A 56,985-nucleotide genomic window follows, 5' to 3' on the forward strand; every position below is an offset into this window, starting at 1 on the left:
GATCGAACACCATGGGCCCGGTGAGGGCGGCTGGATCGGTGCCGCTGGGGAGCGCCAGGAATTTCTCAGGGTTGGTGGCGCTCTGGTAGAGATCGACAGTCAGCAGGCTCATGGTGGCGTCTCCGAACTGGGAAAGCGTGAATCGCGCCCAACTGGCGCTCCGCATGGGAATGATTGGGCCATGCCGAGTCCCGCGCAATCAGCGCCGGCCTACAGACTGGCCGAGCCTGTCGGGCGGCATCACTCGGCACGAAGGTCATGGGGACTAAAGTCGAACCTGTCGTCACGACTCGCAAGGCGATTTGATGAGCAAGAGCTACCAGCCGACCCAGTACCCGATCCGGCGCCTCTGCGGTGATGACCTGTCGCAGATGGACGCCCTGCTCTCCGTTTTCGGAGAGGCTTTCGACGATGAGCAGACCTATCGCGCCCAACGGCCACGGCCTTCCTACCTGCGGCAGTTGCTCGCCAGCGACTACTTCTTGGCGCTGGCGGCATTCGAGGGATCGCAGGTCATCGGCGGCTTCGCAGCGTACGAACTGAAGAAGTTCGAGCAGGAGCGCAGCGAGATCTACATCTACGACCTGGCGGTGGCAGCGACGCACAGGCGCAAAGGGATCGCGACGGCCCTTATCCGCGAGCTTCAGCGGATCGGCTCGGAACGCGGGGTCTATGTGATCTTTGTGCAGGCGGACCCTCCGGACAAACCAGCCATCGCGCTGTATGCCAAGCTCGGGGTGCGCGAAGACGTGCTGCATTTCGACATACCCGTGGAGCCGGGGCAGCCGCGTGGGTCCTGAACGCCCCTTAGCGGTGTTGTCGGATGCATGCGCTGCGTGCCGTCACGCCCGCCCTTGACGGCCAGCGCAGGGGCACCGGGAGCGGCGGCGCAGATAACACCATCGTTTGGCTTGCGGCCGAAATTTCCCGCTTGTACGATCCGTTGCCGCGAAATGTGAATTCATCACATTTGCAACCCGTCGATCGCAATGCACCAACGCTCATTCCCATGCACAAACTCGAGCTCTCACTGAGTCATTCACTTCGGGCCCTGGCCCTGGGGTCGGCGGTGGCGCTCGCCGCCTGCGGAGGCGGTGGCGGCGGAGGCGGCGGCTTCGTTCCGACCGGCGCGTCGAGCGGAACGGCCAGCTCGACGGGCAACCTGCGCGTCGCGATGACCGACGCGCCCGCCTGCGGCTTCGACCACGTGTACGTCACCGTCGAAAAGGTGCGCGTCCATGGCAATGCCGATGTGGACACCGGCGGCAGCGGATGGTCCGACATCACCCTGAGCTCGCCTCGGCGCATCGATCTCTTGTCCTTGACCAACGGCGTGATCACGACGCTCGGCGAGACGCCTCTGCCCGCCGGCACCTACCAGCAGATCCGGCTGGTGCTCTCCGCCAACACGGCGAACAACCAGCTCGCCAATTCCGTGGTGCCCACCGGCGCCGCCGAGCTGGCGCTCGACACGCCGAGCGCGGTGCAGTCCGGCATCAAGATCATCCGTCCCTTCACCGTCGCAGCCGACAGCTTGACCGATTTGGTGCTGGACTTCGACGCGTGCAAGTCGATCGTGACGCGCGGCAATGGCAGCTACGGCCTCAAGCCGGTGGTGACCGCGCTGCCCACGGCGGTCAGCGGCAACGTGACCGGTGTGCTCGCCGGCGCGCCGGGCGCCCTGGTCTTCGCCGAGCGCAACGGCGTCGTGGTCAAGGGCACGGTGGCCGACACGAGCGGGAGCTTCAACCTGTCGCCCATCGAGCAGAGCAGCACGGCGGGCCCCGTGGACGTGGTGATCGTGCCCACCGCTGCCAACGGACGCGTCACCGGCATCATCCGCGATGTGCCGGTCACGGCCGGCAGCGGCACTGCCCTGGCCACCAGCGACCACCCGATCTCGTTGCCGACCTCGGCGGTGCGCAAGGTTTCCGGCGTGGTTGCGCCCGCCAGTGCGCAGGCCACCTTGCGTGCCTTGCAGCAGAGCGGCAGCCGCACCTTCGAGATCGCCGCCGTGGCGGCCAACATCGACAGCGGCGCCTATGCGTTCTTCAGCACGCAGCCCGCGCTGCCGGCTGGCCCACCGGTCGTGGGCACCTACCAGGCGACGCTGCCGATTCCGTTGACAGCGGACAGCGCTGCCGCGGGCAAGTACAGCATCCAGGCCACCAGCACCACGGGGACCGTCGGCACGCGGCAGGTCGACGTGACCAGCGGGGACCTGGTCGACCAGAACTTCTCGTTCTGATCGAGCAGAGGCTGCAAGGGGCCGCGAGGAGAAATCCGTGGCTGCAATCGACTGCGTGGGCCTGTGGAGGCGCGTCAATTTCCAATTTCAATAGCACGATGAAAAAGTTCTCGATCACCCTGGCCCTTATCGCATCAATCCTCGCCGGTTGTGTTGCCTACGTCCCGCAGCCGGCACCGCAAGGCGGTCCGGGCAATGGCTTTTGCCCGCCCGGACAAGCCAAAAAAGGCAACTGCTGATCGCCGCTTCGGACACGTCGACTTGGGAGGCCCCAGCTCCGGCGATGCCCCCCGGTGAGGGGCATCCTGCTGCTCGTCCGGCCTACGAACCTGCCGTCAACGCCGACAGCTGATCGGTGTCGTAGCGCGCTCGCAATTCGCCAACGGCTTTCACATCCCCGTGGCGGCCCTGCGCGCCCAGCTCGGCAAGCTTTCTGAAGTAGTGCTCGTGTCCGGGTGGCGAGACGGTCATGAGCACGCGCGCCGATTTGGCACTGACGTTGGTGATGTTGTGCGGCACCCCTGGAGGCACGAACAGATAGGCTCCCGGCGTGGCTCGCACCGCCTGATCGCCGACCAGCCATTCGCACTCGCCTTCAAGCAGGTAGAAGCTCTCTTCCTGCACGCGGTGCACGTGGAGCCCGGTGGCAAACCCTGGCGGGATCGTCCAATCGAACATGCTGGTGTGTTTCGCATCTTTCCCCGTCACGAGGAAGACCATCGGATGGCCCGCCAGCGTGACTTCCTCGTTCCCGGCAAGCTCGGCAGGCATGCGAATGACGGGTGTGGCGTTCATGTGAGCCTCCATGGTTGCTGCTTGTTCCATGAAGCAGTGCCTGGATGTTCGACCTGCGTCGCCGGCAAGTCCTGAATCCCTTCCGAAATACTTGCGAAACATTTGCCAAGCGTATCCTGTCGAGCGATGGCGACGATCCTCGAGTTTGGCCCGTTCCGTCTCGACGCCGATGCAGGACTCCTGTTCCATGGCGCCGAGCCGACGCCGCTCGGCCGGCGCGCCGTCGCGCTCCTTGTCTTGCTCACGGGACGTGCGGGCGCGCCGATCTCCAAGGAAGCCTTGATCGAGGGCGCATGGCCTGGGCTGGTCATCGAGGACAGCAACTTGACGGTCCAGATTGCCGCCGTGCGGCGGGTGTTCGATGAAGTGGCGCAAGGCGCGGACTGGATCGAAACCCTGCCGCGCCGGGGCTATCGCTACGTCGGACCGGCAGTCACCGTGGCGCATCCGGATCCGACGCCAGAGGTTTTGACCCCCCCGGTGCTGGCCTTGCCTGACAAGCCCTCGGTTGCGGTCCTGTCGTTCTCGAATCTGAGCGGTGACACCGACCAGGACTACTTCATCGACGGGATCGTCGATGACATCATCACCGGCTTGTCGCGCATCAACTGGTTGTTTGTCATCGCGCGCAACTCGACATTCACCTACAAAGGTCGAAGGGTCGAGGTGAAGCAGGTCGGTCGCGAACTCGGCGTGCGCTACGTGCTTCAAGGCAGTGTGCGCAAGGCCGATGATCGCGTGCGCATCGCCGCCCAACTGGTCGACGCTGCGACCGGGGCGCATGTGTGGGCCGAACGCTATGACCGCAGGTCGGACGACATCTTCGCCCTTCAGGATGAAATTGCTCTGTCCGTCGTCGGTGCCATCGTGCCGAGGCTGCGGCGCGCCGAGATCAACAGGGTGAACCGCAAACGCCCCGACAGCCTCGACGCCTATGACCTGGTCCTGCGGGCCCAGCCCGACGTCGATTCGGGAATGCCGGAGCAGGTCACGAGAGCGCTGGCGCTCCTTGAACGTGCGATTGCACTCGAGCCTTCTTATGCGCTCGCGCACGGCAATGCCGCGATGTGCCACCACTGCCTGTTCCTTCGCGCCGGCCTGCAGGAGGCCGACCGTGCCGCTTCGATCCGCCACGCGCGATTGGCGATCCTCCATGGGCAGGACGACGCGCTGGCCCTGACCTGGGCCGGATTTTCCATCGGCATGGACGGGCACGATCGTGGCGCGGCATTCACGGCACTGGAAGCTGCACTCGCCATCAGTCCGTCATCTGCACTGACCTACATTCTCGGCAGTGTCATTCTCGCGTGGGGCGGCGAAGCCGAGCGCGCGATCGAGTGGAGCGACCGGGGGCTGCGCCTCAGCCCGTTCGATTCCTGGGCTTGGGCAGCGTTCGACGCGCAGGCATTGAGTCATTTCCACTGCGGCCGTTATGAAGAAGCTGCCCGTGCGGCCTACAGGTCCGTTCAGGCCAACCCGGCACATAGCATCACCTATGTCCAGTTGACGGCAGCGCTCGCCAGACTCGGGCGGCTGGAAGAGGCCAAGGCGGCCGCCGCAAGGGTCCTGGAACTGCACCCTGCGTTTCGTTATGGTCGCCAGTTCCTGGGCGTCGACTGTGCTCCCGCGCTTGCAGCATCTCTTGGCGATGCGCTTCGCGCTGCCGGGTTGCCGGAGTAGCCGTGCTTCGATGAAATCAATCCGGATGAACAGCCACCGACTTCAACTCGGTGGAGCGCTCGCTTCCGGAATGGCCCATCTCGCGTCCTCAACCTGACTGGTTAAAGGCGCCGAAGAAAGTATTTCGGACCTGGCGTGACGACCCGTCCCGGGCACGGCGATGCCGAAGCCGGCAGCGTCCATCCGCGACTTGATGACCAACGAAAGCTCCGCTTGACAGGGCGTGCTCAATTTGCCGAGAATTGCGCAAACGTTAGCACTAGGAGACAAGAAAGATGCGGATTCTCTGCCCCTCACGGTATTGGGACACCTTCATCCTCCCGTTGTAATGCGCGAGCGAACAGGCGCTTTGCCTTAGGTCATCAAGGCTAACGTTAGCCTAAATATCCGCCCGACTCCCCGGGCTTTGTCTTTCGCGGCGACCCGCTTGGCGCGGCCGCCGTGGATTCGTGCGTCAGCCAGATGGGCCTTCCCGGACGCCTCGCGCGGAGGGCCTCCTTTCAACAAACCAGGAGACATGCAATGAGGAAATCTTTGGTGGCCATGGCGGCCCTCGCCGCGGCCGGCAGCGCTTGCGCCCAGTCCTCCGTCACGCTGTTCGGCGTGGTGGATGCCGCCGTCAGCGGCTATTCGGCCAAGAGCAGCTTCTACAGCACCAGCCTGCTGCCCGCCTTCCCGCCGGCCGGCCAGCCGGACACGGTGAAGCGCAGCCAGACGGCGCTGTCGAACTCGGGCTACAACAACAGCCGCCTCGGCTTCCGCGGCACGGAGGACCTGGGCGGTGGCCTGGCCGCCAGCTTCTGGCTCGAGTCGCCGCTCTTCAACGACAGCGGCGCGGCCGGGCTCTCCACCTTCGGCCGCCGTTCCACGGTGAGCCTGTCCGGCGGATTCGGCGAGCTCCGCCTCGGCCGCGACTTCACGCCCAGCTTCTGGAGCGACACGGTGTTCGATCCGATGGGCGCGACCGGCGTCGGCACCAACCTGATCTCATCGATCAACAGTAACCTGGCGATCGCCGCCTCGGGCGGCACCCTGAACGGCGGCCTCTCGGGCGGCACCGACAGCTATGTCCGCACGAGCAACGCGATCGGCTACTTCCTGCCGCCGAACCTGGGCGGCTTCTATGGACAGGTGCAATACGCCCTGCACGAGAACACGAAGTCCACTGACGTGTCGGGCAGCCCCAGCCGGCGTGGGCGCTACATCGGCGGGCGCTTCGGCTACGGCAACGGCCCGCTGGACGTGGCGCTCGCCTATGGCGACAGCACCGCGCAGGATGCGACCACCACCACCGCGGCCGGACTCTTCGCCAGCAGCGCCGAGCGCAAGATCGCGACCACCAACCTGGGCGCCTCCTACGACTTCGGCGTGCTCAAGCTGTTCGGCGAACTGTCGCGCGTCAGGGACGAGGCCGGCACCACCGTGCCGGTCGGCACTTTCGGCCGCGTCTCGTTCGAGACCTCCGACAAGTACGACGGCGCTCTGCTGGGGGTGAGCGTGCCCGTCGGCGTCGGCCTGCTCCGCGCGGCTTATTCGCGCGTGAAGTTCAAGGACGATCCCGGTCTGCAGCCGCCGGGCCTGTTCGCCCCCAACCGGGACGCCTCGGCCGGGAAGCTCGCCCTCGGCTACGTGCACAACCTGAGCAAGCGCACTGCCCTCTATGCGACGCTGGCGCGCATCCGCATCCGCAATGGCCAGAACAACCCGGCCGTGATGGGGGCGACCACCGGCGGCAGCCCGGCCTACCTGTCGACCGGCACCAGCAGCGGCTTCGCGCCGCGCTCGGCCACGGGCTACGACTTCGGCATCCGCCACGCGTTCTGAACCCCGGGTTCAAAGACCGACCGCGACCGCACCTGCTTCATGGCGGTCCGCATCGCAGCGCAGCGCGCCCGCTGCTGCGCTGGGCGCGGCCGGGCGCCACCGGCCCGGCCCGGGACGATGTCAGCGCGCTTGCGCTTCCGCGATCACGGGGTTGCGCAGCACGCCGATCCCCGGGATCTCGACTTCCACGGTGTCGCCGATGGCCAGCGGCCCGACGCCGGCCGGCGTGCCCGTCATGATGAGGTCCCCCGGCAGCAGCGTCATGTACTTGCTGAGATAGGCGATCAGGTAGGGCACCGGGAACACGAGGTCTCGGCTGTGGCCGTCCTGCCGCACGGTGCCGTTGACGCGCGTGATGATGCGCTGCCCGGCAGGATCGAGCCCGGTGGCGATGAAGGGGCCGATCGGCGCGAAGGTGTCGTAGCCCTTCCCGGCCAGCAGGCAGCCGAAGCTGCTCTCGCGCCGCTGCAGCACCCGGTCGCTGACGTCGTTGCCGACGGTGTAGCCGAACACGTGGTCGAGCGCGTGCGCCTCGGGCACGTGCCTCGCGCGCTTGCCGATGACGACGGTCAACTCGCCTTCGAAATGCACGTTCTCGCCATCGGCCGGATAGACGATCGCGTCGTCCGGGCCGATCGCCGAGGTGCTCGGCTTCATGAAGAGCACGGGAATCTCCGGCACCGCCTTGTTCGATTCCAGCGAGTGCGCCTTGTAGTTGTAGCCCAGTCCGAAGATGCGCGGCTGCGGCACCGGCGCCAGCAGCTTCACCCTGTTCATCGGATCGCGATGCCCGGTCTCCTCCAGGCCTTCCCAAGGCAGGCCGCGGACCCGCTTGATCACGTCGTCTTCCACCAGGCCGTAGTGAACGGCCTCGTCCAGCGCGTAACGCGCCACCCTCAGTTGGTTCATGCGAAGTTTCTCCTGAAAATGTGCCAACGTTCGCATTCTGGCATGCGCAGAGACGGCACGATGAACAAATTGATCGTCTTCAAAAAGGATGTTGACACGGCGGAAATCCTCGATGCAGAATATGCTAACGATAGCACAAGGAGACAAATGAACATGCATTGCATCGCCCGGTGGCCGGGTCGGCCGCCGCTCGGAAAAGCGCCGTCGCGTGCCCCGCGCCCGGCCGGCTTCGCAGGAGCGCTCCTGTGAGCTTCGCACTGCTGGCCCAATCTGCCCTGGGTGGCCTTCTGCTCGGCGGGATCTACGGCCTGCTGGCCATGGGCCTGAGCCTGAGCTGGGGCCTGCTCAGGTTCGTCAACCTCAGCCACTTCGCGCTGGCCTTTCTCGGCGCCTACCTGACCTACCAGCTCGGCACGCAATTCGCGATGCCGCCCTGGGCCGCGCTGCTGCTGATCGCGCCCGCGTTCTTCGCGGTCGGCCTGGCGCTGCACGCGGTCTTCGTGCGCTTCAAGGTGACGGAGTTCTCGTCGATGCTGGTGACCTTCGGCGTCACCGTGCTGATCGAGTCTCTGATCCAGTGGATCTGGTCCGCGGACTTCCGCAAGTTCGACACGCCCTATGCGCAAGCGTCGATCCAGTTGGGGCCGATCTTCGTGCCGGTGCTGGAGCTGACCGCCTTCCTGTGCGCGGCGCTGCTGGCGGGCACGGCGTGGCTCTGCCTGCACCGCACGCTGATCGGGCGGGCGCTGCGCGCCGCGGCCCACGACGGCCCGATCGCCGCGGCCTTCGGCATCCATGCCAAGCGGCTGTCGTATGGGCTCGCGGGCCTGTGCTCGGCCTCGGCCGGCGTGGCCGGCGTGTTCATCGCGCTGACCTCGACCCTGGCGCCCTCGCAGATCGAATCCTGGATCGGCGTCGTGTTCGCCGTCGTGATCATCGGCGGCCTGGCCAACGCGCCGGGCGCGCTGGGCGCCGGCATGCTGGTTGGCATCTCGGAGTCGGTGACCATGGCGCTGGTGAACCCGGCCTGGGCGCCGCTGGTGGCCTTCTCCATCCTGATCGCGCTGCTGCTGTGGAGGCCGAGATGGTTGTGAGTTCCAGGTCATTCAGGCTGGCGACCGCCGCCGTCCTTGCCGTGCTGTTCGCGCTGCCCTACACCGGCGCGCCGGACTTCTACCTGTCGTACCTCTACATCGTCTTCTTCTGGGCCGCGCTGGCGACGAGCTGGGGCGTGCTGAGCGGCTATGCCGGCTACTGGAGCTTCGGGCACGCCGCCTTCTTCGGTGCCGGCGTCTACACCGCGGCCGGCTTGGCGGCCAAGGCCGGGTTGCCCTTCCTGCTGACGATCCCGCTTGCGGCGGGCGTCTCGGCGGCGCTGGCCGGCGCCATCGGGCTGGTCGTGTTTCGGCTGAAGTCCCTGCGCGGCGAGTTCTTCGCGCTGCTCACCCTGTCCGTCACCTACGTGGTGGCGGCCATCGTGTCGAACACGCCGATCGATGGCGGCGGCGGGGTCTACATGAGCCAGGTGCCGCTGCCGACGTTCGGCACCTCGGTGCCGGGTGCGATCTACCTGCTCGGGCTGCTGCTGGCGGTCGGCGCGCTCGCGGTCTCGCGCCAGGTGCTGCGCTCCAGGCTCGGCGCGGGCCTGCTCGCGATCCACGACGACGAGGACGTGGCCGAGGTCAAGGGCGTGCCCACCTTGCGCTACAAGCTCGCCGCCTTCGCGATCTCGGGCGCCATCGCGGGCGCGGCCGGAGCGATCCAGGCGGCCTACGTCGGCTACGTCACGGTGGGCGACACCTTCTCCATCACGGTACCGCTGTACGTGGTGCTGATGAGCATCCTCGGCGGTGCGCGCCACTGGGCCGGGCCGGCGGTGGGCGCGACGCTCATCACGGTCGCGCTGAGCCTGTTCGTCGGAGGCAACCATGCCGAGCTCGGCCGCGCCGGCGTGGCGCTCGCCTTGATCGTCGTGATCCTCGTGCTGCCGCAGGGCATCACGCCCCGACTGCTGGCGCGCTTTCGCAAGGAGGAGGCCCAGGCCAGGCCCGCCAGGCCCGCGAGACCTGCTGCCCTGACGCTGGCCGCCGCTCGCCCGGCCTCCGGCAGGCCCGCTGCCGCCGGCGACGGCCCGCTGCTCGAATGCCGCGGCGTGACCAAGCGCTTCGGCGGCCTCCAGGCGCTGGCGGGCGTCGATCTGCAAGTACGGCGCGGCGAGATCCTCGCGCTGGTCGGGCCCAACGGCTCGGGCAAGTCGACGCTGATCAACATGATCAGCGGGCACTTCCCGCTGTCGTCCGGCAGCATCGAGCTCGACGGCGAGCGCATCTCCTTGCTCGAGCCGCACGAGGTGGCGCGCAAGGGCGTCGCGCGCACCTACCAGATTCCCCGCCTGTTCGAGCACCTGAGCGTGTTCGAGAACGTCCGCCTCTGCGCCGTCTTCGGCGGCGAGGGTGACCAGCCCCTGGAGGATCCGGACGCCCTCGCGCGCCACTGGCTGGCCTTCACCGGCCTCGCCGACAAGGCGCAGCAGCTGCCCGCGGCGCTGAACCTGCATGAGCGCAAGTTCGTCGAGTTCGCCCGCGCCCTGGCCGCGCGCCCCAAGCTGCTGCTGCTCGACGAGGTGCTGTGCGGCCTGACGCCCTCGGAGGTCGACCAGGCGGTCGACCTCATCCGGAAGATCCGTGCCGGCGGCACGACCATCGTCTTCGTCGAGCACGTGATGCGCGCGGTGGTCGCGCTGGCGGACCGCGTCGCGGTGCTCGACCAGGGCCGGCTGCTCGCGCTCGGCGCGCCGCAGGAGACCATGCGCATGCCCGAGGTCGTCGACGTCTATCTGGGAGTGGCCCATGCTGCTTGAACTGCGCCACGTCGATGTCTGCTACGGCGACGCGCCGGCGTTATGGGACGCCGCCCTCGCCATCGATGCCGGCCAGATCGTCTCGGTCATCGGGCCCAACGGCGCCGGCAAGAGCACGCTGATCAATGTCATCGCCGGGGTCCTGCGGCCGAGCCGGGGCGAGATCCTGGTCGACGGCGTGGATGTCGGTGCCCTCGCCGGACATCGCGTGTGCGAGCACGGCATCGCGATCGTGCCGGAGGGGCGTCGCCTGTTCACGCACATGTCGGTGCATGACAACCTGGAGCTCGGTGCCTATCGCGCCGGTGCACGTGCGGCGACGCGCGAGACCATGGAGGAGGTGTTCTCGCTGCTGCCGGTGCTCAGGGAGCGCCGCTCACAGATCGCCGGCTCGATGTCCGGCGGGCAGCAGCAGATGGTCGCGATCGGCCGCGCATTGATGGCGCGGCCCCGGCTGCTGCTGATGGACGAGCCTTCGCTCGGGCTGTCGCCGCGCATCGTCGCGGACATGTTCGGGATCATCCGCCGCATCAACGAGCGCGGCGTCGCCGTGATGCTGGTCGAGCAGAACATCCACCAGGCACTGGGCATCGCGCACCATGCCTATGTGATCGAGCACGGCCGCATCGTCACCTCGGGCAGGCCGGAGGCCTTGCTCGGCAACCCGCAGATCAAGGAGGCCTATCTTGGCGTCTGACCTCACTCAGCGCGATGGCGTCCCCGTCGCCCTTCACCGCGTCGTGACCGGCCACGGGCAGGGAGGCGCGAGCCGCATCGCCATGCAATCGACGACGCCGAGGACCGACGTCTTCAAGCACATCCCCGGCATGGTCTCGCGCCTGGTCTGGGCGACCGGGCCGGTTGCGACGCTGCCTTTCGACGGCGTCGACCCCACGCCCGCGACAACGAGCTTCGTGCCGGGCCCCGGCGAGACGCGATTCATCGTGGCGACCTTTCCGCCGGACGCCGTCTTCGGCGCGGCGGACTTCGATGCCGAAGCCGCGGCGCGCGAGAACCTGGCGGTGAGCCCGGGCCTGGCCGAGCGCTTCGAGCCGGACGGCATGCACGCCACGCCGACGGTCGACTACGCCATCGTGCTCGACGGCGAGATCTGGCTGGAACTCGACGACGGGGCCTCGACGCTGCTGCGCCGGCACGAGGTCGTGATCCAGAACGGGACCCGGCACGCCTGGCGCAACAGGAGCGCGCGGCCCGCGACGCTCGCCTTCGTGCTGATCGGCGCGCAGACCGGCGGCGCGAGCCGATGAGCGCAGCAACGGCAACAGCAACAGCAATAGCAACAGCAGCACCAACAGCACACATGGAAAAGCGCATGAGCGACAACAGAATCGAACAGGTACGCGGCCGCCGCGTGTGGGACTCGCGCGGCCGCCCGACGGTGGAGGCGGAAGTACGGCTCAGGAGCGGCGTGCGCGGCCGCGCCATCGCGCCGGCCGGCGCCTCGACGGGGACGGGCGAGGCGCTCGACCTGCGCGACGGCGGCACGCGTTTCGCCGGCATGGACGTCGGCCGAGCCTGCGCCGCCATCAACGAGGAGATCTCGACCGCGCTGGCGGGCTGGGACATCGCTGACCAGCAGGCGCTCGACGATCGCCTCATCGCGCTGGACGGCACCCGCGAGCGCAGCCGGCTCGGCGGCAACGCGATGGTCGCAACCTCGATGGCCCTGCTGCATGCGCGCGCCGCGGCCCATGACCGGCCCCTGTGGCGCGAACTCGCGGGCGAGCGCAAGGTTCGCATGCCGCTGCCGGAGATCCAGATCTTCGGCGGCGGGGCGCATGCGGCGCGACGTGTCGACGTGCAGGACTTCATGATCATGTGCCCGGCGGCGCGCTCCTTCACGCAGGCGCTCGAGTGGACCGCGGAGGTCTACCTCGCGGCCGGCGCGCTGCTCAAGAAGGCGGGGACGCTGCAGGGCGTGGCCGACGAAGGCGGCTACTGGCCTGCGTTCTCCTCCAACGAGCAGGCGCTGGACACGCTGATGCAGGCCATCCTCGATGCAGGGCTGCGGCCGGGCGAAGAGGTCGGCATCTCGCTGGACATCGCGGCCTCCGAGTTCGGCCGCAACGGCCGCTACGAGCTCGCACTCGAGGGCCGCAGCCTGGACTCCGACGGCATGATCGAGATGCTCGGCGGCTGGCTCGAGCGCTACCCGATCCTCTCCATCGAGGACCCGCTGGCCGAGGACGACCCATCCGGCTTCCGGCGCTTCTGCGAGGCGCACGGCGCGCGCTGCCAGGTCATCGGCGACGACTTCCTCGTGACCAACGCCGGCCGGGTGCGCGCGGCGGCCGAGGCGGGCAGCGTCAACGCGGTGCTCGTCAAGCCCAACCAGGCCGGCACCTTGAGCGAGGCCCACGCGGCGCTCGTGACCGGCAAGGCGGCCGGCTTCGGCACCATCGTCTCGGCCCGCTCGGGCGAGACCGAGGACGTGACGATCGCCCATCTGGCCGTCGGCTGGAACGCGGGCCAGCTCAAGGTGGGCTCGTTCTCGCGCTCCGAGCGGATGGCGAAGTGGAACGAAGTGCTGCGCATCGAGGAATCGCTGGGCAGCGAGGCCGGCTTCTGGGGCTGGGATGCGCTGCCGTTCCGGCGCGCGCGCTGACATCGAAGCGGCACCGCTTCCATCGCAAGAGGATCACGACATGAAGAAAGTTCGACTGGCGGGCATCTCCGGCAGCCTGCGCCGGAACTCCCACAACACGGCCATTCTGCAGACGCTGCAGGAGCGCCTGGCGGCGGATGTGGCGCTCTCGCTGCTGCCATTGGCCGAGTTGCCGCTCTACAACCCCGACCTCGAGTCGCCGGAGCTGCCGGCCCCGGTGGCCGTCTTCAAGCAGGCACTGCAGGCGGCGGACGGCATCGTCCTGTGCTCGCCCGAATACAACGCCGGCACCTCCGGGGTGCTGAAGAACGCGCTGGACTGGGCCTCGCGCCCGGCGAACGCCTCGCCGCTCAAGGGCAAGCATGTGCTGATCATCAGCAGCTCGCCGGCCTTCACCGGCGGCGCCCGCGCCCACGCGCAACTGCGCGAGACCCTCGCCAGCACGCTGTCGCGCGTGGTGGTCCATCCGCCGGTGGTGGTCGCCGGTGTCCACGAGAAGATCAAGGAAGGTCGGCTGGTGGACGAGTCCAATGTCCAGTTCGCCCTCGGCGCCATCGCCGCGCTGGTCGCGGAACTGCGGCCCTAGTCACCCCCACTTTTGGAGCTGTCCATGCTGCCCACCGTCAACCTTCGCCCGCCGTTCAACATCACGCGTGCGAGCCATGTCGTGCTCCACGCGTCCGACCTGGCCAGAAGCCGCGACTTCTACGTGAAGATCGTGGGCCTGGTCGTCACGGAGGAAAGCGATGGCGAGTGCTATCTGCGCGGCCTGTCCGAGGCCTGCCACCACAGCCTCGTGCTGGTGCAGGCCAAGGGCGAGGCCACCTGCAGGCGCATAGGCTTTCGCGTCATGTTCGAGGAAGACCTCGACGCCGCCTTCGCATGGTTCAAGGCGCAGGGCCTGCCGGCCGACTGGGTGGAGGTGCCGCACCAGGGGCGCACGCTGCACGTGGCGGACCCGATCGGCACGCCGCTCGAGCTGTGCGCGCAGATGAAGACCTGCGAGCGCCTGTACCTGAAGCCAGAGCGCTTCACCGGCGCCCACGCGCAGCGGCTGGACCACTTCCAGACCTTCGCGCCGGACTGCCGCGCGGCCTGTGCCTTCTACGGCCAGCTGGGCTTTCGCAACTCCGAGTACCTGGCGCACGGCGACAAGCTGCTGGGTGCCTTCATGTATCGCAAGGGCACCTGCCTGGACCTGGCCATCGTCGAGAACGCCGGTCCCAAGCTCCACCACTTCGCCTACATCGTCCCCGAGTCGCACCACATCTTCACCGCCTGCGACCTGGCGGGCAATTTCGGATACGCGGAGGCGATCGATCGCGGCCCCGGGCGGCACGGCCCGGGCGGCATGCTGTACGTGTACCTGCGCGATCCGGACGGGCACCGGGTGGAACTGTGCGACGGCCACTACCAGACGATCGATATCGAGATCGAGCCCGTGCGCTGGGACGCCGCCTCTCTGAGCACCAACGTGCGCTGGGGCCTTCCGGCCACCGAGCGCTGGTACTTCGAGGCGACCGCCTTCGAAGACACGCCGACCATTCCGCCCACGCAAATGCCCAAGCCCCAGACCCTCGAAACCTACATCCAGCAACGGGCCGCCGTGAAGGCCGCCTGAACCAACGACAGAAAGAAACACGACATGGCACGCGTCAAATACCTTCGGCGGGCGGACAGCCCCAACCAGGCGATCTTCGATCGGCTCGAGCGCGAGCGCAAAGTTCCCACCGCGAACATCTTCCTCGCGCTGACGCAGACGCCGGAGCTGCTCGACGGCTTCATCACCTACGCCAACGCGCTGCGCAGCTCGCCGCTTTCCCCGCGCCTGCGCGAGCTGGCCATCCTGACCGTCGGCCACCTGACGAAGTCGCGCTACGAGATCGCGCATCACCAGTCGCACGGGCTGAAGGCGGGACTGACGCAGGCACAGCTCGATGCAGTGCCGCAGTTCGAGAGTTCGCCGCTCTACGACGCGCAGGAAAAGGCGGTGATGGCCTTTGCCAGGGAATCGACGCTGAAGGTGGAGGTCGACCCCGAGACCTGGCGCGATGTCGCGGCCTTCCTGAGCGAGCCGGAGCTGATCGCGCTCGTGCTGGTCGTCGCCTGGTACAACTCGGGCGTGCGGATCATGGCCGGTCTCGACATCGAGCTCGAAGAAAGCCACCGCTGAGGCAGCGTCCTCGGCGAACCAAGGAGACAAGCTTGAACGCATTCGAACGCAACCTGTCCCGCCGCACCTGGGTGCTGGCGGCAGGCGGGATGATGATGGCGGGCGCCCTGCCCGTCCGTGCCCAGGCGCCCGCCGGAGCGCCGATTCGCGTCGGCGGCACGCTGCCGCTGACCGGACCGCTCGCCTCCGTCGGCGCGATCCACAAGCTCGCCGGCGAGGTCTTCGTCGACGGCATCAACAAGCGCGGCGGCCTGCTCGGACGAAAGCTGGAGTGGGTGCTGCTGGACGACCAGTCGCAGCCGGCCAATGCCCGCACCTTGTACGAGCGGCTGGTCACGGCCGAGAAGGTGGACCTGCTGATGGGGCCCTACGGCACCAGCGCCATCATCGCGGCCATGGGCGTCGCGCAACGCTTCGGCAAGCTCTTCATCCAGAGCAGCCTGGGCAATCCGAGCCTCGCGCCCTACGAGCTGCAGTTCCCGGCGCTGCCGCTGGGAGCCGATCCGCGCATCGCGGATACCGAGGTGGTGCTCGATGCCTATGCCAGCCTGCCCTCACCGCCGAAGACCATCGCCTTCGTCACGAGCAAGTTTCCCTCGGCGCTCGATCTTGCCAAGGGCGGCCAGGAGGTCGCGGAGAAGCGCGGGTTGAAGAAGCTGATGTCGCTGGAGTACGAGTTCGGCACGCGCGACTTCGGTGGCATCGCCGCGCGCATCAAGGATGCGAACCCCGACCTGCTGTGGTCGGGCGCGATCGGCATGGAGGCGGTGCAGTTGCTCGACGCGATGAAGCGCATCGGCTACCTGCCCACCCGGCACTTCCACCTGTTCCCCGCCCCGGGGCCGACCGCGGCCCATCCGAACGCGAACGGGCTCACCAGCCTCACCTGGTTCGAGGACCACGAGCCCTTCACGAGCAACGCCGGCGCCGGCGAGTTCGTCGCGGCCTACACGCAGCGCGCCCGGGAGGCCGGGCTGCCCTATCCCGTGGCGGAGTACCAGGCGGCTTCCGAGTTCGCCGCGTGGCAGATCCTGGAGGCGGCGGCCAAGGGCGCCGGCCGCATCGACGACAAGGCGATGGCGGCCTGGCTGAAGGCCAACAAGGTGCAGACCGTGCTCGGCACGCGCGCCTTCGACGGCAAGTTCAACAGCGGCGCGGCCGACACCAAGCTCAAGCAGGTGCAGGGCGGCAAGTGGGTGACGGTGTGGCCCGCGAAGTTCCGCCCACCGGCCGCCACCTTCCTGGCTTCCTGAAGCCAAGCTTTCTTCGAGAGGAATTCACATGAGCAAGACAATGATCGCTGCGCGGCTGCACGAACTGGGTGCGCCGATGACGCTGGACACCATCGCCGTGCCGAAGCCGCGGCCGAACGACGTGCTGGTGCGCGTCAAGGCCTGCGGCATCGTGCCGAACATGGCCAATGTCATCAACAACTGGCCGAGCTGGTTCCCCCACCAGCCGCTGCCGAAGTTCCCCGCGATCTTCGGGCTGGACCCGGCCGGCGTGGTGGAGGAAGTCGGCGAGGCAGTCATCCACGCGAAGCCCGGGGACCGCGTCTACGTGAGCCCGCTGCGCTCCTGCGGCTCGTGCAAGGCCTGTCGCGCGGGGCAGCGCAGCCAGTGCCGCTACTACACGCTGAACGGCTACTTCAGCACCAGCACGGACGGGCAGCGCATTTTCGACCTGTACCCGTACGGCGGCTTCGGCGAATACATGACCGCGCCCGAGTACGCGCTGGTCCACATCCCCGGCAACCTGAGCTTCGAGCGCGCGGGGCGCTTCGGCTACCTGGGCACGTCGTACGGCGCGCTGAAGAATGCGGGCGCGGGTCCGGGGCAGGTGGCGCTCATCGACGGCATCACCGGAACGCTCGGCGTGGCGGCGACGGTGCTCGGACTGGCGATGGGCCTGTCGCGCATCCTCGGCACCGGGCGCGACGTCGAGCTGCTGCGGCGCGTGAAGGCGCTGGCACCCGAGCGCATCGAGGTCATCGAGCTGGGCGAGCGCTCGAGCGGCGCCTGGGCCAGGCAGATGACCGGCGGCGAAGGCGCGGACTTCGCGATCAGCGCGCTCGGCGCGAAGGCGCCGGTCGCGACGATGCTCGACTCGATGAAGGGCGTGCGCCGCGGCGGCAAGGTGGTCAATGTGGGCGGCGTGGCCGACGACCTGCCGATCGACGTCAAGTGGCTGATGGACGAGCAGATCCAGCTCATCGGCTCCAACTGGTTCTCCGCGGCGCAGGGGCAGGAGATGGCGGACATGGTCGCCACCGGAACGATCGACCTGTCCTACCTGGAGGACCGGGTGTTCCCGCTGGCGCGTGTCAACGAGGCGATCTCCGGCCTCAAGGACCGCAGCGGCGGCTTCTCCAACTACGTCGTGGTCCCTTGAGCGCCCGGTGCCCGGCCTTCACCCTTGTCGAAGGCGGCACGACGGCGCCCCGGCGCTGGGCGGACTGCTATCGTTCGTGCACTGTTTGAAAGGGCTCGGTATGGTGACGATCAAGGACATTGCGGCGCGACTGAAAGTCTCCGCTTCGACGGTGGGCCGGGCCCTGGCGGACGACCCGAGGATCAGCGGCGCGATGAAGCAGAAGGTCCACGAGGTGGCGAACGAGATCGGCTACGTCGCCAACCGCGCTGCCCGGATGATGCGCGGCGTCTCGAGCAACCTGGTGGGCCTGATCGTCCCGGACATCCGCAACAACTTCTACTCGACGATCGCGCATGCGCTGTCGAAGTGCCTGGAGCAGGACGGCTTCCAGCTCACGCTGTCGGAAACCGACGACGACCGTGCCGTGGAACTGCGGCATGTACGCGAGCTCATCAGCGCCAACGTGGCCGGGATGATCCTGGTGCCGAGCGCGAAGCTGCTGCCCGAGACGGTGCGCCTGCTCAAGTCGATGCCGCACATCCAGCTGCTGCGCGAGCAGTCGAGCCTCGGCGGGCAGTGGTTCGGGCTGGACGATTCGAAGTCGCTGGCGCTGGCGGTGGAGCACCTGTTGCAACTGGGGCATCGGCGTATCGCCTACATCGGTCCGTCGGAGGAACTGTCCACCGGCGCCTCGCGGCTCAAGGGCTATCGCGACGAGTTGAAGGCCGCCCACCGATGGGATGCACAGCTCGAGATGTGCGGGTCGCCTTCGGATGCGGACTTCGGCCGCGATGCACTGCGCCGGCTCCTGGCGCTGCCGAAGCCGCCGACCGGTGTGGTGTTGGGGGGCGTGCAGCACACCCACAGCGTCGTCGACGAATGCATCGCCCTCGGGATCCGGGTCCCCGACGAACTCTCGATCGTCGGCTACGGCGACGAGGCCGGCTTCCGCTGGTGGGGGGCCGGGCTCACGACCATCAGCCTGCCGGTCTCCGAGCTGGCCACGGCCTGCGGGCTGTGGTTCCTGCACCAACTGCGGCAGCGGCCCGCCGCCATGCCGCGCTATCGATCGGTCTCTTCACCGACGCTCCTGGTGCGCGGAACCACCCGCGCGCTCACCCCGTCGTCTCCTGCCGCCGCGCCGAAGCGCACGCGCGCGAGGGCGGCGGCGACATGACAACACCTTCCCCGAACTGAATCCGCTCCATGGCCCCTACCATCCTGCTCACCGATTACGCCTGGCCCGACGACTCGATCGAACGAAGTGTCGTGGAGGCCGCCGGCATGAAGTTGGTCACCGGCCCCGCTGCGCCGGCCGCGGCCGCGGAGATCGAGACGCTGGTCGCTTTGCATCAGCCGACCGGCATCATGACCTGCTGGGCCGAGGTGTCGGCCGCATCGATCGCCGCCAGCCCGGCGCTGAAGATCGTGGCACGGCTCGGCGTGGGGCTCGACAACATCGCCGTGCAAGCGGCCACCGGCCGTGGCGTCTGGGTCACCAACGTGCCGGACTACTGCGTCGAGGAAGTCTCCGACCATGCCGTCGGATTCGCGCTCGCATGGACGCGCGGCCTGGTCCACTTCGACCGCGAGGTGCGCAAGGGCCGGTGGGACCCCGGCAGCGCGAAGCTGAAGCGCCTGGCCGACCTGCGCTGCGGCATCGTCGGCTTCGGCCGCATCGGTCGGGCGACCGCGCGCAAGCTGGCCGCCTTCGGCTGCCGTGTGGCGGCACACGACCCCATGCTGAAGGGCGAATCCGACGGCGTCGCATGCATCGACCTCGAAGGCCTGCTGAGGCAGAGCGACATCGTCATCGTGCATGCGCCGCTCGTGCCGGGCACGCACCACCTGATCGACAGGACGCGCCTCGCGCTCATGCCGCGGGGCGGCCTGCTGATCAATGTCAGCCGCGGCGGCGTGGTCGACGCGGAGGCGGTGGCCGAGGCGCTGCAAAGCGGCCAGTTGTCGGGGGCCGGCCTCGACGTGCTGGAGTCGGAGCCGGAGGTGCCGCAGGCGCTGTTGGAGCAGCAAGGTGCCATGCTGACCCCGCACGTGGCCTTCTCGTCCGATGCGTCCCTCGCCGAGCTGAGAAGGCGGGCGGCCGAGGAGGTCGTCCGTGTTCTTCGGGGCGAAGCGCCCCGGGAGCCCCGCAACCAGCCCGGGCAGCGAAGCGCATGAGCGCCGCGCCGGACCGCCCCCCGCAAGATCGCACCGCAGAGCGAAGCACCGACATACGCCCATGACCGCAGCATCCGACATCCTGGACCCGGCGCTCAGTGCCTTTCTGGTCGCGCACGCCCTGATCTCGCCCGAGGAACAGGCACACTGGCATCCGCTGTCCGGCGGGGTTTCATCCGACATCTGGCGGGTGGACATCGGTGGGCGCTCCCTGTGCGTCAAGCGCGCGCTCGCGCAATTGAAGGTGGAGGCCGACTGGAAAGCGCCGCTGTCGCGCAACGCCTACGAATGGGCCTGGATGGCCTTCGCGGCGCAGCACTGCCCCGACAACGTGCCGCAGCCGATCGCCCATGACGAAGCGGCCGGGCTTTTCGCGATGTCCTTTCTCGAACCGGACTGCCATCCGGTGTGGAAGCAACAACTGCTGCGCGGGGAGGTCGATCCGACCACCGCCTTCGCCGTGGGCCGGCTGCTCGGGCGCCTGCATGCCGCGAGCGCCGGGCGGGCAGACCTGGCGACCGCCTTCGACACCATCGGCAACTTCTACGCGCTGCGGCTCGAACCCTATTTCGTCGCGACGGCGGAGCGCCATCCCGCGCTGGCACCGATGCTGCTGGAACTGATGGCGACGACGGCGGGCACGCGCTATGCGCTGGTCCATGGCGACGTGAGTCCGAAGAACATCCTGGTCGGCCGTCGCGGTCCGGTGCTGCTCGATGCGGAATGCGCCTGGTACGGTGACCCGGCGTTCGACCTGGCGTTCTGCCTCAACCACCTGCTGTTGAAGGCGACGGTGGTGCGCGAGGCCGGCGCGCAGCTCGCTGCCTCGTTCGCGGAGCTGGTGCGCGGCTACCTCGCGCAGGTGCATTGGGAGCCGGCGGAAAGACTCGAGGCGCGTGCGGCGCGCATGCTGCCGGCGCTCATGCTGGCGCGGGTTGACGGGAAGTCTCCTGTCGAATACATCACCCGTGAACCTGCGCGAGAAGCGATTCGCGCGCTCGCTTCGCAACTGCTTCGCGAGCCCGCCATGAAGCTCGGGCAAGTGAGCCAGGCTTGGCGAGAGCACCGCGCGGCATGCGCGAGTCCTGATTGCAATGCGGCTTGCAATGGAGTAGCTTGAACGGCTTGTCGATGGGCCGAAAGGAGGCCTTTAATGGCTGACATTCCGCAATGGCAAGCCAAGGGTGACTGGTTCGACGTTTGCAAGTGCAACATCCCATGCCCCTGCACGTTTGCACAACCCCCAACCGACAACACCTGCGAAGGCATCCTCGCCTGGCACATCGACGAAGGCCGCTACGGCGAGGTCGACCTGTCGGGCCTGAGCGTGGTCGCGCTCGGCGCCTTCACCGGCAACCTCTGGGCCGGTGCGAAGGCGCAGATGGCGATCTACATCGACGACCGCGCCAACGCTGCGCAACAGCAGGCGATCCAGGCCATCTGGGGCGGGCAGGCGGGCGGCTGGATGGCGGGCTTCGCCGGTCTCGTCGAGACGATGCGCGGCATGGCGACGGCGCACATCGACTTCGACGTCGCGGACGACCTGTCGAGTTGGCGCGTCGAGATCCCCGGCATTGCGCTGGGCGAGGCGCAGGCGCTCACCGGCCCGACCACGGCGCCGGGCCAACGCGTCCAGGTGCACAACGCGCCGGGCGCCGAAGTCGGGCCGGGGCAGATCGCGACCTGGGGTGTGGCAACCACCGATCGCGCCGACGGCTTCGGCTTCAAGTGGGACCGCAGCGGCAAGTCCAGCAAGCACTTCCCATTCGACTGGCGTGGACCCGACGCGGCCTGAGCGTCTGGCGATGAGGGCCGGTTCCTCGCTGATCGAGCACACGCTGCGGCGCGAGCGCGGGCTCGTCATCGCCGGGCTGGCGCTCGCCGTCGTCGTGTCGTGGGGTTATCTGCTGGCCGGCGCGGGGATGCGGCAGGACATGGGCGGCATGCTGATGCCGATGAGCAGCGGGCCGTGGACACCCGGCCATGTTCTTGCCGTGCTGGTGATGTGGATCGCGATGATGGCCGCGATGATGTTGCCCAGTGCGACGCCGATGGTGCTGTTGCATGCGGCGATCGCGCGCCAGCGCCCGGGCGGAAGCACGCCTGCCGGCACATCGTCGGGCGCCTTCGTGCTCGGTTACCTCGCGGTATGGGTCCTCTTCAGCATGGCCGCGACGGCGCTGCAGTACGCGCTCGAGCGCCTTGCACTCCTGTCGCCGATGATGCAGACGACGAGCATCTTCCTTGCGGGGGCGATCCTCGTTGCCGCCGGTGTCTATCAGTGGACCCCACTGAAACGGGCCTGCCTGCAGCACTGCCGCTCGCCCTTGGCCTTCGTCATGGCGCACTGGCGTGACGGCGCCTCCGGGGCGTTCGCGATGGGCGCGCGACACGGTGCCGCTTGCCTGGGCTGCTGCTGGCTGCTGATGCTGCTGCTCTTCATTGGCGGCGTGATGAATCTGGGCTGGATTGCCGGCATCGCCGCGCTCGTCGCAGTCGAGAAGCTTGCTCCCGCCAGCCACTGGGTCAGCCGCGCCGCCGGCGTGCTGCTCGTCGCCTGGGGATTGGCGACCTGGTTATCCGCCGCCTGATCGCACCCTTCTCTTCACCGCCCTGGGACAGGGCGTGACCGAATCGTGAACGCGCGCGCGTCAAGCGTCAAACTTCGCTGCGTCGGCGTCGACCGAACAGCAAGGCCGCGAGCGGAATGGTGGTCAGCACGCCAACCGCCACCAGCGTCCACCCGATGTTCTTGCGTTGCTCTTCACTGAGTTTGTCGGACAGCAGCAGGCCCACGCCGGCTCCCAAGGCGCCGCGGGTCCCCGCCAGCAAGGCCAGCTCGGGCAAATGAATTTCAGTGGTGAACACGATCGAACTCCTTTCGTGCCTGGACCTGTCTTCAGTATGCGCCGGAGGCGCCCGTCCTGTCTTCGTACACATGGGCACGCACCGGGGCAGTGACAAGTCGCGCGAGACCGGTGCGCGGGCCTCGGCGCGGTGCGTTCTCAAGCTCCCCTGGCCTTGACCTTTCCAGGAGCAGAAGAAGCGCTTCCCTCTGAAGCCGCCCCACCACCCGCACTCCTTCGGCCGCTGGCACGCGATCTGCTAGACATAACTCGTCATAACAAGTGGATCCCGCTCCATGAATGCCCGTCGCAAGTCACAGCAGTCCGAGATCGTCGACGCCCGTGTCGTGCCGATGTCATCGGTGCCGCTGCACACGCAGATCCGCGAAATCATTCGGCGGCGCGTGCTCGACGGCACCTATCCGCCGCACTCGCAGATGCCGTCCGAGAGCCAGATGATGGACGCCTTCTCGGTCAGCCGCATCACGATCCGCCAGGCCCTGGGCGACTTGCAAAAAGAGGGCCTGATCTTCAAGGTCGCCGGCAAGGGCAGCTTCGTCGCCAAGCCCAAGGCATTCCAGAACCTGTCGCGGCTGCAAGGCTTCGGTGAGGCCATGGGGCCTTCGGGGTACGAGACGTTTTCGCAAGTGCTCAGCACGCGGCGCGTGGCCGCCAGCGAGATCGTCGCGCGGCGCCTTCAGGTCGGGCTCGGCGAAGCGGTCTACGAAATCCAGCGGCTGCGCTATCTGAACCGGGAACCGATCTCGGTCGACCAGAGCTACTTCCCGCTGGCGCTCGGCGAACGCCTCGAGCAGGAAGACCTGGCGACGCGCGACATCTTCGTGATTCTCGAGAACGACTTCGGACAGCACCTCACGCATGCCGACGTGCAGATCGAGGCGATCTCGGCCGACGCGTTCCTGGCCCGCCAGTTGCGCATCGAGGAGGCTTCGCCGCTGCTGCGGATCGAGCGGCTGACCTACGCCGACGAGCATCCCATCGACTTCGAATTTCTCTACTACCGCGGGGACGCGTTCCAGTACCGCCTGCGCATCGATCGAACCTAGGAGCTGAAGCATGAAGACTATCGACATGGAATTCGACCTCGTCGTCATCGGCGGCGGCACCGGCGGGCCGATGGCCGCGGTGAAGGCCAAGGAGCGCAACCCGAAGCTGCGCGTGCTGCTGATCGACAAGGCCAACGTGAAGCGCAGCGGCGCGATCTCGATGGGCATGGACGGTCTGAACAACGCCGTCATCCCCGGGCATGCGACGCCCGAGCAGTACGTCAAGGAGATCACCGTCGCCAACGACGGCATCGTCGACCAGGAGGCCGTCATGGCCTACGCCGCGGGCAGCTTCGACATGATCCAGGAGCTGGACCGCTGGGGCGTCAAGTTCGAGAAGGACGAGACGGGCGACTACTCGGTGCGCAAGGTCCACCACCTGGGCGCCTACGTGCTGCCGATGCCCGAGGGCCATCACATGAAGCGCATCCTCTACCGGCAGCTGAAGCGCGCGCGGGTGGAGATCACCAACCGCGTGGTCGTGACCCGCGTGCTGACCGGGCCGGACGGCGAGGTCGCCGCGGTGATGGGCTTCGACTGCCGCACCGCCGAGCTCTACGTGATCCGCACCAAGGCCGCGGTGATCTGTACCGGCGCTGCCGGCCGCCTCGGCCTGCCCGCATCGGGCTACCTGATGGGCACCTACGAGAACCCGACCAACTGCGGCGACGGCCATGCGATGGCGTACCACGCCGGCGCCGACCTGGCCAACCTGGAATGCTTCCAGATCAACCCGCTGATCAAGGACTACAACGGCCCCGCCTGCGCCTACGTCACCGGTCCGCTCGGCGGCTACACGGCCAACGCCAAGGGAGAGCGCTTCATCGAATGCGACTACTGGAGCGGGGCGATGATGCAGGAGTTCTACAACGAGCTGTTGAGCGGCAACGGCCCGGTGTTTCTGAAGCTCGATCACCTGGCCGAGGAGACGATCCAGGAGATCGAGACCATCCTGCACAGCAACGAGCGCCCGAGCCGCGGGCGCTTCCACGAAAAGCGCGGCAACGACTACCGCAAGCAGATGGTCGAGATGCACATCTCGGAGATCGGCTTCTGCAGCGGCCACAGTGCGTCGGGCATCCACATCAATGCCCGCGGCGAGACCTCGGTGAAGGGCCTCTACGCGGCGGGCGACTGCGCCAGCGTGCCGCACAACTACATGCTCGGCGCCTTCGTCTACGGCAAGCTGTGCGGCGAGAACGCCGCGGCCTATTGCGCCGAGACCGGCCACGCCACACCGGATGCCGGCGCACAGGCGGCCGAGCGTGCGCGCATCCTCGCACCGCTGCAGCGCAGCGGTGGGCTCACGCCGCACCAGATCGAATACAAGACGCGCCGCCTGGTCAACGACTACCTGCAGCCGCCCAAGATCACGAGGAAGTACGAGATCGGCCTGCGCCGCTTCGCCGAGATCCGCGAGGACATGGAATCGATGTCGGCAGGCGATGCGCACGAGCTGATGCGCGCCATGGAGGCGCACTCGATCCTCGACTGCGCGGAGATGGCCGCGCACGCCTCGATGTTTCGCACCGAGAGCCGCTGGGGCCTGTACCACAACTACGTCGACCACCCCGAGCGCGACGACGAGAACTGGTTCTGCCACTCGTTGCTGAGCCGCGATCCGCAGGGACGAATGGCCCTGCGCAAGAAGGCGATCGAGCCCTACATCGTGCCGGTCGACGACGAAGAACGAACCGCCTACCAGCGCCTGCGCGTCGCGAGCAGCGCCGAGGCCGCCTGAACCAGGAGCTCCGAATGACCATTGCCGCCACCATCTCCCAAGTCCCCGTGCGCGTGGACGAATCCAAGTGCATCGCCGAGAAGGGCTGCACCGTCTGCGTCGACGTCTGCCCGCTCGACGTGCTGGCGATCGACATGCTGACCAAGAAGGCCTACATGAAGTTCGATGAGTGCTGGTACTGCCTGCCCTGCGAGCAGGACTGTCCGACGGGCGCGGTGACCGTCGACATCCCCTACCTGCTGCGCTAGGAGCCGACATGGACACCGGACTTCACACGCTCGCCGAGCGGCTGGCCCACGCGGACGCCACCGTGCGGCGGCTGGCGGTCATCGACCTGCCCTACAGCGACGAGGATGACATCGTGCCGCTGCTGCTGCCGCGCCTCGCTGACAGCGACGCGCTGGTGCGCACGGAGGCCGTTCGTGCGCTCGAAGGTTTCGAGCAGCCGGAGGTCGTGCAGGCATTGGCGCCGCTGCTGCTCGATGCCGACGCCGAGGTGCGCAAGGCGGCCGGCGAGGTGCTGGCCGAACTGAAGGAAGCCGCGTCGGCCGAGCCCTTGTTGCCGCTGCTGCTCGAAGGACCTGCCGAGGTGCGTGCGCTCGCGTTCCGCGCCATCCGCGCGCTGCGCTCGCCGCAGGCTTTCGGGCCTGCCATGCACGCGCTGCGCGACCCCGATGCGGCCGTGCGGCGCGAGGCGGTCGGCGTGCTCGGCTACCTCAAGGACCCGGCGGCCATCGGCGACCTGGCCGAAGTGGCGGCCAACGACCCCGACATCGAGGTGCGCCGCATCGCCGTGGGCGCCCTCGGCTACGCCAGCACCGTCAGCGTGCTGCCGGCCCTGACGCGCGCCCTGGCCGACAGCGGCTGGATGGTGCGCGACGAAGCCGCGCAGACCATCGGCAAGCTGCGCCTGTCGCTGGCCATCCCCGATCTCGTGCATGCGATGCAGGACGACTACTGGCAGGTGCGCGTCAAGGCCGCGCGCAGTCTGGGCCTGCTCAAGGCGGAGGCCGGCCTGCCCTCGCTGGTGGCTTCGCTCACGCACACCATCAGCAACCTGCGCAAGGAAGCGGTGATCGCGCTGGGCGAGATCGGCGACACGCGCGCCATCGCGCCGCTGGAGAGCGCGCTGGCCGACCCCGATCCGGACGTGCGCAAGCTGGCCCGACTGGCATTGACGGCCATCGGCCTGGCGCAGAAGGCCAGGCACGAAGGGGCATCGTCATGACCTTCGTCGTTACCGAAGCCTGCATTCGCTGCAAGTACACCGACTGCGTGAGCGTCTGCCCCGTCGACTGCTTTCACGAGGGACCGAACTTTCTCGTGATCGACCCGGCAGTCTGCATCGATTGCGCGGTCTGCGCGCCCGAGTGCCCCGTGGGCGCCATCGTCGCCGACTCGGACGTGCCAGCAGGGCAGGAGCACTTCGTCGACCTGAACGCCCGCTACGCCGCGCAGTGGCCCGTCATCAGCCAGGCGCGCGAGCCATTGCCGGATGCCGAGCACTGGGCCTCGGTGAGCGGCAAGCTCGACCATCTCGCAGAGCCGGCCTGACGCGGTGGCATCGGTCTTGCAACCGGCAGCAGTGAACGTCTTCCCAATCCCACGGAGATCCAGTCCATGAAGCACATCATCTTGCGAATCGGAGCGGTCCTGGCGTTTGCCCTGGCCGTTGCCCTGCCGGCGCTGGCGCGTCAGGAAGTCGTCATCGGCATCGGCACGCAGAACACCACGACGAACACCGTCACCGGCGGCGTGGTGCTCAAGGAACTGAAGCTGATCGAGAAGTACCTGCCGAAGACCGGGAAGTACAAGGACATCGATTTCAAGCTCGACTGGCAGAACTTCACCTCCGGCCCGCCCATCACCAACGGCATGATGGCCAAGAAGCTGCAGATCGGCATGATGGGCGACTACCCGCTGCTGGTGAACGGCGCGACCGGCCAGTCGCAGCCGGGCAATGAAACGCTGCTCGTGGCCATCATTGCCTACAACGCCTTCGGCTCCGGCAACGGCGTGGTCGTTCACAAGGACTCGCCCTACTACGACCTGGCCGATCTCAAGGGCAAGCTGGTCTCGGTGCCCTTCGGCTCGGCAGCCCACGGCATGGTGTTGCAGGCGATGCAGACCCGCGGCTGGAAGGACGACTACTGGAACCTCGTGAGCCAGAGTCCCGAGGTCGGCACGACCAATCTGCAGGAAAGAAAGATCGACGCACACGCCGACTTCGTTCCCTTCGCCGACATGCTGCCCTACCGCGGTTTCGCCCGCAAGATCTTCGATGGCGCCGAGACCAAGGTGCCCACCTTCCACGGCGTGGTCGTGCGCAAGGACTTCGCGGCCGAGTACCCGGAGGTGGTCGTGGCCTACATCAAGGCCCTGGTCGAGGCCAACGCCTGGGTGCGCGGCAACCCGACGGCGGCTGCCGCGAAGATCGAGGCGTGGACCAAGATCGAGAAGGAGGTGGCCTACCTCTACCTGGGCCCGGGCGGCATCCACACGCTCGACCCGACGATCAAGCCGCGCTGGCTGGACACCATCAAGACGGGGCACGAGGTGCTGACGCGGCTGAACCGCGTCAAGCCGCTCGACATCAACGCCTGGGTGAACGAGAGCTATGTGCGGGAAGCCTTCAAGGAACTGAAGCTCGACTACGACGCGCAAAAGCAGACGCTCGCCAACTACGACATCACCGGCAACGACCCTCTGTGCAAGATGCCGATCACGCGGCCGAAGGAAGCCGGGGAAGTGTGGGTCGAGGGGGCGCCCATCGTCGCCTATGCATCGCCCCTGTGCACGCTGGCCGCCATCAACAAGGCGCAAGGCGAGAACAGGAAGGTCCGCGTCGCCTACCTGAACGACAAGGCGCTGGGCATCAAGGTGTTCGCCGACAAGGCCTTTTATGCGGTCAACGCCGTGGATCCCCGGAAGCCGCTGATCGTGCCCTTCCTGCTGAGAAAGGATGCCCAGGCCGAGGCGAGCGCCATCGGCGGAAAGCTGGCCACCTACACCGAGGCGCTCGCTGCAGCCGCCCTCTGACCAAGAGGAACCCACGATGCCCACTGCTACGCAACGCCTGTTCCACGAAGTACCGGCGCCCGATGCGCTCATGGAAGCCGCGCCGACGCGCGGCCTTGCGCGCCCCGAAGAGGTCCTGCGCCCACCGCTGCCCCTCGCCGAAGCGGCCACGGTGGCGCCGAGCCCGGCCGAACGCGGTCTGCAGCTGCTGCGTCGGCACGCGCCGGCCTACCTGATGGGCGCGTGCTCGCTGCTGGGCATCGTGCTGTTCTGGCACCTCGCCACGACCTATCGGCTGGATTTCTACGTCCGCTTCACCAACATCCCGACGCCGATGGAGGTGCTCTCAAAAGTGATCGAGGTGAACAGCTCGCCGAAGTTCATCAAGAACGTGGGCATGAGCCTGCGGCGCATCTTCCTCGGCTTCGCGATTGCGACGGTGCTCGGCGTGGTGCTCGGCATGCTGATCGGCCGCTATCGCCTGACGCGCGGATTCCTGTTCCCGGCGATGGAGGTTTTCCGCCCCATCCCTGCGATCGCCTGGGTGCCGATCTCCATCATGCTGTGGCCGGACAACGAGGTGAGCATTGTCTTCATCACCTTCATCGGCGCCTTCTTTCCGATCCTGCTGAACACCGTCAGCGGCGTGCAGGCGGTGGACGGCGTGCTGCTGCGCGCCAGCCAGTGCCTGGGCGCGCGCGAGCGCCAGATCATGTGGTACGTGGTGCTTCCCGGCGCAGCGCCGCAGATCTTCACCGGTCTGGCCGTGGGCATGGGTGTGGCCTGGGTCTCGCTGATCGCGGCAGAAATGATCTCGGGCCAGTTCGGCATCGGCTACTTCACATGGGAGGCCTATTCGCTGATCTCGTACCCCGAGATCGTGCTGGGCATGATCACGATCGGCGTGCTGGGCCTCCTTTGCAGCGGCCTCATCCGCTTCGTGGGCAAGTCGATGATGCCCTGGCTGAGCTACGGCGCACGCGCCGGAGGCGCACGATGAGCGCCGGCGACACCACCCCCAAGGGGCATGTGCAGATCCGCGACGTGTCCGTGCGCTTCGGCGTCAAGGGACAGACGACCGAGGCCGCGAGCCGCGTCTCGCTGGAAGTCAAGCCCGGCGAGTTCGTCAGCATCATCGGTCCCTCGGGCTGCGGCAAGTCCACCCTGTTGAACATCGTCGCCGGCTTCATCCGGCCCAGCGACGGCGAAGCCCTGCTCGATGGTCGGCCCATCGGCGGCCCCGGCGCCGACCGCGGCGTGGTGTTCCAGCAGTACTCGCTTTTCCCGTGGATGACCGTGCGCAAGAACGTCGAGTTCGGGCTGAAGATGCAAGGCCTCGGGCAGAACCAGCGCGCGTCGGCCGCACGCTCGCTGCTCGGCATGACCGGCCTGCTCTCGTTCGAGAATCACTATCCCGATCAGCTGTCGGGCGGCATGAAGCAACGCGTGGGCATCGTGCGCGCGCTGGCGACGAGCCCCCAGGTGATGCTGATGGACGAGCCCTTCGGTGCCCTCGATTCGCAGACGCGCGCCGTGATGCAGGAGATCCTCACGAACATGTGGCAGCAGTTGCAGCTGTCGGTGCTGTTCATCACGCACGACATCGAGGAGGCGATCTTTCTCTCCGAGAAGGTCTACGTGATGACGGCGCGCCCGGGGCGCATCAAGGCAGAGATTCCCATTCCCCTGCCGCGGCCGCGCACGCCGGAGATGACGGCCTCGCCCACCTTCCAGGCACTCGTTCGGCAGCTCAAGGCCTTGATTCGCGAAGAGAGCCTGGCCGCGATGGGCGGCGAGCTCGGCAGCGGTGGACTGCAGGGCATGGACCATCACTTCGGCCGTGACGGCATGAAGGCGCTGACATGAGCGACACGTTGTCCTCGCCGGATGCCATTCAGTTTCCCGTCGACATCGTCGACCACCAGGCCAGCGGTGTGCTCGCGCTGCACTGGCAGGACGGAAGCGTGAGCCGGCTGGCGCATGGGCTGTTGCGTGCCCGCTGCCGTTGCGCCGCGTGCGAGCAGGCCTGCCGCGAGCGCGGCCGCCATCCCGAGCCGGGCTCGTCGATCCGGCTCGCGGCCATCCACCCCGTGTCGGACAAGGGCCTGAACCTGGTGTTCTCCGACGGACACGGGCGCGGCATCTTTCCCTGGGCCTACCTGCACGAGCTCGGCCTCCTGTCCATCCCCTGACCCTTCGCGAAACCAGAATGTCCCAACTCGCCACCGAACGCGTCCTGCATGTCCATCACTGGAACGACACGCTCTTTTCGTTTCGCACCACGCGCGACCCCGGACTGCGTTTCCGCAACGGGCATTTCGTGATGCTGGGCCTGCCGGTCGAAGGCAAGCCCCTGATGCGCGCATACAGTGTCGCGAGCGCGAACCACGACGAGCATCTCGAGTTCTTCAGCATCAAGGTGTCGAACGGTCCGTTGACCTCGCGCCTGCAGCACCTGCAACCCGGCGACGAAGTGATCGTCGGGCGCAAGCCGGTCGGCAGCCTGGTGCTCGACGACCTGCGGCCCGGCCGGCACTTGTACCTGCTGTCCACCGGAACGGGCCTGGCGCCCTTCATCAGCATCATCCAGGACCCCGACACCTACGAGCGTTTCGACAAGGTCGTGCTGATTCATGGCGTGCGGCAGGTCAGCGAGCTGGCCTATGCGAGCTTCATCGAGCAGCAACTGCCGAACAACGAATACATCGGCGAGATGGTGCGCGACAAGCTGATCTACTACCCCACCGTCACGCGAGAGCCGTTTCGCAATCAGGGCCGGCTCACCGAGATCCTCGAATCGGGCCGGCTGTTCCGCGACACCGGACTGCCGTCGCTCGACCCCGCGCTCGACCGCGCCATGATCTGCGGCAGCGCCGCGATGCTGGCCGACAGCTGCAAGCTGCTCGATGCGCGCGGATTTCGGATCAGCCCGCGCCAGGGCGAGCTGGGCGACTACGTGATCGAACGCGCCTTCGTCGAGAAGTAGCTGCAAGGTCGCTCCTCATCGGACGGGTACACTTCAAGGAGGGTGTTGCGTTGGTTTGACGCGGCAGGTTCATGCGTTGGTCGGGCCGCCACGCGGCCTTTGACCGCCTGAAGAACGTGACGCCCTCCAACCCCATCGAACTGGTCGCCGCCGGCCTCTTCGCCATCGCGCTGGTCCACACTTTCGCTGCCAAGCAGTTCGAGCGGCTATCGCATCGCTTTCCGCGACATGCGGGGGTCTTTCACCTGTTGGGCGAGGTAGAGGTCGTTTTCGGCTTCTGGGCCATCGTATTGGTCTTGGCCACAGCGGCCCTCAGCGGCGGCGACGAGGCGTTGGCCTATGCGGAGTCGAGGAAGTACACCGAGCCGCTGTTCGTCTTCGTGGTGATGGTCGTTGCCGCTTCGCGGCCCATCCTCCAGACGGTCGGGGGCACGGTCGCCATGATCGCGCGTCGATTGCCGATGCGCACTCCTCTGGCAACGGCCTGGCTCGGCCTCGCCGCTGTGCCGCTGCTGGGTTCTGCAATCACCGAGCCTGCGGCGATGACGATCGCGGCATTGATGCTTTCCCCGCTGATCTTCCGGCCGGATGTGCCCGAGCGAGTGAAGTATCTCTGCCTTGGGGTGCTGTTCGTGAACGTCTCCATCGGCGGCACCTTGACATCGTTCGCTGCACCGCCGGTCCTGATGGTCGCTTCGACCTGGAACTGGGACTCCTCCTTCATGCTGAGCGTCTTCGGCTGGAAATCGGCGCTTGCCGTGCTGGTGAACGCGACGATCGGGGCCATTTCACTTCGACGCCATCTTCATGCAGCACCAGCGAAGGACGCCCCTTCCGTCGAGGTCGCACTTCCGGCAGCGGTGGTGTTCGTTCACCTGGCGTTTCTTGCGGCGGTCGTGGCGCTCGCCCATCATCCTGTTGCATTCCTTGGCATTTTCTTGCTGTTCCTGGGTTTCACCCAGGCGTACGAGCGCTACCAGAACCCGCTCATCATCAAGGAGGCGCTGCTGGTGGCGTTCTTCCTTGCAGGCCTGGTCGTGCTGGGCGGCATGCAGCAGTGGTGGCTTCAGCCGCTCGTGTCGGGCATGTCACCGAAGGTGCTCTTCTTTGGAGCCACGGCGCTGACCGCCGTGACGGACAACGCTGCGCTGACTTACCTGGGCTCGCTGATCACGGGCATCTCGGAGGAGGCCAAGTACAGCCTGGTGGCCGGCGCCGTCGTTGGGGGCGGGCTGACCATGATTGCCAATGCACCCAACCCCGCCGGGGTGGCGCTCCTGAAGCGAGGCTTCTCCGACGAGACGATCAGCGCGGGCGGACTGCTTCTCGGGGCCTTGCTTCCGACGCTGGTCGCGGCGGGGGCGCTCATGCTGCTCTAGCTGGTTGGGGCGACAACGGCGAGGTCGGCTCGCCTTCGAGTTCCACCGTGTGGCGACGACGGCGGTCACGCGCTTACGCACGGGTTCGTGAAGGTGGAGGACGCGACCACTTGGCAGGCTTGCGAACTAAATGCCTCACGGCCACGGTCGAGTGCGCGCTTGTGTTGTCAACGAAACATCGTGCCGCCACAATCGGTGCAAGGCCCGATGAAAGACAAAGCACCCCCTCTCTCTTACCAGCCTGGCGAAAGCGCCACGCGCCCGGTTCCATTCACCGTCCGCCCCCGTGCGGCGACTGCTCGCCTGGCCACCGGGTGACGCAGGCCAAGCACACTGAGCGCGGGACCCGGCCGGCGGCGGGTCATGCGGTGGTTCGCGCGGTGCTGTGGGCCATCACCCTGGTCGCGCTGCCGATACTGGTCATCACGCCCATGACGCTGCACCAGCAGCTCACGCTGTCGGTCGCGATTTTCATCGCCGCGCTGGTGACCAACCGCTTTCCCGGACGCGTGCCGACGCTGGCACTGATCTTTCTGTCGGTGGTGGTGTCCTCGCGCTACCTGTACTGGCGCGTCACCGAGACGATGTACATGGACAACCTGCTGGACCTCGTGTTGGCGGGGTGCTTGTTGATGGCGGAGGTCTACGCCTTCGTGGTGCTGCTGCTGGGCTATGTGCAGACCGCGTGGCCGCTCGAGCGCAAGCCGCAGCCCTTGCCGGCCGACCGAAGCCTCTGGCCCACGGTCGACCTCCTGATCCCCACCTACAACGAGCCGCTGTCGGTGGTTCGCCCGACGGTGCTGGCTGCGATGTCGATCGACTGGCCGCGCGACAAGCTCAACATCTTCGTGCTCGACGACGGACGGCGCGAGGAGTTCCGGACGTTCTGCGCGCAAGCCGGCGTGGCGCACCTCACGCGCGAGGACAACCGGCATGCGAAGGCCGGCAACATCAATGCGGCACTCAAAAAGACGAGCGGGGAATTCGTCGCCATCTTCGACTGCGATCACACGCCCACGCGCTCCTTCCTGCAGGTGACGATGGGCTGGTTCGGCCGCGATCCCAAGCTGGCCATGGTGCAGACGCCGCACCACTTCTACTCGGCCGACCCGTTCGAGCGGAACCTCGGCACCTTCCATACGGTGCCCAACGAAGGCGAGTTGTTCTACGGCCTGATCCAGGATGGCAACGATCTCTGGAACGCCACCTTCTTCTGCGGGTCGTGCGCCGTGCTTCGTCGCACCGCCTGCGAAGAGATCGGCGGCATCGCCGTCGAGACCGTGACCGAGGATGCCCACACGGCCCTCAAGATGCACCGCGCCGGCTACAACACCGCGTACCTGGCCTTGCCGCAGGCCGCCGGCCTCGCGACGGAGAGCCTGTCGGGCCATGTCGGCCAGCGCATCCGATGGGCGCGCGGCATGATCCAGATCTTTCGCACCGATAACCCGCTGCTGGGCCCTGGCTTGAGCTGGGCGCAGAGGCTGTGCTACCTCAATGCGATGCTGCACTTCCTCTACGGCCTGCCGCGCCTGATCTACCTGACGGCGCCACTGGCCTACCTGGTGTTCGGCGCAAGCGTGATTCACGCCTCGGCAGCCATGATCTTTGCGTACGCGCTGCCGCACATCTTCCACGCCAACCTGACGAACAGCCGGATCCAGGGCCGCTTTCGCTACCTGTTCTGGAACGAGGTCTACGAAGCGGTGCTGGCCTGGCACATCTTCCGTCCGACCCTGGTGGCGCTGATCAATCCGAAGCTCGGCGCCTTCAACGTCACGGCCAAGGGCGGGCTGATCCAGAAGCAGTATTTCGACACGCAGATCGCCAGGGCGAGCCTGCTCCTGCTGCTGTTCAACTTCATCGGCGTCGGCTTCGGCTTGTGGCGGCTGACCTGGGTGGATGAAGAACGCATCGCCACGGTCTGGCTCAACCTGGCATGGACCCTGTACAACCTGGTGATCCTGGGGGCCTGCGTCGCCGCCGCCAACGAGTCGCGCCAGGTGCGTTCGGCGCACCGGGTGGACCTGCGGATGCCGGCCGTCCTGCATGTTCCCGGCGCTGCGCCGGTCGCCTGCCACACCTTCGACTTCTCCACCGGCGGCTTGGGTCTCGATTTGCCCGACGAGCTGCAGCGTGCGATCGGCACGCCGTTGGAGGTGTCGCTTTTCCAAGGCGAGGTCGAGCACCGTTTCCCGGCAACGGTTCGCTTCAGCGGCGGCAAGCGGATGGGCCTGCGCTTCGAGGCGCTGACCCTGAGCCAGGCGCATGCGCTCGTGCAGTGCACGATCTCGCGGCCCGACATCTGGTCGCAGCGCTGGGGCCAACACCCCCGGGTCGCGGCCCATCAGGTCCTCGCGCACATCGCCCGGATCAGCGCCGTCGGATTCCAGGACATGTTTGCACACTACGGCCGAGCCATCGCGCGCAAGCTTCGCCCTTCCAGGGCTGCAGCAGGCGTTTCCCGCGGCGGAGATTCCACGTGATGCGTGCGAAGCACCGGGAACGCGTCGCCGCACTGCTGTTGGCCTGGCTGGCCTTGCTGGCCTGTGGCGACAGCGCCGCCCAGGTCCTGCGCGAGCCCGCAAGCGCCACGCCAGCCGCCCCGGTGCAGGCCGCCGGCGTGCGCGAGATGAACCTCGCGCAACTGGGCGTCGACTATGCCATCACCTTGCGCGGGACCAGCGCGACGGTGGGCATCCCTTTCAGCGTGCGCGCCGACGAGCTGGTCACTTCCGCGTCGCTGCGCCTGGACTACTCCTACTCGCCGGCGCTCATTCCCGAGCTGTCGCATCTGATCGTGAGCGTCAACGACGTGGTCGTGGCCACGCTGCCGGTGGCAAGCAGCGAAGCGGGCAAGCCGCAAAGCACCGTGCTCCCCATCGACCGCCGGCTGATCACGGACTTCAACCGCATCAACGTCGAGCTGGTCGGCCACTACACGCGCGAGTGCGAGGACCCGGCGCACACCAGCCTGTGGGCGAAGGTGGATGCGTCGAGCACACTGCGCCTGACGGTCGAGCCCTTCAAGCTGCATGCCGATCTGGCGACGCTGCCGCAGCCCTTCTTCGACCCGCGCGATGTTCGCCGCCTCGCCCTGCCCTTCGTGTTCGGCAAGGGCGTGACGTTCCCCACGCTCGAAGCCGCGGGCATCGTGTCCTCGTGGTTCGGCGCGCTCGCGAGCTACCGTGGCGCCCTCTTCCCCGTCGCCAGCGGCGCGCTTCCGGCAGGCGCCAACGCGGTCGTGTTCGCGCTGCCCGACACCGCCATTGCCGGCCTGGCGCTCCCACCGATCCACGGTCCGGCACTCGCGGTCGTCGACCACCCGGACGACACGGGGCACAAGCTGCTGCTGGTCATGGGCCGCGATGCGGCCGAGCTGCGCACCGCAAGCGCGGCACTGACGCTCAACAGCCGCGCGCTGACCGGGGCCTCGGCCGCCATCACCGGCTTCGCGGAGCCCGCCGCGCGCCGGCCGTACGACGCGCCGCGCTGGATCGCGAGCGACCGGTCGGTGCAGCTCGGCGAGCTGGCGGCGGCCGAAGACTTCACCGTGGCCGGCTACGCGCCTGACGTGGTCAAGGTCAACCTCCAGCTGCCCCCCGACCTCTTCACCTGGCGCACGCGCGGCATCCCGCTGGACCTGAGCTACCGCTACACCCCGCGCATGCAGGCCGACCAATCCACGCTGAACCTCAGCCTCGGCGACACCTTCATCGGGGCGCTGCCGCTGCGGGCCGCCAACCCGTCGGAAGACCGCTGGTGGAACCCGATCGCGCGCCGGCTGCTGCCCGACGGCTCGGTGGGCGAGCACAAGACGATTCTTCTGCCGCCGCTCGCGCTGGGCTCGCGCAGCCAGCTGCGCATGCACTACTACTTCCAGCCGTCGGCCGGCCCGTGCAAGCCGCTGCTCGACAACGTGCGCGGCGGTATCGATGCCAACTCGACCATCGACATCTCGAAGCTGCCGCACTATCTCGCGATGCCCGAGCTGGCGGCCTTCGCCAACGGAGGGTTCCCCTTCACGCGTCTTGCCGATCTCGCCGACACGGCGGTGCTGCTGCCCGACCAGCCGGCGCCGGCGGAGGTGGAAACCTATCTCGCACTGATGGGGCAGCTCGGCAATGCGACCGGCTACCCTGCGCTCAGGGTCGCCGTCGCAGGCGCATCGAAGGTGTCGCAGTGGGCGGACAAGGACCTGCTGGTCATCGGCAATCTCCAGAGCCAACCCCTCTTCGCGCAATGGGCGGACCGGATGCCGATCCGGCGCGGCGAGGGTGTGCGGGCGTTCCGCCTCGGATCATGGCTCGAGGACACGCTGATGTTCATTTCCGGCACGCGCCAGCGGGAGGACCTCCCGTCCGGCACGCTGATGACCGTGGCGACGGACGGCAGCGATGCCGTGCTGTCCGGCTTCGAGTCGCCGCTCAAGCGCGGACGCAGCGTGGTGGCGGTCGTGGCCGACGGCAGCTCGCAGCCGGCGCTGCTGAACGCGCTGATGTCGCCGCAGCTGGTCAAGGAGATCCAGGGCAGCACCGCGATCGTGCGCGATGCGCAGGTGCACAGCCTGCTCTCCGGCGAGACCTACTACGTCGGCCATCTGCCGCCCATCGACTGGCTGCAGTGGAACCTCTCGCGCAACCCGCTGCTGCTGGCGGGCATGATCGTGGCGCTGGCCTTCATCGGTGCCGGCGCGGCCTTCCTCAGCCTGCGCCTGCGTGCGCGCCGGCGGCTGCGCTAGCGGGCGGCCACCGGCAACCTCGATGACACGCCCCGACCGCGCCTGGACCTTGCCGCACGCCCAGCGGCGCCGCTATCTGGCCGTACTGGCACTGTCTTCCGTCGGCGCGAGCGTGCGGCCCCTGGCGCATTCGGCAAGCAGTGCCTGCCTGGCCGTCGCGGACTGGACCCATTTCGTGGACCGCCACATCCAGCGCGATGGCCGCATCATCGACTTCCATACGGCCGAGCAGCACTCGACCTCGGAAGGCCAGTCCTACGGCCTCTTCTTCGCCCTGGTGCACAACGACCGGTCCACCTTCGACCGGGTCCTGCGATGGACCGATGCCAATCTGGCCGATGGCAGGCTTGCGCAGCGCCTGCCGGCATGGCGGTGGGGCCGCAAGCCCGGCGGGAGCTGGGGCGTGCTCGACACCACCCCGGCGTCCGATGCCGACCTGTGGATCGCCTATGCGCTGGTCGAGGCCGGACGCCTCTGGAGCGAACCGGGCTACCAGGCGCTCGGGCGCAGCGTGCTCGCAAACGCCGCGCGCGAGGAAGTCGTCGCGCTGCCCGGCCTGGGCCGCATGCTGCTGCCCTGGCCGCGCTCGGTCGCCGGCGGCCCGCTGTGGCGCCTCAACGCGAGCTACCTGCCGCTGCAGTTGCTGCGCCGCTTCCAGCAGGAGGACGCGCAAGGGCCGTGGCGCGAGATCGCCGACAACACCGTGCGCATGCTGGAAGCCGTCGCACCGCGCGGCTTCGCGCCCGACTGGTGTGCGTGGTCCGAGAAGGAGCAGGCCTTCGTGGCCGACCCCGAGAAGAGCACCGCCGGCAGCTATGACGCCATCCGCATCTACCTGTGGGCAGGCATGTTGCATGCGCAGGACCCGGCACGCCCGCGACTGCTGGCAGCGCTGCACGGTCCTCGCGGCGTGCTCGCGCAGAACAGGCCGCTGGCGGAATACGTGGACGCGGACACCGGCGCCGCGCGCGGCAACGCACCGGTCGGCTTCGCGGGCGCCCTCCTTCCCTACCTCAAGGCGCAGGGCCTGGAGGGCCCGTTGCGCACGCAGATCGCGCGGATTCGCGAACGCGTGGACAGCCCGGCGCAGCCCGCCTCGGTGCCCCTGCCCTACTACGAACGAATCCTGCTGTTGTTCGGGCAGTCATGGCTCGACGGCCGATATGCCTTCGGCCGCGACGGCGGACTGCAACCGAACTGGAGACTGTTGTGCCCTTCGACGCATCTCGTCTGAGCCGGCTGGCGTGCCTGGCCCTGGGTGTGCTCGGTACGGCAGGACCGGCCGGTGCCCAGGGCGACGCTCGCGGCGTGCTGGTCGAGCAAGGCATCTATTGGCAGAGCGCGGGTCGCATCGAGCTCGCCGAGGCCAGCTGGCGAAAGCTGCTCAGCGCCGATCCTCGGTCGGCCGATGCGATGTACGGCATGTCGCAGGTCGAGTTGGCGCGCGGCAACACGGAGGCGGCGCGCGACTGGATCGCGCGCTTGCGTGCGGCGCATCCGGGCGACCCGAGAGTAGGCCTGTTCGAATCGCGCTTGCGTCAACCCGGTGCGCAGGTGACTGACCTGCAGGCCGCGCGTTCGGCCGCGCGCGCAGGACGCACGGCCGAGGCGCTCCAGCTCTATCGCGCGATGATCGGCAGCCGGCCTCCGCCCGAACCGCTCGCGGTCGAGTTCTACCAACTGCTCGGCGGAAGTCCGGAAGGATGGGACGAAGGCCGCAAGGGTCTCGAGCTGCTGGTGCGGGACAAGCCGGACAACACCGCCTACAGGCTCGCGCTCGCACAGCTGCTGACCTACCGGGAACCGACGCGGCGCGAGGGCATCCGCAGCCTCGTCGACCTCGCCAAGCAGCCTGCCACCGCTGCCGCGGCGCGTGCCAGCTGGCGCCAGGCGCTGCTCTGGCTCGACGCACGCCCGGCGGATGCGCCGCTCTACCGCGACTATCTCGCGCTGCAATCCGATCCGCTGGTGGCGCAGCGCCTGGGGGAATTGGGGGACCTGGGCGAGGCGCGCCGGGACGCCCCCGCGCCACGGGCGGCCGACCCGACGGGACCTGGCTTCGCGGCTCTCGAGAGGGGCGATCTCGCCGGAGCCGAACGGGGGTTTCAGGAAGCGCTGCGACTGCGGCCCGGCAACACCGATGCGCTGGGAGGGCTCGGCCTCGTTCGCCTGCGCCAGCAGCGTTTCGCGCAAGCACAGGATCTGTTGCAGCGGGCCTCGAAAGGAAGCCCCCGGAAGTGGGCCTCCGCGCTTCGAAGCGCCACCTATTGGGACTTGCTGGACCAGGCAAGTGCCGCGCGCAGCAGGAACGATCCGGCCATGGCTCGCAGTCTGCTGGAGCAAGCCGTGCAACTCGAGCCTGGCGAAGCCGCGGGCCGCGCCGCACTGGCGAGCCTGCGGCAGGACCGCATCGACCAGGCGCGCAGCCAATCCCGTCGGCAGGGCGAGGCCGGCCGGCAGGACGATGCGCGACGCACGCTCGAAGCGGCCCTGGCGGCCGATCCGGACAGCGTGTGGATCCGCCATGACCTCGCGCTGGTCTATCGGCGTCAGGGGCTGGACGCGCAGTCGCGCGATGTGATGGAGAGCTTGCCGGCCGATCAGCGCGGCACGCCCGAGGCGCTGTACGCACGCGCCTTGCTCGCGGCCGATGCCGACGACCCCGCGGCGGGCCTGGAGTCTCTCGAGCGCCTGCCTGCCGCAGCGCGAACACCGGACACGAATGACTTGCAGCGCCGCCTCTGGGTGCTCGATCGGGTGCGGCGCGCGCGAGAGCAGGCGCGCCGAGGGCAGGCCGACGCGGCCCGCGAACTGCTGGCAGAGACCGAGTCGACGCTGGGCGCCGACATGCCGCGCGAGGCCCTGGGTCCGCTCGCATCGGCCTGGAGCGATGCGGGCGATCCGGCGCATGCCTCGACGCTCAGTCGCCGGCTGGTGGCGGACGAAGGCGGGACGTCCACCGCCGACCAGTTGCTCCACGCGTCCCTCTTGTTCAAGGCGCGCCACGACGGTGAACTGGCCGCGGTGCTGGAGCGGCTGCAGGCCGCCGACATGACCAGCGCGCAGCGCCAGGATTTCGATGCCCTGCGCACCGGCTACGAAGCGCGCCAGCGCCAGGCCCGGTCGACATTCGCGGGCGAGGCGGCCGATCGCGGCCCCGTCCTGATTGCGGGCACGGTCTATCGGCACCGCAGCGGCGAGGCGGGACTCGGGCGCTTGTCGGATACGCAGATGCCGATCGAGGCGCGCCTGCCCTTGGGCGAGGGCCGCCTCGTGCTGAGCGTCACGCCGACCGAGCTCAAAGCCGGCACGCTGGCAGCCGACCCCGCCACCGCCGGACGCTTCGGCGGCGGCCCGGTGGCGGCGCGGCTTCAGTCGATCGGCGCCGTCGTGCCGCCAGGCGCTCAGACTGCGCGCGGCGTCGGATTCGGCGTCGGCTATGAGAGCGACAAGCTCGAGGCCGGCATCGGGACCACGCCCTTGGGCTTTGCCGAGACGAACGTCATCGGCAACCTCACCTACAAGGGCCAGTTCGGCGACGAGGTCTCCTTGAAGGCCGACCTGTCGCGGCGCCCGGTGACCGACAGCCTGCTGTCCTTCGCCGGCACGCGGGATCCGCGCACCGGCGTCGAATGGGGCGGCGTGGTCGCCACCGGCGGACGGCTGGACCTGGCCCGCGACTTCGGGTCCTATGGCATCTACGGTTACGGCTCGGCCCATTCGGTCACGGGCAAGAACGTGACGAGCAACAGCCGCTACGAGATCGGTGGGGGCACCTATGCGCCCATCCTGCGCAGCGCGGGCGCCTCTTTGACCGTGGGCGTGAATCTGGACTTTCTTTCCTACGACAAGAACCTGAGCCAGTTCACGCAAGGGCAAGGCGGCTACTTCAGCCCGCAACGCTATGCCAGCCTCACCTTTCCGCTCGACTGGAGCGGACGCGACAAACGGCTCTCGTGGCGGCTGAACGCATCGGTCGGTGTGCAGTCGTTCAGGGAAGATCCCGTCGGCGCCATCGCGGCGGACGGCACGCCGCTGCTCGTGGCGTCGGGCACCCGTCGAACCGGCGTGGCGTACAACATCGCCGCGATCGTCGAGTACCAGCTCGCACCGCAGCTCTATCTGGGTGGCGCGCTCGGCCTCGGCAACGCGCGCGACTACCGCCAGTTCACGGGCAATGTCTACCTGCGCTATGCGTTCGGCACGAGCGGCCCGCAGGGGGCTGCGCCCGGCGGCACGACGCTCAGGCCGTTCAGCTCGCCGTACACGCCGCTGTTGTAGATCCGGCGCCAGCAGAAAGAAGTGCCGAGCGCCGGCGTCCGTGCCGCGACGATTCGGGGAACAATAGCGGCCAGTTCGAAGGCGCCCGAGCCTGCGACCCCACCACCCGCCAAGCCACCTTCCCCATGCCTCTTCTCAATCTCGGCGGCCACCTCAAAATTCGCGATGGACAGATCCTCTGGGCCGACGAGGATGCGCACAAGCTGCTTGGCTATCCCCTCGGCGCACTGGCCGACCTGCCCTTCGACGACCTGCTGGCGCAGCCTCCGCACATGCCAGGCGATCCGCAAGGGACGCGAGACGGGGCGATGCAGGTCCCGGCGCGCGGCGCGATCGACGTCCAGGGAGTGACCTTGCTGGACCAGGGCGGCGGTGGTGTGCTGGTCGACATGCGCGCGGAGCGCATGGAGGACGGCTGCACCTTGTGGTCCTTTGCTCTGGCGGCGCGAGGCACACGAGGGGAACGGCTCGGCCTGCTGTCCCGCCACGATGTGCTCACCCGGCTTCCGAACAGGGTCCCCTCCCTCGACGATCTGGGCCCGATGTCCGGCGTGCGGAATGCCGAGCGCCTGCTGGCGGTCTGCTATCTGGACATCGACCGGTTCCGCGACGTCAACGACACGTTCAGCCCCGTCGGCGGCGACGCGGTGCTGCGCGAACTTGCGAGGCGGCTCAAGACGGCGCTGCCGCCCGAGGCCGTCGCGGCGCGTGTGGGCGGGGACGAGTTCGCCCTGGTCCTGTCCTGCGCGGGCAGGCCGCAGTGCGAAGCCCAGTTGCAGCAGCTCCTGGCACGGCTGGCCCATCCGTACAGGCTGCAGGATCGCACGGTGCGCCTGCGCGTGAGCATGGGCGTCGCGCTCGCGACGCATGGCGAGCAGCCGTCGGAGGTGATGCTGCAGCATGCGCAGCGCGCCGTCTTCTTCGCCAAGCGCGCCGGGGGTCAGCAGGTGCATTTCTTCGATGAAGCGCAGGCCCTGGAGGAGCAGCAGGAGCAGCTGCTTCGACAGCGCATCAAGGAGGGGATCGGGCGAAACGAGTTCATCCTGGCCTACCAGCCCAAGGTGGACATGCAGCGCGGGCTGGTGATCGGCGTCGAAGCGCTGGTGCGCTGGCAGCATCCGGAGCGGGGGCTGTTGCAGCCGGCGGCCTTCGTGCCCCTCATCGAAGACCACGAGCTGGTGGAAGAACTGGGCGACTGGGCCATCGGCGAGTCGGTGCGCCAGGCGGCGGCGTGGCTTGCCGCCGGCGTCAAGACCTCGGTCAGCGTCAACATCAGCCCGCGCCATCTGTTGCGAGCGGATCTTGTCGACCGCCTGGCCTTCCACCTTGGACGCTTTCCGCAGCTGCATGCCGGCGTGCTGGAGCTGGAGATTCTGGAGACGACGGCGATCAAGGATTTTGCTGCGGTCGCCGACTTCATCCACGCCTGCAAGAAACTCGGCGTGCCGGTCACGATGGACGACTTCGGCACCGGCTACTCGTCGCTGACCTACCTGCGCCGGCTGCCGGTGTCGGCCATCAAGCTCGACCAGTCCTTCGTGCGCGGGATGCTCGAGGACGCTGAAGATCGCGCCATCGTCGAGGGCATTCTCGTGATGGCGCGTGGCCTGGGGCGAAAGGCCATTGCCGAGGGCGTGGAGTCCGTGGCGCACGGCGATGCACTGATGGCGCTCGGCTGCACGCTGGGGCAGGGTTATGGCATCTCCAGGCCGCTGTCGCCCGAACGAATTCCGGATTGGATCGCGGGTTTCGAGCGCTCCCCCCCCTGGCGCGGAACGACCGTGGCCGAGCAGGGTGCCGGGTGAGCGCAGCCGCGGACGGGTCCGAGCCCGAGCGCGCCATGCGGAAGACGTCGCGGTGTACGATCCCTGCCGCCCATGGAGGTTTCGATGAAGCGTCGACGCGAAGTGCTTCTGGCATCCTGCGCGATGCTCGCGCCGCTGTCGGCCCGTGCCCAACCGGTGAGCCGGCTCCGCGTGATCGGCATCCTCGTCAACCGATCGCCATCGGGCGACCCGACCGACACGGTCCACCTGTTCATGCGCGCAATTCGCGACCTGGGTTGGGACGAGGGCAAGCTCGCCTTCGAACTCCGAGCCGCGGAACAGCGGTATGAGCGCTTTCCCGAGCTGGCGCGCGAGCTGGTCAGGCAGCAGGTCGACCTGATCGTGGTCACCGCCGGAGTCACAGCTGCACTGGCAGCCCGGCAAGCGACCACCACGATTCCCATCCTCGCCGTCGGCATTGCGGACCCGGTGAAGTTCGGGCTGGTCGCCAGCATGGCTCGCCCGGGCGGCAACGTGACCGGTTTCATGGCGACGAACATCGACTGGGGCAAGTATCTCGAGCTTGCACGCGAGGCCACCGGCGCAATGCGCATCGCCGTCATCGGCAATCCGACGAATGTCGTCTACGCCGACTACGTGGCAAAGAATGAGGCCGCTGCGCGTCTGCTCGGCGTGAAGCTGCTGATGATTCCGGTGGCCCAAGCCTCCGACCTGCCAGGGGCTTTCGAGGCGATGTCACGCGAGCGCTCGGAGGCCCTCGTCTTCGGCCCCGACCCCGTGTTTTTCGCCAACGTGAAAGAGATCGTCGAGCGCGCAGGGGCGGGCCGGCTTCCTGTGATCACCCCGTTTCGACTGGCGGCGCTGCAGGGCGCCCTGCTTTCCTACGGCCCGGACGCTCGCGACATGATGCGCCAGGCGGCGTCATACGCCGACAAGCTGCTCAAGGGTGCCAGGGCGGGCGATCTTCCCTTCGTGGAATCGACGCATTTCGAACTGGTCCTGAACCTCAAGACAGCCAAGGCGCTCGGCCTTGCGATTCCATCGTCGCTGCAACTGCGGGCCGACGAACTGATCGAATAATGCCCCTTCGCCCGGCAACGGAGGCGCTTCCCCGGCCCGCTGGCCTCCATGCGGCATCGCGCCCACAATGCCATTCGAATGACGCGCCGTCGGCACCTGTTTCCCAAGTATGCGCTGCTGATCATCACGCTGGTCGGCAGCATGCTCGTCGCCAGTGGCGCGGTCGTCATCTACTTCTCGTACCGCGAAAACCAGGCACACGTGGTCGCGCTGCAAACCGAGAAGGCGCAGGGCGCGGCAACGCGGATCGAGCAGTACGTGCTGAACATCGAGCATCAGCTCGGCTGGACCGCGCTGCCGCGCGTCGATGTGCCCGGCGGCGACCCGCGCGAGGCAAGGCGCATCGAGTACCTGAAGCTGCTGCGCCAGGTACCCGCGATCACCGACGTGGCATGGATCGACGGCGACGGGCGTGAACAGCTGCGCGTCTCGCGCCTGGCGATGGACGAGCTCGGCAGCGCCGCCGATGCTTCGGCCGACCCCGGATTCCGCAGCGCGATCGAGGGCAAGACCTGGTTCGGCCCCGTCTACTTCCGTCGGGGCACCGAGCCCTACATGCGGCTCGCGCGCCCCGCCGGCCCCGGCGGCGGCGTCACGGCGGCCGAGGTCAACCTGAAGTTCGTCTGGGACGTGGTCTCGCGCATCCGGATCGGCGCCAAGGGCCTGGCCTATGTGGTCGATGCCGACGGCACGCTGATCGCGCACCCCGACATCAGCCTGGTGCTGAAGAAGAGCGACATGAGCGCGCTGCCGCAGGTGGCGGCGCAGTTGCGGCCAGGCGCCGGCGCGGAGAAAGAGGGGGCGCGCGATCTCTCCGGGCAGCGGATGCTGGCCGCGCACACGTCCATCCCTTCGCTCGGCTGGACGGTGTTCGTCGAGTCGCCGCGCGCGGAGGCCTTCGAGCCGCTGTACGTCATGCTTCGGCGCATGGGCCTGGTGCTTGCGCTCGCGCTGCTGGTGTCGATGGCGGCGACCTTCTTTCTGGCGCGCGCGCTGGTGCGCCCGCTGCGCGCGCTGCAGGAGGGCGCGGCGCAGATCGGTGCCGGCGACCTGGATCGGCGCATCGAGGTCCATACCGGGGACGAGCTCGAAGGGCTGGCCGACCAGTTCAACCGCATGGCCGGGCAGCTGCGCGAATCGTATGCACAGCTCGAGCGCAAGGTCGAGCAGCGCACCGCCGAGCTCAGCGAGTCGCTCGCGCAGCAGACCGCGACCGCCGAGGTGCTGCGCGTCATCGGCAGCTCGGTGGCCGATGCGCGCCCGGCCTTCGACGCGATCCTCGATGCCTGCCAGCGCTTCTTCGCCGCGACCGGCCAGGGCATCGCCCTCGCCGATGATGCCGGCATGCTGCACAACGGCGGCTTTCGCGGCGCGCACGAGGCGCTGCTGCGTGCGGTCATCGGCTTCTTGCCGCGGCCGCTGGAGGGCAGCGCGACCGGGCTGGCCATCCGCGAGCGCCGCGTCGTCCACTACCCCGATGTGCTCGCAGCGGCGGACGCACCCGCGCCCTTGCACGCGTTGGCCGCTGCCGCCGGCGACTTCTCCATCGCCATCGCGCCGATGCTGTGGGACCAGCGCGGCGTGGGCGCGGTGCTGGTGCTGCGCGATCCGCCAAGCCCTTTCTCCGCCAAGGAGCTCACGCTGCTCAAGACCTTTGCCGATCAGGCCGTGATCGCGATCCAGAACGCGCGCCTGTTCGCCGAGATCGAGGAGAAGGGGCGCCAGCTGGCGCTCGCCAACCAGCACAAGTCGGAGTTCCTCGCCAACATGTCGCACGAGCTGCGAACGCCGCTGAACGCGATCATCGGCTTCAGCGAGGTGCTCGCCGAGCGGATGTTCGGCGAGCTCAACGACAAGCAGCTCGACTACCTGAAGGACATCCACGCCTCCGGATACCACCTCCTGAGCCTGATCAACGACATCCTCGACCTCTCCAAGATCGAGGCCGGCCGCATGGAGCTCGACCTGTCGAGCTTCGACCTGCCGATGCTGCTCGACAACACGACGACGCTGGTGCGCGAGCGGGCGCTGCAGCATGGGCTGGCGCTGGCCCTCGAAGTCGATCCGGCGCTCGGCGACTGGGTGGCCGATGCGCGCAAGCTCAAGCAGGTGGTGATCAATCTGCTGTCGAACGCGGTCAAGTTCACGCCGGCCGGTGGGCGCGTGACGTTGCGGGCACGCATGCTCGAAGAGGCGGTGGAGATCGCCGTGGCCGACACCGGCGTGGGCATCGCGGCCGACCAGCAGGCGCTGGTCTTCGAGGAATTCCGCCAGGCCGGCGGCCACTATTTGCGCAAGGCCGAAGGCACCGGCCTGGGCCTGGCGCTGGCGAAGCGCTTCGTCGAACTGCACGGGGGCACCATCCGGCTGGAGAGCGCGCCCGGCCAGGGCTCGACCTTTGCGTTCGTCCTGCCGCGACTCACGCTCGATGCAGCCAGCCGGGCACGGGATTGATCATGGAAGACAACGGGAGGAACATGGCGTCCGGCCCCCAGACCCCGCGCGCCTGATGCGGCGCATTGACGAGGTGATCGAATGACATCGAACAGACCGAGGATCCCGCTGTCGCGGCGCGCCGCGAGGGCGACGGCCTTCGGCGCGCTCGCCGGGCGTTCGGAGCGTCGCCGAAGGCGGCGGGAGGCAGGCACCCGGTGCAGAGGCGACGGGTCCAAAGGGGCTCTCCTTAGGGAGGCTGGCCCATGAGCACCATCCTGATCGTCGAGGACAACGAGAAGAACATGAAGCTGGTGCGCGACATCCTGCAGCACGACGGCTATGCGACGCTGGAAGCCACCACCGGCCGCGAGGGCGCGCGGCTCGCAGCCGAGGCGCGACCCGACCTGGTGTTGATGGACATCCAGTTGCCCGACGTCGATGGCATCGCCGTACTGCGCGAGATTCGCGCCAACGCCGCGCTCGACGCGATGCCGGTGGTGGCGGTCTCGGCCTCGGTGATGCCGGACGAGCAGCAGAAGATCGTGAGCTCCGGCTTCGACGGCTTCATTACCAAACCGATCCAGCTGAAGCTGTTCCGCGAGGCCGTGCAGCGCTGCCTGGCCGAAGGGCGCCGGCCGCGCTGACCTCACCCTCCGCGCCCGATGACCGCCACCATCCTCGTTGTCGACGACACGCCCTTGAACGTGAAGCTGTTCGCCGACCTGCTCGGTGCCAGGGGCTACCGTACCGTGAGCGCGAGCTCGGGCGCCGAGGCGCTGCAGAAGCTCGCCGCCGAAGCGCCGGACCTCGTGCTGCTGGATGTCATGATGCCCGGCATGAGCGGCTACGAGGTGTGCTCGGCGATCCGCGCCGATCCGGCGCATGCAATGCTGCCGGTGGTGCTCGTCACCGCGCTCGATCCGGCCCAGGAGCGCGCCAAGGGCCTCGAAGCCGGGGCCGATGACTTCCTGAGCAAGCCGGTGGCGCAGGCCGAGCTCCTGGCGCGCGTCAAGTCGCTGCTGCGCATCAAGCAGCTCTACGACGAGGTCCAGCGGCAGAAGAACGAGCTCGCCGAGTGGAACCGCACGCTCGCGCAGCGGGTGCAGGAGGGCGTGCAGCAGCTCGAGCGCGTGGGCAGGCTGCGGCGCTTCTTCTCGCCGCAGCTGGCCGAGGCGATCGTCGACGGTGGAACCGTCGACCCGCTGAAGAGTCACCGCTGCGAGATCACCGTCGTTTTCCTCGATCTGCGCGGCTTCACCGCCTTCACCGAAACTGCCGACCCGGAGGAGGTCATGGCGGTGCTCGCCGACTACCACGCAGCGGTGGGACGGCGCATCCTCGAGTTCGAGGGGACGCTGGAGCGCTTTACCGGCGACGGGATCATGGTGTTCTTCAACGATCCCACGCCGGTGCACGATCCGGCGCCGCGCGCCGCGCGCATGGCGCTGGCGATGCAGGGCGACGTGGCGCTTTTGGCCGAGCGCTGGCGCAAGCGCGGCCACGCGCTGCAGATGGGCATCGGCATCGCGCAGGGTTTCGCGACGCTGGGCGGCATCGGCTTTCCGGGACGCATCGACTACGCGGCGATCGGTACCGTCACCAACCTCGCGGCACGGTTGTGCGGGGAGGCGGCCGGGGGCGAGATCCTGGTGTCGCAGCGTGTCTGGGGGCTGATCGACGGGATGGTCGAGGCCGAGCCGGCCGGAGCGCTGGTGCTCAAGGGCTTTGCGCGCCCGGTGCCAGCGTTTCGGCTGCGTGGCGGCCTGCGGAGCATGGATTCCGCTGAGCGCGCTCTTCCTCGATGATTCGCCCGATCAAGCCGGTCACGCCTCGTGCAATTCGAGCCAACCCCATCGCTGCTTGTACGAAGCAGCCTTCTCGCGGAACAGAGGCAGATGGGGAGTCAGCGGATTCGGCGAAAGCACACCCGCGTAAACCAGCTCCAGCCCATTCGGGGCGTAGACGTCGTAGCCGGTTGCGGTCCTGCGCAGTCCGACGCACGTGGACGGGATCAGGAACCGATCGATGCCGTCTTTCGCGGACGCGAGCTTCGGGTACGGAAAGCCGAAGTACGCCTCGTACCAGAGGTGCACGCGCGCCTGGTTCTTCACCTCGACCGGAACGCCCAACGCACCGATTGCGGCATCGATGCGCCGCTGGACGCGCTCTTCGCCGGCCGCGGAAAGGTCTGCCGGGTCGAAGTAGAAGATGTCGTGGTCCTTGATGCCGTGCTCGGGCGCGTGCCCGGCATGCAGGTTCCACACCGTCTGGAACAGGCACCCGGCCACCAGCCATCCGCCCTTGAGGTCCAGCGAATCCCACGCCTCCATGATCGATCGGTTGTGCCGGTTCGCCAACACATCGGCGATGAATCGTTCTTCGAGCGTGAAGCGCATGATCGGCCCCGCGCGACCGCTACAGCGACAGCGACAGCCCCAGGTGCCGCTCGTACCTCATGTGATGCGCAGGCCGGTGCTGGCCATGGCTTCTTCGACGGTGACGTATTCGATGGTCATGGGCGCATTCTGCGTGATGCCCGGTTTGCCCTCGCCCGCGGGTCAGCCTTCGAGGCGTCATATGAAACCTTTTGGTTGCAAGCGACGGTTGCCTCTCTGATACTTGGCTCCTTTTGATCGGAGAACAACGTGATTCGAAAATTGGCAGCCCTGCTCGGGTTCGGCATCGTCGCGGCCGCATGGATGCCGACCGGAGCATCTGCAAAGGAGAAGGACTACGAAGAGCCTTTGAAAGTGATCGACGCTGCCGGTCGTACGGTCGGGCGCCTGTACGGCAACGACAAGGGCGACCATGCGGTCATCCGCCTCGGGAACGCCATCGGCTCGCTCCGGATCGTGGAGGACAGAGGCAACTTGATCCCTAGGGAGGCCACCGTCTTCTGGACCGGCCCTCGCTGCACGGGTGAGGCGGTCATACCGGCCGGCGGCGCGATCCCTGGTTTTGGCCTGCCTAACATGCCGGCGATCGGCAGCGTCAAGGGGGACGATCAGCGGTTCACGATCTACTTTCCCAGAACCTCGACCGTGGAGAGGATCACGATCCTCTCTCAGGGCGCATACGGCCCTGCGTGCAACTACCAGATCCCACCGACGCCGGTCTACGGCGTGCCGGCCGAGGCTGCCTCGCTGGATTCCTACTTTGTGCTGCCCTTCCACATCGAGTAAGTCCCGCCCTTCCCTGCGGGTTGCTCGTCGTCTCGCTCGATTCCGCTAACTATGTGCGGATAGGTTTTAGCTCATACGCGCCAACACGATCAGCACGATGGTGACCGTCACCGCGCCGCCGATGCGGGTGGCGATCTGCGCAAAGGGCATCAGGGTCATCCGATTGGCGGCGGTCAGGATCGCGACGTCGCCGGTGCCGCCCTGCCCGCTGTGACAGGCGTTCACGATCGCCGCTTCAATGGGATACATGTTCAACCACCGGCCTACCAAGGCGCCGGTCGCCATCAGCGTCGCAACGGTGGCGACGATGGTGATGATGTTGGGCAGCGTGAAAGCGGACACAAGCTTGTCCCATGGCGTGAGCGACACACCGATGGCGAACAGAAGCGGGTACGTCACCGCGGTCGAGAAGAACTTGTAGACCACATAGGCACCGCTCTGCAGTTGCGGGGACACCGCCTGTGTCAGCTTCACGATGACGGCGAGGAACAGCATGGCGACCGGCGCGGGCAACCCGAACAGTCGCGAGCACATGATGCCCAGCAGGTACAAGGTCAGCGCGGTGATGCCCGCAGCGGCAATGTGCGTCACGTCCATGTGGCCGGTGATTTCTTCCTGCTTGGGGTCCATGTCGTCATGTTCGCCGGGCTGCAGCCGGCCCTCGCCTGTGAGGTGCGGCTTCTTCTTGCCGATGTAGTTCAACGTGCCGGCCAAGAGAATGGCCGTCAAGCTGCCGAGCATGACCGGCGGCAGCACCGTGGCGAACAGTGCGCCCTGGTCCTGGTGGAGGATTTCCGCGTAGCCGATCGAAAGCGGAATCGCTCCTTCGCCTACGCCGCCTGCCATGATCGGCACCACGATAAAGAAGAAGGTGTGATACGCGCCCAGGCCCAGCGCGGTGCCCACGGCAGTGCCAACTGCACCGGCTGCGATGGTGCCGACGGCCAGCGGCACGAAAATCTTCAGGAAGCCTTTGATCAGCACCTGGCGATCCATGCCGAGGATGCTGCCCACGATGATCGAGGCGATGAAGAGGTAGAGGAAGTTGGTCTGCTTGGTGAAGTCCGTCGTCACCTTGATCACGTCGACCGGGAGCCAGTGGTAGTACACCAGTGCGGAGGGAATGAAGGTGGCGAAGATGGCACCGGCGCCGATGTTGCGCAGCACCGGCAGACGCTTGCCGATCTCGGCGAAGGTGAAACCGAAGAACGCGAACATCACGATCGCCAACGAAATTTCGCCGGGGAGCTTGCCACTGGCGATGAAGCCTGCGATCAGCGCGCCCGCCAGGACATAGATCGGCAATGGCAGGATGCCGATGCGAAATTCCATCAAGCGCCACCAGCCATGAGGCCAGAAGGCTAGTTTCTTGGGTGCGTGCTCGGCCTTGTCGGCAACGTGCGCTGGTGTGGTGGTGTTCATGCGTGTGTCTCCTGCATGGCAATGTCAGACGGCGCTTCGCAGCGGCAGTGCAAATCGTAAAAGTTGAAGCTGTCGATCCGCCGTCAAGAAGCACCGGGTAAACACAGCTCGAAGAGTCAGGGCTTGGTCAGGGGATTCGCCATAGCCGTACGCCGCGAGCGCGCGTGGTGCACACCTGTTTGCTCGTGTTCGAATGACATGCCTCGCTGATGCGACGGCCGGGCCTTGAACCATCATCGAATGGCAGCGGGCGGTGGAGGCTTGGGGTCCCGCTGCGTGCTCAGCTCTTGCCAAAAGAGAGGACCTCGTTGGCGTTCACGATGGTTTGCGCAACCTCTTCGATGCTCACCCGCTTGCTCATGGCCTGGTCGCGCGCTATCCCGAAGTGAAGCTGGAGCTCCCGGCTTCGCACGCGACGCTGGGGAGGCTGCGCCAGCTCTCGCGCAACAGCAGCATGATCTGCGACTTTCGAAGATGTGCGCTCGGCGTTTTGGATCGGCCCATGAGAAACCTCTCAGCAACTCGCCTGTGCCTCAGGCCGCGTCGCCGGCGCGCGCCAGTGCCACGGCCATGACCGGCTTGGCCCACTGCGGCACCTGATCGAGCGCGATGTGGGAGACGATGCGCCCGCCTTCCATGTGCAGCAGCAGCCGCGGCTTCGGGCGCTGCCCGGCCTTCGGATCGCCTTCGGCGCTGTTGTCGTAGACGCGCAGGCTCGCCAGTTGCGGCAGCAGCCGGATCAGATTGGCGCGGCTGGTCTCGTAGCGTTCGCGGACCTTCGCTTCGGGGATGTCGTGACCGCCAGCGGCCACGCGCGCCTGCACGCGCTGAAGGTGCAGCTCCGGCGATGTCAGCCCTGCGTACCAGAGATGGATCTGCGCACCCTGGCGCGCGCCGTCGAGCAGCATCTGGGGAATGGTCCTGGCCCCCAGCGTCGTCTCGAAGGCGAAGTTCTGGCCTTGCGCCAGGGCACGCTCCAGGCCCTTGCGGCCGAACTCCCAGGCCTGCGCATTGGCCGCCTCGGCCGACAATCCCGGGTTTACATCCAGCAGCGCGCGGGCGGCCAGGTCCGGGTTGAAGTATTCCACCTTCTTCTGCAGCAGCGCGGCGCCGCCCACGCTGCTCTTGCCGGCGCCGTTGACGCCGGCCAGCACGAAGATCCGTGCCGGCATCAGCGGTGTGGCGCCGGTGCCGCCTGGGCAATGGCCGCTTCACCCAGTTCGGCGGGCTCCATGGCGAAGGCGTCGGCCATGGCCTGCGCGGCGGCCTCGCCCTGCATGCGCGCAAACATGCTGTCGAAGTGATGCGTGAGCGCTTCCAGGTTCGGCTCCGACGCCTGCTCCATTTGCAGGTAGCGTTCCACCGACATCAGCACCATCGACGGCTTTTCGTGGCGCGTGATCATGACAGCGCCGCGTGCCATCACTGTGCTGCTGACCGCCTGCATGCCCGAGGCCAACTTGGTGGCGGAGAACGACGGCAGCTCGCGCGCGAGGCGCTCGATCTCGGCAGCGCGGAGAGGGGCGGGATGGGCAGCCACGGACAAATCCTTGAAATTAAGGGGTTTACCCATTTTACCCATTTTGGGTGGGTGTTCCGCTGGTCTGCGCGGGCGAACCGCGTCGAGCCGAGGATTGTCTGGGCACCAACTGCGCCATCGGCCCGGAAGCTGCCTGGCGCGATGTGTCGCCGCGCAGGCGGTCGAACAACAGGTCGATCGCCTGGTGCGCGACCTGGTCGAGGTGCAGGTCCACCGCGGTCAGCGGCGGGTCGCAGGTGCGGGCCCGCACACCGTCGTACCGGGTCGCGACCATCACGTCTTCGGGAATGCGCCGGCCCGAAAGCCGGATCGCCCTGACCGCACCCACCGCGAAGGCATCCACCGGAATGCAGAACGCATCGATGTCGGGATGTGCAGCCAGCAAGGCCGAAGCAACTTCCTCGCCGCCGCTTTCGCCTTGCACCTCCTCGGCGGTGGCAAGCAACGCAGGCTGCCCGTGTTCCGCGGCGAACTCTTCGTAGGCCACCCGGGCCTGCACATAGGAATTTCGTTGTGCCGAGCCCAGGATCATCGCGACCTTGCGCGCGCCCTGCGCGTGGAGGTGGTCGAGCAGAAGCCGGGTGGTCTCCCGGGAATGAATGTCCACGTGAAGGACGGCCTCGTGCACGCCGCAGGGCTTGCCGATCGTCACCGCCGGCAGCCCCCTGCGCTCGAGGTAGTCCAGGTTCGCGTCGCCGGCCGAGGGCTCGATGACCAGCGCGCCATCCACCTCCAGGGACTCGAGCGGCACCTTGCCGCTTTCCATCGGTGGCGCGAGCACCAGGGCGAGGTTGCGATCGAGCGCGGCAGCGGCCGCCACCGCAGCGATTTCCATCATGAAGCCGAGGCGCGAGGGACCGCCCGCAACCGCGAAGGGCATCGAGGACAGCAGCACGATCATGTGCGCCTCGCCGGTGCGCAGGCGCTGCGCATGCCGGTTGGGCCGATAACCGAGCTTCTGGGCAGCCTTCTCGACCCGCGCCCGGGTCTCCGCGTCCACCTGCCCGCGGGCATTGAGCGCATGCGAGACCGTGGTCGGCGACACGCCGGCCTCCCGGGCCACGTCCTTGATGTTGACCCGCCGCGCCGCACTGGGAAACATGCTGTTGACCTTTTCCGAATACAGTGATTCAATTCCCCAAATCGTTTTGGGCCCCACGGCTTGGAATGTACTTCACCCCGCTGCCCGCGGTTTTTTTTGTGCTGGCGCCCAAATCGATTTGGGCGCCCTTCGGTCAAAGGAATCGATCATGTCCAGAGCCTCCGATACCCCTGCCGTGGACGCCGTGCTGCCTTGGTCGCAGATGCTTCTGTTCGGCTTGCAGCACGTGCTCGTGATGGCCGCCGTGCCCATCACCTCGGTCTTTCTGGTCGCCAAGGCGCTGGGGCTGTCACCGGCGCTGACCGTCAATCTGATCAGCGCCACATTCCTGCTGTGCGGCATCGGAACCCTGCTGCAGTCCTTCGGCCCGTGGAAGTTCGGTGCGCGGCTCCCCTTCGTGATGGTGCCCGGCGGCGCACCGATCGTGATGTTCCTGACGATCGCGCAGCAGCGCGACCTGCAGACCGCGGCGGGTGCAGTCATTCTTACCTCGCTGTTCTACTTCCTGGTGCTGCCGGTCTTCTCGCGCTGCATCAAGTACTTCCCGAAGATCGTCATCGGTACCTTGCTGATGCTGGTGTCGATCAACCTCGTCAAGGTGTACGGCGGCATCATCGCCGGCAAGGCCGGCACGCCGGGCTTCGCGAACCCCGCGAACATCGGCCTTGCCCTGGCGACCATCGGTTTCACCCTCCTGTTCGCGCGTGTGTTCAAGGGCATGCTCGGCCAACTCGCCGTGCTGCTGGGCCTGGTGGCCGGCACGGTCCTCTCGGCCTTGTGCGGGATGATGGATTTCGGTGGCGTGGCGGCCGGGCCAGTGTGGAGCGCGCCGACCCTGCTGCCCTTCGGCATCCCCCATTTCGACCTCGTCGCGGCCTTGCCGCTGCTGATCTTCAGCGTCATCTCGATGGTGGAGGCCACCGGCCAGACCATCGCCGTCGCAGAGGTCGTCGGAAAGAAGATCGATCCCCGGGACGTGGTGCCACGCACCATCCGGGGTGACGCAGCGATGTCACTGGTCGGAGGACTGTTCGGCACCTCGATGATCATTACCAGCGGCGAGAACATCGGCATCGTGCGCGCGACCAATGTGCGCTCGCGCTATGTGACGGCCACCGCGGGCGCCATCCTCATCCTCATCGCACTGTCGGCGCCATTGGGCCGCCTGGCCAGCGCCATTCCCGAGGCGGTGGTCGGCGGCACGGCAATGGTGGTGTTCGCGATCATCGGCACCATCGGCATCGACATCCTGCGCAAGGTCGACCTGCACGAGCGCAGCAACATGTTCGTGCTGGCCGGCGCGCTCACGATGGGCCTGCTGCCGATCCTCGTGCCCGGCCTTTACAGCAAGTTCCCTGCAACGCTCCAACTCGTGCTGGGCAATGGCCTGGCGATGGGGGCGATCACCGCCATCGTGCTCAACATCGTCTTCCACCACCTTGCCGCGGCACGCCGCGAAGACAACAACGCAACGGCCGCACCCGAGCAGGAGCCGGCAGCCCAATGACCCATCCCACGACCACCCCATCTCATGGTGACGATGCCGCCACCTTTGCAGCCGACTCGCTGCTGCTCGTTCCCGATCACCTGCTGCTGCGGCAGGGGCCCGTGCGGGAACACGCGGTGCTGGTCGAGGGCGGCAAGTTCCTTGACATCGGTCCCGCGTCCGAGCTGGCCGCTCACCATCCGCACCTGACACCCATTCGCCTGCCTGGCAAGGCGCTGATGCCGGGGATGATCGACGCGCACCATCATCTGACGCAGTCCTTCGGCAAATCGCTGGCCTACGGCGAGCCCTCCGAGATCTTCCGCCGCGTGTGGGTGCCGCTCGAAGCCAGCTTGGACGACGAGTTCGTTTACGCGGTTTCCAAGCTCGCCGCGCTGGAATCGCTGCGTGGCGGCTTCACGACCGTCTGCGACGCCGGCACGCGCGCCAAGGGCGACATCGGCGCGCTTGCCACGGCCACGCAGGAGGCCGGGCTGCGCTGCGTCCTGGGGCTCATCTGCAACGACGGTGGCAACGACAGCGCGCCGGCCGAGCGGCGCGCATTGAAGGCGCGCGCCGAGCAGTTCCTGCAGAAGTGGTCTGGTGCCAAGCTCGTTCATCCGTCGCTGGCCATCTCGGTTCCCGAAGCGGCTTCCGACGAGATGCTGGTCGGCGTGTCCGCGCTGTGCGCCGAGGCGCGCACGATCTTCCAGACCCACGTCAACGAGCATCTCGCCTCGGTCGAGCGTTCGGTCGTGCAGCGCGGCCTGCGCCCGCTGGAGCTTCTTGCGCACCTGGGCGCCCTCGGCCCGCAAGTGCTGATCGCACACGGCACGCTGGTCACGCCGTCGGAAATCAACCTGCTTCGGCAGACCGACACCGCGGTCAGCTACAACCCGGTCGCGAGCCAGTGGAAAGGCAACGCGGTGGCGCCGGCGAACCTGATGGCGGCGCTGGGCATCCGCTTCGGACTGGGCACGGATGCCACCCGCAGCGACGCCTTCCGCCTGATGGATGCCGCCGAAGCGGCCCAGAAGCTGGCCTTCGGGCTGGCCGTCGGCGACGCGTCGAGCGGTGGCGGCTGGACCTGGCTCGACCATGCCACCCATGAAGGCGCGCGCGCCGTCGGCTTGGGCCACCTCATCGGCGAGATCGAGGTCGGCAAGGAGGCGGACTTCCTGCTCGTCGATGTCGACACGCCGGAGCTTTGCACCTCGGTCGACTT

General features: G+C 67.6%; 52 protein-coding genes (2 of these 52 cut by a window edge). 43 read left to right on the forward strand and 9 right to left on the reverse strand.

The window, feature by feature from the left end:
* On the reverse strand, positions 1 to 112 hold the 5' portion of the coding sequence (locus J2739_RS10855) for a hypothetical protein (protein ID WP_309901387.1). It extends 137 nt beyond the left edge of the window; 112 of the gene's 249 nt are visible here — the first part of the coding sequence; its start codon is at positions 110 to 112; its stop codon lies beyond the left edge, outside the window.
* A 193-nt stretch (positions 113 to 305) separates the two neighbouring features.
* Between J2739_RS10855 and J2739_RS10860 the strand changes: the two genes are divergently transcribed.
* The 3 genes from J2739_RS10860 (at position 306) to J2739_RS10870 (ending at position 2,487) form a co-directional block, all read left to right on the forward strand.
* On the forward strand, positions 306 to 800 hold the full coding sequence (locus J2739_RS10860) for an AAC(3)-I family aminoglycoside N-acetyltransferase (protein WP_309901389.1): 495 nt from the start codon (positions 306 to 308) through the stop codon (positions 798 to 800).
* Between the two features lie 209 nt (positions 801 to 1,009).
* Positions 1,010 to 2,248 (forward strand): DUF4382 domain-containing protein, encoded by a 1,239-nt coding sequence (locus J2739_RS10865; protein WP_309901391.1) that lies wholly within the window; start codon positions 1,010 to 1,012, stop codon positions 2,246 to 2,248.
* Between the two features lie 98 nt (positions 2,249 to 2,346).
* Complete coding sequence (locus tag J2739_RS10870; protein ID WP_309901393.1) at positions 2,347 to 2,487, forward strand: hypothetical protein; 141 nt, start codon at positions 2,347 to 2,349, stop codon at positions 2,485 to 2,487.
* Between the two features lie 82 nt (positions 2,488 to 2,569).
* Here J2739_RS10870 and J2739_RS10875 read toward each other — a convergent pair whose 3' ends face one another.
* A complete protein-coding gene (locus tag J2739_RS10875; RefSeq protein WP_309901395.1) occupies positions 2,570 to 3,043 on the reverse strand; it encodes a cupin domain-containing protein in 474 nt (157 codons plus the stop codon).
* 126 nt (positions 3,044 to 3,169) lie between these two features.
* On the opposite strand from J2739_RS10875, the gene J2739_RS10880 reads away from it, so the two are divergent.
* Together J2739_RS10880 and J2739_RS10885 are read left to right on the forward strand one after the other, a co-directional pair.
* Positions 3,170 to 4,723, forward strand: a complete 1,554-nt coding sequence (locus tag J2739_RS10880) for a winged helix-turn-helix domain-containing protein (RefSeq protein ID WP_309901397.1) — start codon at positions 3,170 to 3,172, stop codon at positions 4,721 to 4,723.
* 522 nt (positions 4,724 to 5,245) lie between these two features.
* Complete coding sequence (locus tag J2739_RS10885) at positions 5,246 to 6,547, forward strand: porin (protein WP_309901399.1); 1,302 nt, start codon at positions 5,246 to 5,248, stop codon at positions 6,545 to 6,547.
* Positions 6,548 to 6,667: 120 nt separating this feature from the next.
* Here J2739_RS10885 and J2739_RS10890 read toward each other — a convergent pair whose 3' ends face one another.
* Positions 6,668 to 7,456: a fumarylacetoacetate hydrolase family protein gene (locus J2739_RS10890; protein ID WP_309901401.1), complete on the reverse strand. Its 789-nt coding sequence runs from the start codon at positions 7,454 to 7,456 to the stop codon at positions 6,668 to 6,670.
* Between the two features lie 245 nt (positions 7,457 to 7,701).
* On the opposite strand from J2739_RS10890, the gene J2739_RS10895 reads away from it, so the two are divergent.
* From J2739_RS10895 to J2739_RS10965, 15 genes are all read left to right on the forward strand, one after another.
* Complete coding sequence (locus J2739_RS10895; RefSeq protein WP_309901403.1) at positions 7,702 to 8,550, forward strand: branched-chain amino acid ABC transporter permease; 849 nt, start codon at positions 7,702 to 7,704, stop codon at positions 8,548 to 8,550.
* Positions 8,541 to 10,316: a branched-chain amino acid ABC transporter ATP-binding protein/permease gene (locus J2739_RS10900; protein ID WP_309901405.1), complete on the forward strand. Its 1,776-nt coding sequence runs from the start codon at positions 8,541 to 8,543 to the stop codon at positions 10,314 to 10,316. Before J2739_RS10895 ends, J2739_RS10900 begins: the two co-directional genes overlap by 10 nt.
* The gene (locus J2739_RS10905) at positions 10,306 to 11,013 is read left to right on the forward strand and encodes an ABC transporter ATP-binding protein (protein WP_309901407.1); all 708 of its coding nucleotides are present in this window, start codon (positions 10,306 to 10,308) and stop codon (positions 11,011 to 11,013) included. Before J2739_RS10900 ends, J2739_RS10905 begins: the two co-directional genes overlap by 11 nt.
* Positions 11,003 to 11,584: a cupin domain-containing protein gene (locus tag J2739_RS10910; RefSeq protein ID WP_309901409.1), complete on the forward strand. Its 582-nt coding sequence runs from the start codon at positions 11,003 to 11,005 to the stop codon at positions 11,582 to 11,584. The genes J2739_RS10905 and J2739_RS10910 overlap by 11 nt, the downstream gene beginning before the upstream one ends.
* Positions 11,585 to 11,649: 65 nt before the next feature.
* On the forward strand, positions 11,650 to 12,942 hold the full coding sequence (eno, locus tag J2739_RS10915; protein WP_309901411.1) for a phosphopyruvate hydratase: 1,293 nt from the start codon (positions 11,650 to 11,652) through the stop codon (positions 12,940 to 12,942).
* A gap of 40 nt (positions 12,943 to 12,982) precedes the next feature.
* Positions 12,983 to 13,528 carry an NADPH-dependent FMN reductase gene (locus J2739_RS10920; protein WP_309901413.1) on the forward strand — a complete coding sequence of 182 codons (546 nt, stop codon included), beginning with the start codon at positions 12,983 to 12,985 and terminating at the stop codon, positions 13,526 to 13,528.
* A gap of 24 nt (positions 13,529 to 13,552) precedes the next feature.
* Positions 13,553 to 14,563, forward strand: coding sequence for a VOC family protein (locus tag J2739_RS10925; RefSeq protein WP_309901415.1), 1,011 nt, complete (start codon positions 13,553 to 13,555; stop codon positions 14,561 to 14,563).
* Between the two features lie 24 nt (positions 14,564 to 14,587).
* Positions 14,588 to 15,115 carry a carboxymuconolactone decarboxylase family protein gene (locus J2739_RS10930; protein WP_309901418.1) on the forward strand — a complete coding sequence of 176 codons (528 nt, stop codon included), beginning with the start codon at positions 14,588 to 14,590 and terminating at the stop codon, positions 15,113 to 15,115.
* A 32-nt stretch (positions 15,116 to 15,147) separates the two neighbouring features.
* Entirely contained in the window at positions 15,148 to 16,368 is a 1,221-nt protein-coding gene (locus J2739_RS10935; protein WP_309901419.1) for an amino acid ABC transporter substrate-binding protein, read from the forward strand.
* Positions 16,369 to 16,396: 28 nt separating this feature from the next.
* Positions 16,397 to 17,506 (forward strand): alcohol dehydrogenase catalytic domain-containing protein, encoded by a 1,110-nt coding sequence (locus tag J2739_RS10940; protein WP_309901422.1) that lies wholly within the window; start codon positions 16,397 to 16,399, stop codon positions 17,504 to 17,506.
* A gap of 100 nt (positions 17,507 to 17,606) precedes the next feature.
* A complete protein-coding gene (locus J2739_RS10945; protein ID WP_309901424.1) occupies positions 17,607 to 18,665 on the forward strand; it encodes a LacI family DNA-binding transcriptional regulator in 1,059 nt (352 codons plus the stop codon).
* Positions 18,666 to 18,694: 29 nt separating this feature from the next.
* Positions 18,695 to 19,666 carry a C-terminal binding protein gene (locus tag J2739_RS10950; protein ID WP_309901426.1) on the forward strand — a complete coding sequence of 324 codons (972 nt, stop codon included), beginning with the start codon at positions 18,695 to 18,697 and terminating at the stop codon, positions 19,664 to 19,666.
* A gap of 61 nt (positions 19,667 to 19,727) precedes the next feature.
* Positions 19,728 to 20,786, forward strand: a complete 1,059-nt coding sequence (locus tag J2739_RS10955) for a phosphotransferase family protein (protein WP_309901427.1) — start codon at positions 19,728 to 19,730, stop codon at positions 20,784 to 20,786.
* A gap of 33 nt (positions 20,787 to 20,819) precedes the next feature.
* Positions 20,820 to 21,461 (forward strand): DUF1326 domain-containing protein, encoded by a 642-nt coding sequence (locus tag J2739_RS10960; protein WP_309901429.1) that lies wholly within the window; start codon positions 20,820 to 20,822, stop codon positions 21,459 to 21,461.
* A 10-nt stretch (positions 21,462 to 21,471) separates the two neighbouring features.
* The gene (locus J2739_RS10965; protein ID WP_309901431.1) at positions 21,472 to 22,257 is read left to right on the forward strand and encodes a DUF2182 domain-containing protein; all 786 of its coding nucleotides are present in this window, start codon (positions 21,472 to 21,474) and stop codon (positions 22,255 to 22,257) included.
* Between the two features lie 67 nt (positions 22,258 to 22,324).
* Here the strand turns inward: J2739_RS10965 and J2739_RS10970 are convergent, their stop codons facing one another.
* Complete coding sequence (locus tag J2739_RS10970) at positions 22,325 to 22,534, reverse strand: hypothetical protein (RefSeq protein ID WP_309901432.1); 210 nt, start codon at positions 22,532 to 22,534, stop codon at positions 22,325 to 22,327.
* Between the two features lie 274 nt (positions 22,535 to 22,808).
* Between J2739_RS10970 and J2739_RS10975 the strand changes: the two genes are divergently transcribed.
* From J2739_RS10975 to J2739_RS11070, 20 genes are all read left to right on the forward strand, one after another.
* Positions 22,809 to 23,579: a GntR family transcriptional regulator gene (locus J2739_RS10975; RefSeq protein ID WP_309901435.1), complete on the forward strand. Its 771-nt coding sequence runs from the start codon at positions 22,809 to 22,811 to the stop codon at positions 23,577 to 23,579.
* A 10-nt stretch (positions 23,580 to 23,589) separates the two neighbouring features.
* Positions 23,590 to 25,320 (forward strand): fumarate reductase/succinate dehydrogenase flavoprotein subunit, encoded by a 1,731-nt coding sequence (locus J2739_RS10980; protein WP_309901436.1) that lies wholly within the window; start codon positions 23,590 to 23,592, stop codon positions 25,318 to 25,320.
* Between the two features lie 14 nt (positions 25,321 to 25,334).
* Positions 25,335 to 25,568 (forward strand): 4Fe-4S dicluster domain-containing protein, encoded by a 234-nt coding sequence (locus J2739_RS10985; protein ID WP_309901438.1) that lies wholly within the window; start codon positions 25,335 to 25,337, stop codon positions 25,566 to 25,568.
* Between the two features lie 8 nt (positions 25,569 to 25,576).
* On the forward strand, positions 25,577 to 26,548 hold the full coding sequence (locus J2739_RS10990; RefSeq protein ID WP_309901440.1) for a HEAT repeat domain-containing protein: 972 nt from the start codon (positions 25,577 to 25,579) through the stop codon (positions 26,546 to 26,548).
* Positions 26,545 to 26,874: a ferredoxin FdxA gene (fdxA, locus tag J2739_RS10995; RefSeq protein ID WP_309901442.1), complete on the forward strand. Its 330-nt coding sequence runs from the start codon at positions 26,545 to 26,547 to the stop codon at positions 26,872 to 26,874. Before J2739_RS10990 ends, fdxA begins: the two co-directional genes overlap by 4 nt.
* Positions 26,875 to 26,940: 66 nt before the next feature.
* Positions 26,941 to 28,359 (forward strand): ABC transporter substrate-binding protein, encoded by a 1,419-nt coding sequence (locus tag J2739_RS11000; RefSeq protein WP_309901445.1) that lies wholly within the window; start codon positions 26,941 to 26,943, stop codon positions 28,357 to 28,359.
* A 16-nt stretch (positions 28,360 to 28,375) separates the two neighbouring features.
* Entirely contained in the window at positions 28,376 to 29,338 is a 963-nt protein-coding gene (locus J2739_RS11005) for an ABC transporter permease (RefSeq protein WP_309901447.1), read from the forward strand.
* Complete coding sequence (locus tag J2739_RS11010) at positions 29,335 to 30,204, forward strand: ABC transporter ATP-binding protein (protein ID WP_309901449.1); 870 nt, start codon at positions 29,335 to 29,337, stop codon at positions 30,202 to 30,204. Before J2739_RS11005 ends, J2739_RS11010 begins: the two co-directional genes overlap by 4 nt.
* Complete coding sequence (locus J2739_RS11015) at positions 30,201 to 30,530, forward strand: gamma-butyrobetaine hydroxylase-like domain-containing protein (RefSeq protein ID WP_309901451.1); 330 nt, start codon at positions 30,201 to 30,203, stop codon at positions 30,528 to 30,530. Before J2739_RS11010 ends, J2739_RS11015 begins: the two co-directional genes overlap by 4 nt.
* 17 nt (positions 30,531 to 30,547) lie before the next feature.
* Positions 30,548 to 31,324, forward strand: a complete 777-nt coding sequence (locus J2739_RS11020; RefSeq protein WP_309901453.1) for a ferredoxin--NADP reductase — start codon at positions 30,548 to 30,550, stop codon at positions 31,322 to 31,324.
* Positions 31,325 to 31,440: 116 nt separating this feature from the next.
* Positions 31,441 to 32,703, forward strand: coding sequence for a putative Na+/H+ antiporter (locus J2739_RS11025; RefSeq protein ID WP_405053870.1), 1,263 nt, complete (start codon positions 31,441 to 31,443; stop codon positions 32,701 to 32,703).
* Between the two features lie 314 nt (positions 32,704 to 33,017).
* Positions 33,018 to 35,189 carry a UDP-forming cellulose synthase catalytic subunit gene (bcsA, locus tag J2739_RS11030; protein ID WP_309901457.1) on the forward strand — a complete coding sequence of 724 codons (2,172 nt, stop codon included), beginning with the start codon at positions 33,018 to 33,020 and terminating at the stop codon, positions 35,187 to 35,189.
* Positions 35,189 to 37,444 carry a cellulose biosynthesis cyclic di-GMP-binding regulatory protein BcsB gene (bcsB, locus tag J2739_RS11035; RefSeq protein ID WP_309901459.1) on the forward strand — a complete coding sequence of 752 codons (2,256 nt, stop codon included), beginning with the start codon at positions 35,189 to 35,191 and terminating at the stop codon, positions 37,442 to 37,444. The genes bcsA and bcsB overlap by 1 nt, the downstream gene beginning before the upstream one ends.
* A gap of 22 nt (positions 37,445 to 37,466) precedes the next feature.
* Positions 37,467 to 38,678, forward strand: coding sequence for a cellulose synthase complex periplasmic endoglucanase BcsZ (bcsZ, locus tag J2739_RS11040; RefSeq protein WP_309901461.1), 1,212 nt, complete (start codon positions 37,467 to 37,469; stop codon positions 38,676 to 38,678).
* Positions 38,654 to 41,725 (forward strand): cellulose biosynthesis protein BcsC, encoded by a 3,072-nt coding sequence (locus tag J2739_RS11045; RefSeq protein WP_309901462.1) that lies wholly within the window; start codon positions 38,654 to 38,656, stop codon positions 41,723 to 41,725. Before bcsZ ends, J2739_RS11045 begins: the two co-directional genes overlap by 25 nt.
* A 125-nt stretch (positions 41,726 to 41,850) precedes the next feature.
* Positions 41,851 to 43,530: a putative bifunctional diguanylate cyclase/phosphodiesterase gene (locus tag J2739_RS11050; RefSeq protein WP_309901464.1), complete on the forward strand. Its 1,680-nt coding sequence runs from the start codon at positions 41,851 to 41,853 to the stop codon at positions 43,528 to 43,530.
* A gap of 84 nt (positions 43,531 to 43,614) precedes the next feature.
* Positions 43,615 to 44,592 (forward strand): ABC transporter substrate-binding protein, encoded by a 978-nt coding sequence (locus tag J2739_RS11055; protein ID WP_309901466.1) that lies wholly within the window; start codon positions 43,615 to 43,617, stop codon positions 44,590 to 44,592.
* Between the two features lie 78 nt (positions 44,593 to 44,670).
* Positions 44,671 to 47,046, forward strand: a complete 2,376-nt coding sequence (locus tag J2739_RS11060; RefSeq protein ID WP_309901468.1) for a sensor histidine kinase — start codon at positions 44,671 to 44,673, stop codon at positions 47,044 to 47,046.
* A gap of 245 nt (positions 47,047 to 47,291) precedes the next feature.
* A complete protein-coding gene (locus J2739_RS11065) occupies positions 47,292 to 47,672 on the forward strand; it encodes a response regulator (RefSeq protein ID WP_309901470.1) in 381 nt (126 codons plus the stop codon).
* An 18-nt stretch (positions 47,673 to 47,690) separates the two neighbouring features.
* A complete protein-coding gene (locus J2739_RS11070; protein ID WP_309901472.1) occupies positions 47,691 to 48,833 on the forward strand; it encodes an adenylate/guanylate cyclase domain-containing protein in 1,143 nt (380 codons plus the stop codon).
* Between the two features lie 18 nt (positions 48,834 to 48,851).
* On the opposite strand, the gene J2739_RS11075 is transcribed toward J2739_RS11070, so the two are convergent.
* Positions 48,852 to 49,424: a nucleotidyltransferase family protein gene (locus J2739_RS11075; protein ID WP_309901474.1), complete on the reverse strand. Its 573-nt coding sequence runs from the start codon at positions 49,422 to 49,424 to the stop codon at positions 48,852 to 48,854.
* 249 nt (positions 49,425 to 49,673) lie between these two features.
* Between J2739_RS11075 and J2739_RS11080 the strand changes: the two genes are divergently transcribed.
* On the forward strand, positions 49,674 to 50,210 hold the full coding sequence (locus tag J2739_RS11080) for a hypothetical protein (protein WP_309901476.1): 537 nt from the start codon (positions 49,674 to 49,676) through the stop codon (positions 50,208 to 50,210).
* 66 nt (positions 50,211 to 50,276) lie between these two features.
* Here the strand turns inward: J2739_RS11080 and J2739_RS11085 are convergent, their stop codons facing one another.
* The 4 genes from J2739_RS11085 to J2739_RS11100 all read right to left on the reverse strand — a co-directional run bounded on the left by J2739_RS11085 (position 50,277) and on the right by J2739_RS11100 (position 54,274).
* The gene (locus tag J2739_RS11085) at positions 50,277 to 51,632 is read right to left on the reverse strand and encodes a 2-hydroxycarboxylate transporter family protein (RefSeq protein ID WP_309901478.1); all 1,356 of its coding nucleotides are present in this window, start codon (positions 51,630 to 51,632) and stop codon (positions 50,277 to 50,279) included.
* A gap of 533 nt (positions 51,633 to 52,165) precedes the next feature.
* Positions 52,166 to 52,804, reverse strand: a complete 639-nt coding sequence (locus J2739_RS11090) for an ATPase (RefSeq protein WP_309901480.1) — start codon at positions 52,802 to 52,804, stop codon at positions 52,166 to 52,168.
* Positions 52,804 to 53,172, reverse strand: coding sequence for a hypothetical protein (locus tag J2739_RS11095; RefSeq protein ID WP_309901481.1), 369 nt, complete (start codon positions 53,170 to 53,172; stop codon positions 52,804 to 52,806). Before J2739_RS11095 ends, J2739_RS11090 begins: the two co-directional genes overlap by 1 nt.
* Positions 53,173 to 53,206: 34 nt before the next feature.
* The gene (locus J2739_RS11100) at positions 53,207 to 54,274 is read right to left on the reverse strand and encodes a LacI family DNA-binding transcriptional regulator (RefSeq protein WP_309901483.1); all 1,068 of its coding nucleotides are present in this window, start codon (positions 54,272 to 54,274) and stop codon (positions 53,207 to 53,209) included.
* Between the two features lie 148 nt (positions 54,275 to 54,422).
* Between J2739_RS11100 and J2739_RS11105 the strand changes: the two genes are divergently transcribed.
* A complete protein-coding gene (locus J2739_RS11105) occupies positions 54,423 to 55,781 on the forward strand; it encodes a uracil-xanthine permease family protein (RefSeq protein WP_309901485.1) in 1,359 nt (452 codons plus the stop codon).
* A protein-coding gene (locus J2739_RS11110; protein ID WP_309901488.1) for an amidohydrolase family protein crosses the window boundary here: on the forward strand, positions 55,778 to 56,985 show its 5' portion. Its footprint extends 235 nt past the window's final position; the window shows 1,208 of its 1,443 coding nt (coding positions 1-1,208); it begins with the start codon at positions 55,778 to 55,780; its stop codon lies off the right edge, out of view. Before J2739_RS11105 ends, J2739_RS11110 begins: the two co-directional genes overlap by 4 nt.

It is taken from the genome of Variovorax soli, assembly GCF_031454625.1.
Classification (GTDB): Bacteria; Pseudomonadota; Gammaproteobacteria; order Burkholderiales; family Burkholderiaceae_C; genus Variovorax; species Variovorax soli_A.

What these genes read in the sequence shown, in the direction of transcription:
- J2739_RS10985 (WP_309901438.1), top strand. Translation starts at nt 25,335, where the DNA reads ATGACCATTGCCGCCACCATCTCCCAAGTCCCCGTGCGCGTGGACGAA.
- J2739_RS11100 (WP_309901483.1), bottom strand. Translation starts at nt 54,274, where the DNA reads ATGTTTCCCAGTGCGGCGCGGCGGGTCAACATCAAGGACGTGGCCCGG.
- J2739_RS11015 (WP_309901451.1), top strand. Translation starts at nt 30,201, where the DNA reads ATGAGCGACACGTTGTCCTCGCCGGATGCCATTCAGTTTCCCGTCGAC.
- J2739_RS10940 (WP_309901422.1), top strand. Translation starts at nt 16,397, where the DNA reads ATGAGCAAGACAATGATCGCTGCGCGGCTGCACGAACTGGGTGCGCCG.
- J2739_RS10945 (WP_309901424.1), top strand. Translation starts at nt 17,607, where the DNA reads ATGGTGACGATCAAGGACATTGCGGCGCGACTGAAAGTCTCCGCTTCG.
- J2739_RS10925 (WP_309901415.1), top strand. Translation starts at nt 13,553, where the DNA reads ATGCTGCCCACCGTCAACCTTCGCCCGCCGTTCAACATCACGCGTGCG.
- J2739_RS11090 (WP_309901480.1), bottom strand. Translation starts at nt 52,804, where the DNA reads ATGCCGGCACGGATCTTCGTGCTGGCCGGCGTCAACGGCGCCGGCAAG.
- J2739_RS11000 (WP_309901445.1), top strand. Translation starts at nt 26,941, where the DNA reads ATGAAGCACATCATCTTGCGAATCGGAGCGGTCCTGGCGTTTGCCCTG.
- J2739_RS11055 (WP_309901466.1), top strand. Translation starts at nt 43,615, where the DNA reads ATGAAGCGTCGACGCGAAGTGCTTCTGGCATCCTGCGCGATGCTCGCG.
- J2739_RS11020 (WP_309901453.1), top strand. Translation starts at nt 30,548, where the DNA reads ATGTCCCAACTCGCCACCGAACGCGTCCTGCATGTCCATCACTGGAAC.
- J2739_RS11085 (WP_309901478.1), bottom strand. Translation starts at nt 51,632, where the DNA reads ATGAACACCACCACACCAGCGCACGTTGCCGACAAGGCCGAGCACGCA.
- J2739_RS10920 (WP_309901413.1), top strand. Translation starts at nt 12,983, where the DNA reads ATGAAGAAAGTTCGACTGGCGGGCATCTCCGGCAGCCTGCGCCGGAAC.
- J2739_RS10950 (WP_309901426.1), top strand. Translation starts at nt 18,695, where the DNA reads ATGGCCCCTACCATCCTGCTCACCGATTACGCCTGGCCCGACGACTCG.
- J2739_RS10900 (WP_309901405.1), top strand. Translation starts at nt 8,541, where the DNA reads ATGGTTGTGAGTTCCAGGTCATTCAGGCTGGCGACCGCCGCCGTCCTT.
- J2739_RS10965 (WP_309901431.1), top strand. Translation starts at nt 21,472, where the DNA reads ATGAGGGCCGGTTCCTCGCTGATCGAGCACACGCTGCGGCGCGAGCGC.
- J2739_RS10930 (WP_309901418.1), top strand. Translation starts at nt 14,588, where the DNA reads ATGGCACGCGTCAAATACCTTCGGCGGGCGGACAGCCCCAACCAGGCG.
- J2739_RS10960 (WP_309901429.1), top strand. Translation starts at nt 20,820, where the DNA reads ATGGCTGACATTCCGCAATGGCAAGCCAAGGGTGACTGGTTCGACGTT.
- J2739_RS11005 (WP_309901447.1), top strand. Translation starts at nt 28,376, where the DNA reads ATGCCCACTGCTACGCAACGCCTGTTCCACGAAGTACCGGCGCCCGAT.
- J2739_RS10905 (WP_309901407.1), top strand. Translation starts at nt 10,306, where the DNA reads ATGCTGCTTGAACTGCGCCACGTCGATGTCTGCTACGGCGACGCGCCG.
- fdxA (WP_309901442.1), top strand. Translation starts at nt 26,545, where the DNA reads ATGACCTTCGTCGTTACCGAAGCCTGCATTCGCTGCAAGTACACCGAC.
- J2739_RS10890 (WP_309901401.1), bottom strand. Translation starts at nt 7,456, where the DNA reads ATGAACCAACTGAGGGTGGCGCGTTACGCGCTGGACGAGGCCGTTCAC.
- J2739_RS11010 (WP_309901449.1), top strand. Translation starts at nt 29,335, where the DNA reads ATGAGCGCCGGCGACACCACCCCCAAGGGGCATGTGCAGATCCGCGAC.
- J2739_RS10990 (WP_309901440.1), top strand. Translation starts at nt 25,577, where the DNA reads ATGGACACCGGACTTCACACGCTCGCCGAGCGGCTGGCCCACGCGGAC.
- J2739_RS11060 (WP_309901468.1), top strand. Translation starts at nt 44,671, where the DNA reads ATGACGCGCCGTCGGCACCTGTTTCCCAAGTATGCGCTGCTGATCATC.
- J2739_RS11075 (WP_309901474.1), bottom strand. Translation starts at nt 49,424, where the DNA reads ATGCGCTTCACGCTCGAAGAACGATTCATCGCCGATGTGTTGGCGAAC.
- bcsZ (WP_309901461.1), top strand. Translation starts at nt 37,467, where the DNA reads ATGACACGCCCCGACCGCGCCTGGACCTTGCCGCACGCCCAGCGGCGC.
- J2739_RS10860 (WP_309901389.1), top strand. Translation starts at nt 306, where the DNA reads ATGAGCAAGAGCTACCAGCCGACCCAGTACCCGATCCGGCGCCTCTGC.
- J2739_RS10870 (WP_309901393.1), top strand. Translation starts at nt 2,347, where the DNA reads ATGAAAAAGTTCTCGATCACCCTGGCCCTTATCGCATCAATCCTCGCC.
- J2739_RS11050 (WP_309901464.1), top strand. Translation starts at nt 41,851, where the DNA reads ATGCCTCTTCTCAATCTCGGCGGCCACCTCAAAATTCGCGATGGACAG.
- J2739_RS10980 (WP_309901436.1), top strand. Translation starts at nt 23,590, where the DNA reads ATGAAGACTATCGACATGGAATTCGACCTCGTCGTCATCGGCGGCGGC.
- eno (WP_309901411.1), top strand. Translation starts at nt 11,650, where the DNA reads ATGAGCGACAACAGAATCGAACAGGTACGCGGCCGCCGCGTGTGGGAC.
- J2739_RS10880 (WP_309901397.1), top strand. Translation starts at nt 3,170, where the DNA reads ATGGCGACGATCCTCGAGTTTGGCCCGTTCCGTCTCGACGCCGATGCA.
- J2739_RS11070 (WP_309901472.1), top strand. Translation starts at nt 47,691, where the DNA reads ATGACCGCCACCATCCTCGTTGTCGACGACACGCCCTTGAACGTGAAG.
- J2739_RS10875 (WP_309901395.1), bottom strand. Translation starts at nt 3,043, where the DNA reads ATGAACGCCACACCCGTCATTCGCATGCCTGCCGAGCTTGCCGGGAAC.
- J2739_RS11105 (WP_309901485.1), top strand. Translation starts at nt 54,423, where the DNA reads ATGTCCAGAGCCTCCGATACCCCTGCCGTGGACGCCGTGCTGCCTTGG.
- J2739_RS10865 (WP_309901391.1), top strand. Translation starts at nt 1,010, where the DNA reads ATGCACAAACTCGAGCTCTCACTGAGTCATTCACTTCGGGCCCTGGCC.
- bcsB (WP_309901459.1), top strand. Translation starts at nt 35,189, where the DNA reads ATGCGTGCGAAGCACCGGGAACGCGTCGCCGCACTGCTGTTGGCCTGG.
- J2739_RS11065 (WP_309901470.1), top strand. Translation starts at nt 47,292, where the DNA reads ATGAGCACCATCCTGATCGTCGAGGACAACGAGAAGAACATGAAGCTG.
- J2739_RS10885 (WP_309901399.1), top strand. Translation starts at nt 5,246, where the DNA reads ATGAGGAAATCTTTGGTGGCCATGGCGGCCCTCGCCGCGGCCGGCAGC.
- J2739_RS10975 (WP_309901435.1), top strand. Translation starts at nt 22,809, where the DNA reads ATGAATGCCCGTCGCAAGTCACAGCAGTCCGAGATCGTCGACGCCCGT.
- J2739_RS10955 (WP_309901427.1), top strand. Translation starts at nt 19,728, where the DNA reads ATGACCGCAGCATCCGACATCCTGGACCCGGCGCTCAGTGCCTTTCTG.